Genomic DNA, 54,634 nt, shown 5'->3' with positions numbered 1-54,634 from the left:
GCGCGAAGGCATAGGAAGCCCGGTCGCGCACCTTCTGGTAGATGTGCTTGCCGCCTACCGGCGCCGGCAGCCTGACCGAGGTGATCAACTCGCCGGGGAGCAGGGCGTTCTCGATGTGCGGCGTGGCGTCGGGCAGCTTGTGGAAATCCGCGATCGGGATGGTGCGGCGCAGGCCCCCGGGGCGCGTGGTTTCAATGCTCGCGTCCAGCGCACGCATCGCCACCGCCATGTCGCTCGGATGCGTGGCGATGCAGGCGTCGCTCGCGCCCACCACCGCCAGCTGCCGGCTGATGCCGCCCATGGCCGCGCAGCCGCTGCCGGGCTTGCGCTTGTTGCAGGCCTGGTTGGTGTCGTAGAAGTAGGGGCACCGCGTGCGTTGCAGCAGGTTACCGGCGGTGGTCGCCTTGTTGCGCAGCTGCGCCGAGGCGCCTGCCAGCAGCGCGCGCGAGAGCACGCCGTAGTCGCGCCGCACGCGCGGGTCGGCGGCCAGGTCGGTGTTGCGCACCAGCGCGCCGATGCGCAGGCCGCCGTCCTGCGTCGCCTCGATCTTGTCGAAGCCCAGGCCGTTGACGTCGACCAGGTGCCGGGGCGTCTCGATCTCCAGCTTCATGAGGTCGAGCAGGTTGGTGCCGCCAGCGATGAAGCGCGCACCCGGTGTGCGGGCCGCGGCCTCCACCGCCTGCGCGGGCGAGGCGGCGCGTTCGTAGCTGAAGGCCATCATGTCTTCAGCCCCGCAACATCCGCGATCGCGTCGGTGATGTTGCTGTAGGCGCCGCAGCGACAGATGTTGCCGCTCATGCGCTCGCGGAACTCCGCGGTCGACATCTGCGGCGTGCCCGTCAGGTCGACGGTGGCGTGGCTCGGAATGCCCTGCGCCATTTCATCGAGCATGCCCACGGCCGAGCAGATCTGGCCCGGCGTGCAGTAGCCGCACTGGTAGCCGTCGTGCTTGACGAAGGCCGCCTGCAGCGGGTGCAGGTTGCCGGGCTGGCCGAGGCCTTCGATGGTCGTGACCCTGGCGCCTTCGTGCATCACGGCCAGCGTCAGGCAGGAATTGATGCGGCGGCCGTCGACCATCACCGTGCAGGCGCCGCACTGGCCGTGGTCGCAGCCTTTCTTGGTGCCGGTGAGGTGCAGGTGCTCGCGCAGGGCGTCGAGCAGGGTGGTGCGGGTATCGATCACCAGGCGCTGCGGCTTGCCGTTGACGATCAGCGTCACGGCCATGGGGGCGGGGTCGCCTGCATTGCGGGCCGGCGCCGCGGCGGCGGGCATGGCTGCGGCCATTGCCGGTACCGACGCGGTGGCAGCGCCTGCCTTCAGCAGGCCGCGCCGGGAGATCGTGAACTCATCGGGGTGGGTCATGTGGTGTTCCTTCGTCGGTCGGGGCCGGACTTCTGGCGCAATTCGCGCCGCAGGTGACCGTCACGCCGCCGACGGGCGCGGGTTGACAGCCGACTTTGGCAAGACCTGTAGGTGCGGGCCTTCGCAGGGCAGGGCGGGGCGCTTGCAAGGCCGCAGCGGCTCACACAATGTCCGGTTCAGCCCCGGGCAGGGTGACACAGTGTCATGCCCGCGGCGCAGCGCCCGGGTTGCGCGGGGGACGCATGGCGCACATCAGCCATCCCGCGGTCGGCGAACGGTCCGTCAGCGCTTGCCGTCCGGCACCATGCCGGAGCCGATCAGCCGCAGCACGGCCCCGGCGCGCGACAGCGGCGCCTCGGGCGGCGGCGCACGTCGCTCGATCTGCACGCCGACGGCGCTCACATCGCTGAACTTGCGCGGCTTGACCACCTTGACCCGGACCCAGCACGCGCCGAATTCGCCGATCGCGATCTCCGCGATGGCTTCGGCGAAGGCTTCCAGCAGTTGCAATTGGTGGTCGGCCATCAGGCCGCGCAGGCGCTGGCAGACCTCGCCATAGTCGATCGTGTCGGCGATGCGGTCGGTCTCGCAGGCGCGTGCGCGGGGCAGGCCCATGTGCACGTCGATGACCAGGGGCTGGGGGCGGTGCAACTCCGTCTCGTGGATGCCGATCACCGTGTCGCCGATGAATCCCTCGATGAAGATCACATCCATGGCGGCCAAGTCGGGCAGTTGCGCGGGGGCGCCGGAGGGCGGGGTGAATGAAGAAATGCTCGTTTCCAAGGGGGCGCCTTCCTCTGTGAAGCGATGGTGGTCGGGAAGATTTCCCTATGCAATGGATCGTGGATCCGCAAAATCCAGGCCACGCATCGCGTGGGGCGCTCGATGGGAAATTGCGCGCCCCCGTGCACACCCCGTTGCGTTCTGCCGCCACTGCGTTACAGAATCGTCGGACCGGCGCAAATCGACGCCGGGCTGGAGACGTCGATGGTGCTGACGGTGCGCAATGCGGGACATCCGGCGGATGCCCACGCCAATCGAGTTCTGGAAGTGGTCCGCGGTGGATTCCCGGAGCGCAGCGATGACGTGGTCACGCTCTCCTGGATACGCTGCCTGAACCAGTACAACCTGCGGCCCGACAAGCCGCGCGAGCCGGCCGTGATGGGTCGCGTGCTGCTCGAGGAGCGGCGCGCCCGCCACACCGCGGTGCTGGAGTGCGCGCGCTACGAAATGACCACGCTCTACCAGCAACTGGCCGATACCGAGATGGCCGTGCTGTTGACCGACACCGACGGCGTGATCCTGCACATGGTGTCCTCGCCGGAGTTCGCGGCCGAAGTCGGCCCGCTGGGGTTGCGCGCCGGCGGCATCTGGAGCGAGACCGAAGCCGGCACCAACGGCATGGGCACCTGCCTGGCCGCGGCCAGCCCGATCTGCGTGCAGCGCGAGGACCACTTCTACACCCAGTTCACGCAGCTGACCTGTTCGGCGGTGCCGGTGTGCGACCCGGCCGGCAACATCGTCGCGGCGCTCGATGTCACGAGCCGTTCCAGCCTGATGCAGCAGCACCTGCTGGTGCTGTTGACGATGACGGCGAGGATGATCGAGAACCGCCTGATCGATCACCAGTTCCGCAACGCCCACCCGCTGCATTTCCACAGCCGCCCCGAATTCGTCTACACGCTGCACGAGGGCAAGCTGGCGGTGGACGACGACGGGCGCGTGCTGGCCGCCAATCGCAGCGCCTTGTTCCAGCTGGGCCTGCAGTCGATGGACGAGATCCGCTCGCGGCGCATCGAGGACCTGTTCCAGACCTCGTTGCCGGACATGCTGCAGCGCAGCGCTTCCTCTTCCTTCCATCCGGTCGTGACCTACAGGACCAACGCGGCGTCACGCTTCTTCGCGGTGGCGCGGCGCCCGGCCTCGGCCGCGGACGCGCTGTGCTTGCCGTCGTCGGCGAGCAGCACGCCGTCGTCAGGCGGCGGATCGCTGGCGCTGTCGCGGTCCCGGGCCGTCCGCCCGCTGGCCCGGCGCGCCCCGGCGGCGGCCTTCGTCTTCGACGACCCGCGCCTGGCCGCGCAACTGGAGGTTGCCCGGCGCGTGATCGCCCGCGGCACGCCGGTGCTGCTGTGCGGTGAGACGGGCTCCGGCAAGGAGGTCTTTGCGCGCTCGCTGCACGAGGGAAGCCCGCAGGCTTCTGGCGCCTTCGTCGCCATCAACTGCGCGAGCCTGCCGGAGGCGCTGATCGAATCCGAACTCTTCGGCTACTGCGCCGGCGCGTTCACCGGCGCGCAAAAGTCAGGGCGCCGCGGCAAGATCCAGCAGGCCGACGGCGGCACGCTGTTCCTCGACGAGATCGCCGACATGCCGCTGGAGTTGCAGTCGCGCCTGTTGCGGGTGCTGGACGAGCGCCGCGTCACGCCGCTGGGCACGGAGGAAAGCCATGCAGTCGACTTCCAGCTCATCAGCGCCAGCCATCGCCACCTGCCGACGCTGGTGCGCGATGGCCGCTTCCGCGAAGACCTCTACTACCGGCTCGCCGGCATCGAGGTGCAATTGCCGGCGCTGCGCGAGCGCAGCGACAAGCTCTCGCTGATCCGCGGCATGCTGGCCACCGAAGGCGGCAGCGACGCCGTGCTGAGTGCCGAGGCGGAGCGCATGCTGATGGCGCACAACTGGCCGGGCAACGTGCGCCAACTCGGGCATGTGCTGCGCACGGCGGCGGCGCTGGCCGATGGCGAGCCGATCACGCGCGCGCACCTGCCCGCGCTGGCCGTCAACCTGCATGCGCCGCATGACGCAGAGCATCTGCCCCAGTTGGGCGGCGAGCGCGCGGGAATGGTGGCGCCGATGCCGGCTGCCGATGCGCAGGCCACCGCAGCGCACAACGTCCAGCACGATGACGCGCATGCATCGGCCAGGCTCAACCCCATCCAGGCCAACGAGCGGCAACTGCTGCTGCAGATGCTGGAGCAGCACCGCTGGAACGTGAGCAACGTGGCCAAGGCGCTGGACATCAGCCGCAACACCCTCTACCGCAAGATCCACAAGCTGCAGATCGAGGTCTCGCATCCAGAGCTGGGTGCGTGAGCGGGCGTGAAGACGAGGCCGACGCGGCCGCCGGCAAGCCGTCGGGCAACCTGGCGCTGTTCGACCTCGACCACACGCTGATTCCGTTCGACAGCGGCACCGCGTGGATCCGCTTCCTGATGCGGCATGGCCGCCTGCCGGCCGATGCGGAGGAACGCCACCTGGCTTTCTGCCGGCTCTACGTGGCCGGTACGCTCGACATCCATGCGATGCATCGGTCCAACATGCAGCCCTTGCTGCCGGTGCCGCGGGCGACGCTGGCGCAATGGCAACGCGAGTTCGAGGTGGACATTGCGCCACGCATTCCGGCATCGAGCCTGGCCGTGGTCGAGCGGCACCGGGCGAACGGCGACTTGTGCGCCATCGTCACGGCGACCACGGAGTTGATTGCCTGGCCGATTGCGCGGCTGTTTGGCATCGATGAACTGGTGGCGACGCGGCCCGCCACCGTGGACGGCTTGCCCGATGCTGCGTTCACCGGCGAGATCGACGGCGAGCCGTGCTTCCGGCATCACAAGGTGAGCCGGGTGACGGAGTGGCTGGCGCGGCGGCCGCCAGGGTTGGGCAACCGCCTGGCCGATTTTGCGCAGAGCTGGTTCTACTCTGATGCAATGAGCGACCTGCCGCTGCTCGCGGCTGTCTCCCATCCCGTGGCGGTCAGCCCCGATGATCGATTGCGCGCGCATGCGCTGCGGGCGGGTTGGCCGATATTGGACTGGGGCGCGGCGGCTTTCATTGAGACAACCGCGAGCCATCTTCCGGCGAGTGGGGGCGGTGGCTGAATCGACGAGATTCCAGAGCAAGAACCGGAGTTCGGAGGCCGGCGACGCCCGATAGATTGAGTGCTTTCAATCCTTCGAGAGCACCATGACACTCCACACACGTACCGTCGCGACCGAAGGGGCGGCGCAAGCCAGACGATTTCCGACGCAACTTGGCGAGTTTGTTCGCGTCAGCCGGCTTTCGGCGATGGCGCCCCACGACGAGTGGAAGGCGACCCTTGCCGACCAGACGGAAATCATGGTTCCGGAAGAAGGCGATCGTCCCAACCCCCTCGGCGTCGCGAAGGCCATTGCGGTGGTCCAGAGCAGGGCTTACCTGGGTGGACGAGCAGTACAGCTCATCGCACCGTTCCTCAGGGGCGAAGGCGCGTGGCGACTGCTCACCATTGATTTCGGCGTCGAAGCGCGCCGGTACGAAAGCGAGTTTCTGATGTGCTTCGCATTTGTAGCCGCGAACACCAGGCTGTCGAGTTCCAGCCCCTATTTCGTGGTTGGTTTTTCGCAATCCAAAGCTTCAGAGGAGGGCGAGCCCGTGTTCTCCTTGACCGTCAAGGCCATCGCAGGCATCCCATTTCCGGTGTGATGGGTCGCTGTGCGGGAACGCACCTCAAGCCTGAATCAACCCCCACCGCAGCGCCACCAGCGTCAGCTCCGACTGGTTGCTCGCACCCAGCTTCTGCTTCACGTGATAGAGGTGCGTGCCCACCGTGCTCGGCGACAGGCTCAGCGTCTCGGCGATCTGCGCCACGCTCTGGCCGCGCGCCAGCTGGATGAACACCGAGAACTCGCGCTCGCTCAGCGTGTCCGCCGGGCTTGCGTCGCCTTCGAGTTGCGCGAGCGCCATGGCCTGTGCGGTGCCGGCATCCACGTAGCGCTGGCCGCGCGCCACGGCGGTCACGGCGGCGATCAGTGCGTCGGGTGCGCTGCGCTTGGTCAGGTAGCCCAGCGCGCCGGCGCGCAGCACGCGGCGTGGGTGCACGGTGTCCTCGTAGGCGGACAGGGCCAGCACGCGCGCCCTGGGGTCTTGCGCGAGCAGGCGTCGCACGGCCTCCAGGCCGCCGATGCCGGGCATCGAGAGGTCCATCACCACCACGTCGGGCTTGACCCGGGCGTACTCGGCGCAGGCCTGCTCGCCGGTGTCGACCTCGGCCACCACCTCGACCTGGGCGTCCGACAGCAGCATGCGAAAGCCCATGCGCACCAGGGCGTGGTCGTCGGCCAGCATCACACGGATCACGTTGTCGTCTCCTTGGTGCCCACTGCCGGCACGCGCACTTGCAGGCGCGCACCGTGGGGTTGTACGTTGTCGATCTCGAAGGCGCCGCCGAGTGCCTGCACCCGTTCGGCCAGCCAGCGCAGGCCGTGGTGTCCGCTGCGCTGCAGGTCCTCGGGCGCGAAGCCGGCACCGTCGTCGACGAGTTCCAGCCGCACTTCGCCGTTGCTGCTTTGCAGCGTCAGTCGGAGCCGGGCGGCCTTGCCATGGCGCATCGCATTGGTGATGCCTTCCTGGGCCGCGCGATAGAGCGCCAGCGAGGCGTCTGCGCCCAGCACCGCATCGGCCAGGTCGACGTCGAGGGCGATCTGCACGTCGGGCTGGGTGCGCTGCGTGCGCTCGACGAGGTCGTTGAGCGCTTCGGCCAGGCCGAAGTTGTCCAGCACCAGCGGCGTCAGGCGCGGAATGATGCCGTGCATCGCGTCGTACAGGCGCGAGGACTCGTCGGCGATGAGGCGGGCCGCCTGCTCGGACTGCGGGTCGAGCGAGCGCACGCGCGAGGCGATCGACAGCGCCATGCTGCGCATCGCCGTGACCGACTGGCCGAGTTCGTCGTGCAGTTCGCGCGCGATCATGCGGCGCTCGGCTTCGATGTGCTTGTCGATCCAGCGCGAAAGCTCGCGGCTGTCGGACAACTGGGACTCGGCGCGGATGGCGCGACGTTCGGTCTCGATGTGGCCCTGCAGGTCGCGCACCATGCGGTTGAAGGCCGCGCCGATGGCCGCCGCCTCGGTGCCTGCGAGCGGCGGCAGCATCGTGTCGAAGCGGCCGCCCTGCACCTCGTTCAGCGCATGCACGATCTGGCCCAGCGGCCGTACGGTCCGGCCGACCAGCCAGAACACCAGCCCGTTGACCACCACCAGGAAGACCAGCGCACCGATCGCAAGGCTCGACATGTAGTCCCACGCATCGACCTCGGCACGCGAGGGGTTCGCCTGCACCACCAGCTTGCCGTCGGGAAACAGGATCGACTGTTCCCATGTCGTCGGCCCGACGAGCGCGCTGAACCACTCCGGCGCGTCGCGCCCGGCCTTGTAGGTGGGAGGAGGGGAGCGATAGAGCTCGCGCCCCTGCGCATCGAACAGCGTGAGGTCGTTGGAGCGGATCCGCCCGATGCTCTGGAGGAACGCGAGCATCGCGGGCGTGCCCTGTGCGGCGTAGCGCAATGCCTGGCCCTGGAGCAGCAATGAGGCGACGCGGTTGGCGGCTGCGGTCTCCTCACGTACGGATTCGCGCATGCTGCGCAACTCCAGCGCGAGGATGGCGGACGCGAAGACGAAGGTCAGTGCAACGACGATCAGGTTGATCTTCAGGCGAAGGCTCATGGATGTCGCCCCCACGCTCGGCACTTCGTGTCCTCGCTGCCCCCCGAGGGGGCGTGAGCTTGCTTGGGGCGGCCCGGCGCGGCGCTCGGGGTTGTGATGGAAGCAGAGGAAGCAGACACCCGCGCGATGGTAGCGGCTTGCCCGGGCTGCCGTGTGACCCGGCTCGATTCATGAAAATCATGAGGCGGGAATCATGATCGACGGGCTGTACCGATGGCGCGGGCGGGTGGACCATACGCCATGGGACTCGAAACATCCCCGCGACCGCCAGTCGGTGGCCGTGCAACTGCGCAAAGGAGACTGCTTATGCAATGGGAAACCCCAACCGCTCAAGACTTCCGCTTCGGCTTCGAAATCACGATGTACGTCGCTGCCCGTTGAGCCGGGCTGCGCAAGTTCAAGCCCCGCTGGCCTGGCCCGCGGGGCTTGTTGTCTTCCGGGCTCCCTTCTTTCCTTTTTCGTACTGAATTCCGGCCATGCGCATCACCGTCCTGGGTTCGGCTGCCGGCGGCGGATTCCCGCAGTGGAACTGCAATTGCCGCAACTGCGCCGGCCTGCGCGCCGGTACCCTGAAGGCCAAGGCGCGCACGCAGTCGTCGATCTTCGTGCAGCCCGACGACGGCGACGACGGCGTGCTGTTCAACGCCTCCCCTGACATCCTGGAACAGATCCGCAGCAAGCGGGCGCTGCAACCCGCGCGCGCGCTGCGCGATACGGCGATTGCCGGCGTGGTCCTGATGGATGGCCAGATCGACCACGCCACCGGCCTGTTCATGCTGCGCGAACGAACGTCCCCGCTGCCGCTGTGGTGCACCGATCCGGTCGAAGAAGACTTGCGCAGCGGCAACCCGGTGCTGGAGGTGCTGGGGCACTACTGCGGCGTGGACCGGCATCGCATCGCGCTGGACGGCAGCACGTTCAGCGTGCCAGGCGTTGCAAACCTGAGCTTTCGTGCCTTGCCGCTGTCAAGCAAGGCCGCGCCGTATTCGCCGCACCGCGACAACCCGGTCGAAGGGGACAACATCGGCATGCTGATCTCCGATGCGCACAGCGGCAAGCAGGTGTTCTATGCGCCCGGCCTGGGGCAGATCACCACAGCGGTGTTCGATGCCATGAACAGCGCCGACGCCGTGATGGTCGACGGCACCTTCTGGACCGACGACGAGATGCCGCGCATGGGCCTGAGCAAGAAGACCGCGCGCGACATCGGCCACCTGCCGCAGTCGGGGCCGGGCGGCATGCTGGAGTGGCTGGCGAAGCTGCCGGAACGTACGCGGAGAATGCTGATCCATATCAACAACACCAACCCGATCCTCGATGAAGACTCGGACGAGCGCGCCACGCTCAAGCGTGCCGGCGTCGAGGTTTGCGAGGACGACATGCTGATCCGCATCTGATCCAGCAAATGCGCAAGATCCGCCGAATGCGAGACATACCGACATGACCCAGACCCCCCCTGACGCTTCCGGCATCCCTGCATCGCAGGCATGGACGCGCGAGCAGTTCGAAGCGAAGTTGCGCGAGCGCGGCCGGGCCTATCACATCCACCACCCCTTCAACGTGATGCTCAACTCCGGCCGCGCCACGCCGGAGCAGGTGCGCGGCTGGGTGGCCAACCGCTTCTACTACCAGATCTCGATCCCGATCAAGGATGCAGCCGTGTTGTCCAACTGCCCCGACCCCGAGGTGCGCAGGGGCTGGGTGCAGCGCATCCTCGACCATGACGGCTTCGAGTTGAACGGCATCCGCGACGAAGGCGGCGTGGAAGCCTGGCTGCGCCTCGCCACCGCCGTGGGCCTGAGCCGGGAGGAAGTGCTCGACCTGCGCCACGTCGCGCCCGCGATGCGCTTCGCGGTCGATGCGTACGTGACCTTCGCACGGCGTGCGCCGTGGCAGGAGGCCGTCTGCTCCTCGCTGACCGAACTGTTCGCGCCCGAGATCCACAAGCAGCGACTGTCCACCTGGCCCGAGCACTATCCCTGGATCGAACCGGAGGGCATGGCGTACTTCCGCAACCGCGTGAGCCAGGCGCGGCGCGACGTGGAGCAGGGCCTCGCGATCACGCTCGCGCACTTCACGACGCGGCCCATGCAAGAGCGGGCACTGGAGGTGCTGCAGTTGAAGCTCGACATCCTGTGGGCCATGAACGATGCGATGGCGCTGAAGTACGGAGTCACCGCATGAACGCTCCGACAGGCGACAGCTCGCCGCGGGTCGGCGCCGGTTTCCGCCTGCAATGGGAGCCGGCGCAGAACGCGCATGTGCTGCTGTATCCAGAGGGCATGGTCAAGCTCAACCAGAGCGGTGGCGAGATCATGAAGCGCTGCGACGGTGAGCGGACCATCGCCGCCATCGTGAGCGAACTGGAGACGGCCTTCTCGATGCAGGGGCTGGACAAGGACGTGCTGGCCTTCATCGAAATGGCCGGCAAGCAACGGTGGCTGGCATGGGACTGAACGCGACGCCCGGGCCGCCGCTGTGGCTGCTGGCCGAACTGACCTATCGCTGCCCGCTGCATTGCGTGTTCTGCTTCAACCCGGTCGACTTCGCGCGGCAGGAGGAAGAACTCACCACCGAAGACTGGATGCGCGTGTTGCGGCAGGGACGCGAACTCGGCGCCGTGCAACTGGGCCTCTCCGGCGGCGAACCGCTCGTGCGAGACGACCTGGAAGAGATCTTGGCAGAGGCGCATCGGCTCGGTTATTACACGAACCTGCTGACCTCCGGCGTCGGGCTGACCGCGGCGCGCGCCGCGGCGCTGAAGGCCGCGGGGCTCGACCATGTGCAGTTGTCCTTCCAGGACTCGACAAAGGAGATGAACGACTTCCTGTCGCACACCAAGACCTTCGACCTCAAGAGCCGCGTCGCCAAGCTCATCAAGGACCAGGGCTGGCCGATGGTGCTGAACGTGGTGATCCACCGCATGAACATCGACCACATCGATCGCATCATCGGCATGGCGGCCGACATCGGCGCCGAGTACCTGGAACTGGCCAACACGCAGTACTACTCCTGGGCCTTCCTCAACCGCGACCAGTTGCTGCCGACGCACGAGCAGTTGAAGCGCGCGGAGCAGACCACCGACGCCTGGCGCGCCAGGATGGGCGAGCGCATGCGCATCTTCTTCGTCGCGCCGGACTACCACGAGGGCAAGGCGAAGAAGTGCGTCAACGGCTGGGGCAACATGTTCCTCACGGTGGCGCCCGATGGCACGGCTTTGCCTTGCCATACCGCGAAGATGCTGCCGGGCCTGAGCTTCCCGAACGTGCGCGACCATGACCTGCGCCACATCTGGTTCGAGTCCGAGGGCTTCAATCGCTACCGGGGCACGGGCTGGATGAAGGAGCCCTGTTCATCCTGCGAGTTCAAGGAGCAGGACCTGGGCGGCTGCCGCTGCCAGGCCTACCTGCTGGCCAACGATCCGGCGGTCGCGGACCCGGCATGCTTCAAGAGCCCACACCATCATCTCGTGGAAGAGGCCGTTGAGAAGGCGGGCAGATTGACGCCGGCCCAGGCGGTGGAGCATCCGCTGGTGTTCCGCGAGCCGGCGAATTCGAGGCGGCTCAGCGAGTCCGCGCCGGTGCGCTGAGGCAAGCGTGAGCGCCTGAGGGCGATAGCGCTATTTGGCCTTGAGGGTCAATGCGCGAAGGTATTCTGCAAGGTCCAGCGTGCCGTCGTTGTCCGGGTTGGCCTGGTCGAAAGTCTTCTTGTTCTTGATACCGGCCTTCGCCGCTTCCTTGGGATCGAGGGTGCCGTCGTTGTCAGGGTTCGCCTTGTTGAACTGCCAGGTGATGGCTGCCATGAATTCCTTGATGTCCAGCGTACCGTCCTTGTCCGGATTGGCCTGTTCGAAGGCTGCGCGGCTGATGCCGAACTTCCGGGCCTCGGCCCGACTGACGGTACCGTCGTTGTCAGGGTCCGCCTGCTTGAAGGCCGCCGCGATTTCGGCTTCCGTGGGCTGTGCGCCTGCAGCCAAGGCTGCGAAGGGCATCATCGAGATCGCGAGAGCTGAGAGGAGTGTTTTCATGGCCGACACCTTAGTACATCGGACGCACCATAGGGGCGTGGACGCAACGATCGTGTCGGGCATGCGCCGCATGTGCGCGTCGGACGCTGCCGGATCATCCGGATCACACGGTAAGGCGCTAGGGTGGCGACCAAGGGCCCGGAAACTGTCGATGTCCATGGCATCTCCAACCGGCCTCGCCTTATCGAGGGGCATGCCATGCATCCATTGTTGAGCCTCTTCCCGGCCGGCTTGCTGGCCATTGCGGCGACCGCGGCCCATGCCGACGTGGTGGTCAATTTCACCGAGCCGGAACATTACACCGACGCCGCGTATACCCGCGCCTTTGCGAGCGAGACGGACCGTGCGGAAGTGCAGCGCGACATCGCGCGACACCTTGGGCGACTGGCGGAACGCAGCCTGCCGCGCGACCAGACGCTCACGATCGACGTTCGCGACATCGACCTCGCGGGCTGGTTCGAGCCGTGGCATGCGCGCACGGGGCACGACGTCCGCATCCTGCGCGACATCACCTGGCCCCGGATCAAGCTGGCCTACACCTTGAAGCGCGGCGACCAGGTGTTCGCAAGCGGTGAGGACCGCCTGGTCGACATGAACTACCTGATGGTGACCAACACCTATCCGGGCTCCGACCGCCTGCGCTACGAGAAGCCGATGCTCGATGCCTGGTTCGCCAGGATCGTGGGCCGGCACGAAAGTGCGGGGAGCGATTAGTTCAGGGCTGCAGCGTCTGCCGATGCTGCCGAATCGCTTCCGACACCATGCCGTTCAACCCGGCGCCGCCGTCATCGTCGACATGCGCCAGCAGGGAGCGCCGCATGCGAGGCTCCCAGAACTTCTTGAGATGCAGCGCCACGCCTTCCAGCGCCTCGGCGCGATCGGGCATGGCCTCGAAGAACAGGCCGATCTGGTTGGCCATGCGCACCAGGGCGTCAACGTGCATGGTCGGCTCCTGCTGCTGCCGCTTCGTCGAGTGACAAGCGCTCGCCATGGCAATAGACGACCAGGTCCTGCTTGCGTGCGAAGCCGACCAGCGTCATGCGCGCCTTCTGCGCCGTGGCCACCGCGAAGGAGGTCGGCGCCGAGACGGCCGCGAGCAGCGAGACGCCCGCCATCGCCGTCTTCTGCACCATCTCGAAGCTGGCGCGGCTCGTGACGGCGATGAAGCCGGTGGATGCGTCGATGCCGTTCGATGCCAGCGCGCCGATCAGCTTGTCGAGGGCGTTGTGCCGCCCCACATCCTCGCGCAGCCACATGACCTCGCCCTGTGCCGAACACCATGCGGCCGCATGTACCGCACCCGTCGCCTGCTGCAGCGTCTGCAACTCGCAGAACTGCGACATGGCGCGGCCGATGGCCTCGCGGCGCCACGTGGCATGGGTCGACAACACGGGCAGGTTGCGGGCCACGTGCTCCAGGCTCTCGGTGCCGCAGAGTCCGCAGCCGGTGCGGCCGGTGAGCGTGCGCCTGCGCTCCTTGAGGCGCGCGAAGGGGCCACTCGCCACTTGCAGATGCAGCGTGATGCCCATCTCCGAGCGTTCCTCTTCGACGGCGAACAGTTCATGCGGCGCATCGAGGATGCCTTCGCTGAGCGAGAAGCCCAACGCGAAGTCCTCCAGGTCCAGCGGCGTGGCCAGCATCACGGCATGCGAGACGCCGTTGTATTCCAGGGCCACGGGCACTTCGTCCGCGACCCAGTCCTGGACGGCGAAGTGCTGCCCCGCACGAAAGCCGCGCACGGGCAGGGAGCGCGCGCCTTCGCAAAAGGCCGGCTCGTCATTGCCGGGCTTCGCGGTGATGAGGGGTTCGTCGCTGGCGAGCATGGTCATTTGGCCGGAATCGTTTCGCCGGATTCGGTGCGCGCCTGCAGCAATGCCTGCTGCACCTCGTTGAACCGGCTGTACTCGCGCTGCCATGCCGAAGGCTGCATGACCGGCATGACCTGCACCGCGGTCACCTTGTACTCGGGGCAGTTGGTGGCCCAGTCCGAGTTGTCGGTGGTGATCACGTTGGCGCCCGATTCCGGGAAGTGGAAGGTGGTGTAGACCACGCCGGGCTGCATGCGCTCGGAGACGACGGCGCGCAGCACGGTTTCGCCGGCACGACTCTGGATGCCGACCCAGTCGTCGTCCTTGATGCCGCGCTCCTCGGCATCGTGCGGGTGGATCTCCAGCCGGTCCTCGCTGTGCCACTGGTTGTTGGGCGTGCGCCGCGTCTGTGCGCCCACGTTGTACTGCGACAGGATGCGGCCGGTGGTCAGCAGCAACGGGAACTTGCGCGTGACCTTCTCGTCGGTGGCGACGTACTGCGTGATGATGAACCGGCCCTTGCCGCGCACGAACTTGTCGATGTGCATGGTCGGCGTGCCATCGGGTGCAGCGGCATTGCAGGGCCACTGGATGCTGCCGAGTTCGTCGAGGCGCCGATAGCTGACGCCGCTGAAGGTCGGCGTGAGCGCGGCGATCTCGTCCATGATCTGCTCGGGACTGGTGTAGTCCATCGGATAGCCGAGCGCCTGCGCCAGCTTCACCGTCACCTCCCAGTCGGCATAGCCGGCCTTCGGTGGCATCACCTTGCGCACGCGCGAGATTCGGCGCTCGGCGTTGGTGAAGGTGCCGTCCTTCTCGAGGAAGGAGGAGCCGGGCAGGAACACGTGCGCGTACTTCGCCGTCTCGTTGAGGAACAGGTCCTGCACCACCACGCATTCCATCGCCATCATGGCCTCGGCCACATGCTGCGTGTTCGGGTCGGACTGCACGATGTCCTCGCCTTCGCAGTAGAGGCCCTTGAAGCTGCCGGTCAGCGCCGCGTCGAACATGTTGGGGATGCGCAGGCCCGGCTCGGGGTTGATCTCCACGCCCCAGGCGGCCTCGAACGATGCCCGCGTGATGCTGTCCGACACGTGGCGGTAGCCCGGCAACTCGTGCGGGAATGAGCCCATGTCGCAGGAGCCCTGCACGTTGTTCTGGCCGCGCAACGGGTTGATGCCGACGCCTTCGCGGCCGACGTTGCCGGTGGCCATGGCGAGGTTGGCGATGCCCATCACCATGGTCGAGCCCTGGCTGTGCTCGGTCACGCCCAGGCCGTAGTAGATGGCGCCGTTGCCCGCGTTGGCATAAAGGCGGGCGGCGGCGCGCAGTTCGGCGGCCGGCACGCCGGTGGCGGCCTGCATCGCCTCGGGCGAGTTCTCGGAGCGGGCGACGAACTCGCGCCATTCACCGAAGGACTTCGGGTCGCAGCGCCCGGTCACGTAGTCCTCGGCGACCAGTCCCTCCGTGGCGATCACATGCGCCATCGCCGTGATCACTGCCACGTTGGTGCCCGGCTTCAGTTGCAGGTGATGCTCGGCGCGGATATGCGGCGACTTCACCATGTCGATGCGGCGCGGATCGACCACGATCAGCTTCGCGCCCTGGCGCAGCCGCCTCTTCATGCGCGACGCGAACACCGGATGCCCATCGGTCGGGTTCGCGCCGATGACCATGATCACGTCGGCCTTCTCGACCGACTTGAAGGTCTGCGTGCCGGCCGAGGTGCCCAGCGTCTGGCCGAGCCCGTAGCCGGTCGGCGAATGGCACACGCGTGCGCAGGTGTCGACGTTGTTGTTGCCGAAGGCGGCACGCACCAGCTTCTGCACGAGATAGGTTTCCTCGTTGGTGCAGCGCGAGGAGGTGATGCCGCCGATGGAGTCCTTGCCGTACTTGCCCTGCAGCCGCTTGAACTCGCTGGCGGCATGGTTCAACGCCACTTCCCAGCTCACTTCCTGCCACGGGTCGGTGATCTTCGCGCGGATCATCGGCTTGAGCATGCGGTCCTGATGCGTTGCATAGCCCCAGGCGAAGCGGCCCTTGACGCAGGAGTGGCCCTCGTTGGCCTTGCCGTCCTTCCACGGCACCATGCGCACGACCTCGTTGCCCTTCATCTCGGCCTTGAAGCCGCAGCCGACGCCGCAGTAGGCGCAGGTGGTGATGACGCTGTGCTCCGGCTGGCCGAGCCAGATCACGGACTTTTCCTGCAGCGTGGCGGTGGGACAGGCCTCGACGCAGGCGCCGCAACTCACGCACTCGGATTCCATGAAGGGCTCGTCCTGCCCGGGCGACACGCGGGACTCGAAGCCGCGGCCGCTGATCGTCAGCGCGAAGGTGCCTTGCGTTTCCTCGCAAGCGCGCACGCAGCGGTTGCAGACGATGCACTTCGAAGGATCGTAGGTGAAGTACGGGTTCGACTCGTCCTTCTGGCTGTGGATGTGGTTGGCCCCATCGAAGCCATAGCGCACGTTGCGCAGCCCGGTGACGCCGGCCATGTCCTGCAACTCGCAGTTGCCGTTGGCAGAGCAGGTCAGGCAGTCGAGCGGGTGGTCGGAGATGTAGAGCTCCATCACGCCCTTGCGCAGTTCCTGCAGCTTCGGCGTCTGGGTGCGGACCTTCATGCCAGGCTCGGCCGGCGTGGTGCACGAGGCCGGAAAGCCCTTGCGGCCCTCGATCTCGACGAGGCACAGGCGGCACGAGCCGAAAGGCTCGAGGCTGTCGGTGGCGCAGAGCTTGGGCACCTTGATGCCCGCGTCGACGGCGGCGCGCATGAGCGAGGTACCGGCGGGGACCGTGATCTCGGTGCCGTCGATCTCCAGGGTGACTTCGCGCCCGGACTCGCGCTTGGGCGTGCCCCAGTCGGTTTCTTTCAGATGGTCCAACATGCCGCTTCGCGATCGGGAACCACAAGACCGAAGTCCTGCGGGAAATGATCCAGCGCCGAGAGCACCGGGAACGGCGTCATGCCGCCCATCGCGCACAGCGAACCATGGACCATCGTGTTGCACAGGTCGCGCAACAGGATCACCTGCTGCGCCCGGTTCTGGTCGGCGCGGATCTTGTCGATGACCTCGACCCCGCGCGTGGAGCCGATGCGGCACGGCGTGCACTTGCCGCAGGACTCGATGGCGCAGAATTCCATCGCGTAGCGTGCCAGCTTCGACAGGTCGGCCGTGTCGTCGTGGACCACGATGCCACCGTGCCCGACCGTGCCGCCGATGGCGGCATAGGCCTCGTAGTCGAGCGGCACGTCCCACTGTGACTCGGGCAGGTAGGCGCCAAGCGGTCCACCGACCTGCACCGCCTTGATCGGTCGACCCGAGGCCGAGCCGCCGCCGTAGTCGTAGAGCAGTTCGCGCATCGTGACGCCAAAGGCCTTCTCGACCAGTCCGCCACGCTTGATGTTGCCGGCCAACTGCATCGGCAGCGTGCCGCGCGAACGGCCGACGCCGAAGTCGCGGTAGAACGCCGCGCCACGCGCCAGGATCAGGGGCACGCTGGCCAGCGTGATGACGTTGTTGATGAGCGTCGGTTGGCCGAACAGTCCGGTGATGGCGGGAAGCGGCGGCTTGGCGCGCACGATGCCGCGCTTGCCTTCGATGCTTTCGAGCAGCGCGGTTTCCTCGCCGCAGACATAGGAGCCCGCGCCCTTGCGAACTTCGAGCGCAAAGCGCCGGCCGGAGCCGAGGATGTCCTCGCCGAGGAAGCCGGCGGCCTCGGCCAGGCGAATCGCCTCGTTCAGTGTTGCGATGGCATGCGGGTATTCGGAGCGCACGTAGACATAGCCCTTGGTCGCGCCCGTCGCGATGCCGGCGATGGTCATGCCTTCGATGAGCATGAACGGGTCGCCTTCCATCGTCATGCGGTCGGAGAAGGTGCCCGAGTCCCCTTCGTCGGCATTGCAGACAACGTACTTCTGCGCGGCCTCGGTCGCATGAACCGTCTTCCACTTGATGCCGGCCGGGAAGGCGGCGCCGCCCCTGCCGCGCAGGCCCGAATCGAGCACCTGCTGGACGACATCGGCCGGGCTCATGGCCAGTGCCGCACGCAGTCCCGCAAAGCCTTCGTGCGCCTGGTAGTCCGGGAGCGACAGCGGATCGATGACGCCCATGCGCGCGAAGGTGAGGCGCTCCTGTTTTTTCAGATAGGGAATGTCGTCCGTCAACCCATGACACAGCGCGTGGGCGCCGCCTTCGGTGAAGCCGGCATCGAACAGGCCGCCGACGTCGGCGACGCTCACCGGGCCGTAGGCGACGCGGCCCAGGGCGGTCGAGACTTCCACCAGGACTTCCAGCCAGAACAGGCCGCGCGAACCGTTGCGCACGATGCGGATGTCGAGCCCGCGTGCCGCAGCCTCCCCGGCGATGCGGCGTGCGACGCGATCTGCACCAACCGCCAACGCAGCGGAGTCGCGCGGAATGTAGACGGTGATGGTCATCCTGCGCTCCTCGCATCGGCCAGCAGTGCATCGAAGGACTTTGGCGTCATGCGTGCATGCGGCTCGTCGTCGAGCATCAACGCGGGTGACGATGCGCAGAGGCCGAGGCAGAACACCGGCTCCAGCGTGAACGCGCCGTCTTGCGAGTTGCCGTGCATCGCGCACCCGAGGCGCTGCTGTGCATGTGCGACCAGGGCATCGGCGCCCATGGCCTGGCAGGCTTCGGCGCGGCAGATCTGGACCACATGGCGTGCGGCCGGCTTGTCGCGGAAGTGGTGGTAGTAGGTGACGACGCCGTGGACCTCGGCGCGCGAGAGGTTCAGGGCTTCCGCGATCTCGGGGACCGCGCTGGCCGGCACATGGCCCAGCGTGTCCTGCACCGCATGCAGGATCGGCAACAAGGCGCCGGACTCGCCTGCACGTTGCGCAAGCACTTCGCGTACGACGCGTGTCGCGTCACTCATCGTGCCCCCGCGGCGTTGTCGGGACCGACCGGCATGCATGCTTCATCGTTGTTCACTCACTCGTGCGTTTGGCGCGGAGTGTCGAACAAGCGAACGCGGCGGTCTAATTTATTCGGGGAATCAATCGATGCGTTTGGGAAATGAGGGTTTGCATGGATGCTTCAAGCACGGCCCAGGGCGCCCGCGTGCCGCGCCACCTCGCCCAACCAGGCCGGGTCGCTTGCGAACGACAGCGCGGCCTGCAAGGTGCGCGAAGGTCGATTGGTGTCGTGCACCATGAATGCGATCGGCACCTCGACGGTCGGACTGGTCAACGGCTGCGCCTCCAGGTCGCAATGGCCCTGCACCTCGTCGACGAGTGCGCCAGGCATGATGCTCGACACGCGTCCGGCCCGCACGCTCAGTGCGAGCGTCAGCACCGAGTTGGTTTCGATCGCGGGCTTGGGCGCAACGCCCGCCTCGGCAAAGGCGCGGTCGACGATCGTGCGGTTGTGCATCTCGGAACTCAACAGGCACAAGGGCAACGCGGCGGCCTCGCGCCAGGTCACGGCCGGGCCGATCCGCAGCCCGCCACTGTCGTTGTGGTTGCCGGCATGCGATGACTTGCGCAGCAGGAAGTAGTGCTCGGTGTATTGCGGCACGATGCGAACCGGCAAGCGTCCGCTGTCGATGCGCTCCGTGTAGCCGAGCCCCAGGTCGAGTGCCATGCTCTCCAGGCCGGTTTCGAGCTCGACCGAACTCATCGAGCGCAAGCCGGGCGTGATGCCCGGATGGCGGTCCTGCAGCATCGCGACAAAGCGCCCGGCAATGGGCATGGCCGTCGGCACCGCGCCGATCAGGAGGTTGCCGGTCGGCGCGTCGGCCCGGCTGTGCAGGTCCTGCTGCAGCATCTCGTATTCGCGCAGCATCGTCCGGCCGCTCTCGAGGATCCGTGCGCCCTCGACGGTGAAGCCCGCGAAGTTGCGGCCGCGCTTGACGATGGTGGTGCCAAAGCTCTCTTCGAGCGCGCGGATCGCATTCGACAAGGCCGGCTGGGTGACGCGGCACGCCAGTGCCGCGCGGCCGAAGTGGCGATGGTCGTCGAGCGCGACGAGGTACTTCAGGGAGACGAACAGGTTCATGAGGGAGGCGGTGCGCGACGGGCTGCAAGGAGTTCCGAATCTACTGCCAACCTGCGGGCGCAACCCCGCACACGCGCTGGCCAGCGACAACGCTGCGATGCGCCGCAGTCGCAGTCGCAGCCATGTTCGCGCTTGCGGCTTCGCATGCGAACGTTCTTCTGACATCCGGCCGGATGAAGGACTCCAATGCAACAGCGACTCGTTGCGTAAATTCACCGCGACTTTACGTATCGCTCAGCAACAGCTCAGGCAGAGGGACGACCATGCATGTCTGCGGCGGCGTGCACGTGCCGCCGGATTCATACCGTCCGCGCTGCGGGATGCAGCCTGACGCAAAGGAGGTAGAGAAATGACGTTCATTGGGCCGAATCCCATCGGCAGTACGCCGGCCTCCGCGGGAGCCGCATCGGAAACGGAGATTCCGGCGTTGGTCGCGCAGGTTTATGAAGCGGCGCCTGCGGAAGAGCGCTGCCATCTGGTCGAGACCCTGCTGCGGCCGCTTGGCGTGCTCTCGCTCGTCGCGATCGCGCACGGCGTTTTCGCCAAGATCCGGTTTCGCAGCGCGGGGCATGAACTGAAGGTGCGCGTCGACGATCTGCGAAACGTCAGTGCGGCCGACATGATGGCGCTGGTCCACCATGCCCAGCAGGTCAGCATCGAGACCGTCGACAGCCTGGTGCAACAACTCTCCAGCTCGGGCAGCATGACGAGCTCTGCTGCCGCGATCGTGCTGGTGGGGCTGCTGGTACAACGCGCCCGCGCCCGCCGCACGACGCCGATGCAGGCGCGCGACGCGTCGCTGGACCCCTGATACGACTTCGCAATCAAACGCATAGCTGCGTTGGATCGCGTTGCCGTGCTACAGCACTGTCTGCGGCGCTTCGCCTTGTTCTGCGCTTGATTGCAAAGTCGTACGACTGGGCGGCGCTCGCTATTCGCAATTCAGTTCAATTGCTCCCGCTGCATGCGAACGAAGAGCGTCGAGGCATTCTTGGCATTCAGCGTCTCGTACTGGTCCCAGTCCGCGAACTCCGGCAGCGCCGCTGCCTTCGGCACCTCGCTCAGCGCGGTGCCGGCTTGCAACAGTTGCGAGACGCGCGTGCGCAGTTGGGTGAGGTAGCGCACCTGCGCGTCGATGGCTGCTGCCGTGGTTCGCGGCCCATGGCCGGGCACGATGACCCGGATGGGCAGCTTGCGCAGCGCATCGAGCGCTACGAGCCAGCCGTCGATGTCGCCGTCCATCACGTCGGGAATGCGCGCCTGGTCGAGCAGGCCGCCCGCGAACAGCACGCCGGTGCGCGGGTCGAGGACCGCGACGTCGCCGGGTCCGCTGGAGTGCCCGAAGTAGAAGACTTGCACGGGCCGGCCGATGGCGTCGAGTGTTTGCGTGTCGTCGAATTGCCGATCCGGCGTGAACATCACGGTGCCCTTCATTTCCTCTTCGCCCAGGGTCTCCTTGAGCACCCGCAGGCAGCGCTCGCAACGTGACGCCATCAGGTCGGCGGCCTTGCGATGCATGAGCACCGGGATGCCGCGCTCGCGGAATGCGGCGGCGCCGAAGAGGAAGTCCTTCTGCGCATGGGTGATGAGCGCGAGCCGCACCGGCTTGTCGGTCACGCTCCGGATCGTGGCGAGCAGCGCCTCGCCGTTGCGCCAGGAGGTGCCGGTGTCGATGGCCAGGACGCCCGTGTCGCCAACGATGAACCCGGCATTGCCGACGCGGCCGAGGTTGCGCGTATCGACCGCGCCTGCTTCGCCCTGCATCATGAAGACGCCGGGGCCGACTTCGACGGCCTTCGGGGCGACGTACGCCTGCGCGGACGGCGCGGACCACATGGGTGGAGTCGCTGCCTGCTGCACCGTTCCAGGTGTCGAGCAGCCAGCGACGAGCGCTGCGAATGCGATGGCGAATACCGCAACGCCGCGCGATGCAACCCGCGCCCAGCCCATCCGAATCATCGATGAAAGCCGCAGGCGAAGGCCTTGCGAGCGTGTTCCGGCCTCATTCGGGCCGCCGGTACTTCAGCGTGCTTTCGAATTGCAGATCGCGCGAATCCACCACCTCCGCCTTCAATTCCCCGTCCCCGCGGGGCACGAAGTAGAAGCGGAAGTTCGGGTTCTCGCTGATCGAGAAATCCACGTCGGCCGACATCACCGGCTGTCCCGCGTAGGTGATGTTGACCTGTCGCACGAAATGCGCGGGCGTGTAGAGGCGCGTGACCTGGTCGAGCGCCAGGCCGGAGTTGTTGGGGTGGCTGATCATCAGTTGCGCGAGTTGCGGCTTGTCGCCATCGGCCGGGCCCTGGAGGCTCAGCTTCATGCGGCCGAGCGTCTTCAGCGCGGCCTCCGCGTCCTTGCCCGGCGGCGCGGAGCAGCCGCCAGAAGCCTTGACGAAAGCCGTCGCCATCTGCAGCTTGCCGTCGTTGGTCTCGGCGATGGCCCGGATGTGGGTGTACTCGTCGACACGCACGCGGGTCTCGATGTCGGCGCGTCCGCTCAGTGGCGTGAAATGGAAGATGGCGGAGATCGGCGAGGGGTTGTTGTCGATGATCAGGTAGACCTTGTCGATGTAGCGTTCCGGCGTTTGCGGCATGCGCGAGCGGATCGCGATCGGCACGATGGCCGCGTCCTCGGCGCGCACCGGCACCACCAGCGAGATCACGTCCTCGCTCGCGGCGGCGATCGGGCGCGACTGGAAAAGGCTGGCGCGCACCTTCTTCCAGACCGGGTTGGCCTCGGGGTTGTCGGCGCTCTTGATCTGCGCGGTCGCTTGCTGCATGGGCAGTGCGAGGGCCAGCAACGCGCTGCTGGTCACGGCGCGCCGCGTCAGCGGACGCATCGTCGTCAAGGTGAGGGTCTTCGGCTGGTTCATGGCTTCGATGCCTTGGGCGCTTCGGCGGTATCGGGGTCTTCCCATTCCAGTTCCGCGTACGCTGCCGTGACGTTGCGCTTGTGGAAGCGATCCGTCAACAGCCAGGGCGTGCCGGGCGCGATGCCGATGCTGTCGACGGCCTGCTGGATCGTCAGGTGCTTGCGCAGGGCCGCGCGGGTGTCGCGCAGCAGGGCGCCGAGATAGGCAGCCTGCGCATCCATCGCACCGGGCCACTCATTGCTGACCGGGCCGTGCCCGGGCACGACGGTGTCGACGGGCACGCGCTTCAGGTCCTCCATCACGGAGACCCAGCCACGCAGGCTGCCATCGAGCGCCGGCAGGTGCCGCACGAACAGCAGGTCGGACGCGAACAGCGTGCGGGTGCGCTGGTCGTACACGGTGAGGTCGTTGTCGGTGTGCGCCGTGGGCCAGGCTTGCAGCGTGAGCACGCGGTCGCCGAGGTCCAGCTGCATCGTCTTGTCGACGCTGATGCCGGGGTACACGATGGCGGTGCGCGGCAGGGTGATGTCGAAGTCGCGTTTCAGCGAATTCAGCCAGTACGGTTCGCGCGCGGTCAGCGCCTGCGTGAAGCGCGCGCTGGCCACGAAGCGCGGGGCGGGCGTGCTGGACTCGGCGAAGGCCACGTTGCCCAGCACGTGGTCGGGATGGGCATGCGTGTTGATGACGTAGCAGACCGGCAACGGCGTCACGCGGTCGATCGCGCCTTTCAGCGCCTGGCCGATGGCGGGCGTGCCTCCGGTGTCGATCACCGCAACGCAGCGGCTGCCAACCACGAAGCCGAGGTTGGCCACGTCGCCGCCGTTGGCGGGCGCCCAGTCTTCCAGCGCGCCGGTGTGGACGAACAAGCCGGGCTTCACCTCGACGACCGCCAGGGGCGTCACGGCCCCGGCAGCTTGCGCAACAGCGACGGCAGCGCACAGCAGGATCGCGGCCCGCAGCCCCCGCATCCAACGCCGCATGAATGTCGGCATCGGCAACCCGCTCCCTGCCATCACATCACCCGGCTACTTCGCGTCCGCAGCGCCGAGGAAGCATCCTTGTTCAGCCTTCGTCTGCAGGGCCTTGTAGCGCTTGACCTCGGGCTCGTACGACGGCACGTCGCGTATCGCGCCGCCACGCTCGCCGCCGATCGACATGGCCTTGACGATGGTGCCCATCGTCACGTAGTCCTTGTACTTCACGGACCGGGCCAGCGCATCGAGCGCGCAGGAGCACTTGTTGGTCATCTCGAAGTTCGACCCCGGATGCGCCCGCATGCACTCCTGCACATACAGCACCCGGTCCACGGTCGGGAAGTCATTGACGGGGGCGGCGGCATTCGCAGCGCCGACGCCCAGCAGGAGCGCGCCGAGGGCCAGCGCGGAGGGCAGGAAGGTATTCAGCTTGGGCATGGTGTTCGACGCAGGCATTCAGGGTTTGGGCGGGGGTCCGGCGCCGTCGAGCAGCATTTCCTCGACGATGAGCGGCGCATCGCTGGCCGATTCGGCGTTGATCCGGGTGCGGATGCCGTAGAGCCCCCCGGGGACTGCGCTGGACATCAGGAAGACGTAGGACTTGTTGGCCAGCTTCTCGAAGCGCGAGCGGTTCGGGTCATCGAGGTAGGGCGTGATGCTGAACTCCTTCACAGCCACCGGCCTGCCCTTGTACGGCAAGGTGAGGTCGCGCACCGTCGCGCCCTGGTAGACCGCCATGCGGATGCGCTTGCGGAAGTAGTTGGGCTGGCCCTTCGTCAGGCGCTGCATCTCCTTGATGTCGCGTTCGAGGAAGTACAGGATGGCCGGGTTGCCCTTGGCGCCTTCGACGGGCGGCTCGCTGATCGCGCGCTTGTCGCTGAAGAACTGCGCGTTCGCTGCGCAGCAACTGCCGTCGGGCTGTGCCGTCAGCTTCAAGTCGACCTTGTCGTCGAAGGCTTCCTCCAGCGTTCCGGTCTTGTGGAAGACGTAGTGCAGCGTGAGCGGCGGTTGCAGGTTGCCCAGGTGGTTGTCCATGAACACCGCCTGCTCTGCCGCTGAAAAGTCCGTTGCGGCTAGAGCGGGGGATGCCGCCGCCAGGAACCCGACCAGCGCCAGGGCAGGAAATGCTTTCATCGGCAGCACCGCGGCTACTTCGGCGCCTCGTACGACGCGTCGACGACCGGAACGCCGTACTCCTTCAGGATGGCCATGATCTGCGGCCGGTTCGATTCGATCAGGCCCTCGACCTGCTGCTTCCATTCGCGCTCGCCGTAGCGCACGCCCATCGCGATCTGGTAGTCGAACTGGACGCCGGGCTCGGACTTCATCGGCACCACCACCAGCGCAGGCGTCTTGATGCGCGAGGCGTAATAGCCGCCGATGGGGCCCCAGACGATGGCGACATCGATCTTGCCCGCGGCAAGGTCCTTCTCGATGATCTCGCCGGGGTATTGGTCGGGGTCGGCGTTCATGGTCTGGTAGGGCACGCCCTGATCCGTGAGCCGGTGCTTGCTGAGCCATGCCGATGCGGGCGACCGGTCGTAGATGCCGATGCGCAGCTTGGACAATGTGGCCGGGTCGAGCTTGAGGAAATCCTCGGTCGACGCGACCTGGTCCATGCCCTTGCCCTTGGCGAACACCAGCGCATAGGTCGAGCGGTAGTAGGGCTTGGTGACGGACACCTGGTCATAGCCCGCTGGGACGCCAATCACGATGTCGCAGGGGTAGTCCTGGTCCGGCAACTTGAATCGCAAGGTGTTGCGGATGAAGGCCAGGCGCTGCGGGAAGGAGTAGTAGACGACCGGCAGCCCCATCGACTTGCCGAACAGTTCGGCAATCTTGTTCTCGATGCCCTCGCCCTTGACGTTGGAGAAGGGCAGGTTGTTCGGGTCCTGGCAGACGCGCAGCGCAGTGCGCGGTGCGGGCTTGTCCTGCGCCACCGCGCCGGTTGCCAGCAAGGTCAGGGGCAGGGCGGCGAGGGCCAGCGCGCGGATGCCGTTCATTTGGGCATTTCTTCGACCTTGGCGCGGGTGATGGCGCCATCGGATCGGCCTTTGAGATATGCGTAGAGCTGATTGATGTTGTCCATGACGACCGGGCTGTTGCCGAAGCTCTGCATGCCCTTGTCCAGCCGACCGTTGGTCACGGTCTTGACGAACTCGTCCTTGGTCAGGGTCTTGAGGCTGTTGACCAGCGATGGCCCGACGAGGCCTTCCTGGTTGGCCCCATGGCACCGGTCGCAGGCCGCGGCACGCCAGGCCCGGAAGCCCTTCATGGTCTCGCTGTCGACCTTGTAGCCGTCCACCACCTTGTACGGTTTGTCTTCCGCGTGAGCCGCAACGGCACCACCCATGCACAACAGCGCGCAAGCGCCGATCAACGCGATTTTCAGTCTCATGATTTCTATTCAGCCCTGTTTTCGATCAATTGAAAAGAGGGGCAGCCAGTAGGTGCCAGCTGCCCCTCTTCGGTATGAGAACAGGGTCGGGGGCTCGTGGTTCCCCGGTACTTACCCTGCGTTCAACGCGCTCAGTTCGGCAGCGCGAAGACTGTCAAGGAGCCGCCCAGCTCCGTGTACTGGTTGAGCTCGCGGTAGCCGCCCACTGCGCCCAGGCCGTCCTGGTCCTTCTCGAGGCCCGCTGCCATGCCGATGCCGGCCCAGCCGCCAATGCCCGAGAACACGCCGATGTACTGCTTGCCCTTGTGCTCATAGCTGAACACGTTGCCGATGATCCCGGACGGCGTCTTGAACTTGAAGAGTTCCTTGTTGATGTTCTTCTTGTCCACGCACTTCAGGTAGCCCTCCAGCGTGCCGTAGCACGACAGGCCACCCGCGGTGTTGAGCGAGCCGCTCCACACCGAGAACTTCTCGGGGTGGCTCTGCACGATCTTGCCGGTGCCGGCGTTCCAGGCGATGAAGTTGCCCATGCCGCCATGGCTGTTCGGCGCCGGGAACATCGAGAGCGTCGCGCCCACATACGGCTGGCCGGCCGTGTACTCGACCTTGAACGGCTCGTAGTCCATGCAGACGTGGTTGGTCGGCACGTAGAAGAGCTTGGTTTCAGGGTCATAGGACGCAGGCTGCTGGTCCTTGCTTCCCAAGGCTGCCGGGCAGATGCCCTTGCTGTTGACGTCCGGTCCGTTCTGCGCCGTCGAGTACTTCGCAACCACTTGCGGGCGGCCGGTCTTCATGTCGACGTTGGTGGCCCAATTGACGTTCGGGTCATACTTTTCGGCAACCAGCAGCGCACCCGTCACGCGGTCCATCGTGTAGGCGAAGCCGTTGCGGTCGAAGTGCACGAGCGCCTTGGTGGGCTTGCCCTTGACGTCGATGTCGGCCAGGATCATTTCGTTCACGCCGTCGAAGTCCCATTCGTCGAAGGGCGTCATCTGGTAGACCCACTTGGCCATGCCGGTGTCCACGTCACGCGCCCAGATGGTCATCGACCACTTGTTGTCACCGGGCCGCTGCGACGGATTCCACGTCGACGGATTGCCCGAGCCGTAGTACATCAGGTTGAGCGCCTTGTCGTAGCTGTACCAGCCCCAGGTGGTGCCGCCGCCGATCTTCCACTGGTCGCCCTTCCAGGTCTTCAGCGAGGAGTCGGGGCCCACCGGCGCCATCTTGCCGTCGGTCCAGGTCATGGTCTTCTGCGGGTCCATCAGCATTTCTGCATCGGGTCCGACGCTGTAGCCCTTCCACGCCAGCTTGCCGTCGCTCAGGTTGTAGGCTGCGATGAAGCCGCGCACGCCCCATTCGCCGCCGCTGATGCCGGTGATGACCTTGTCCTTGAAGACGTGCGGCGCATTGGTGTTGACCGCGCCGAGCTTCGGGTCGCCGTTCTTGACGGTCCAGATCACCTTGCCGGTCTTGGCGTCGAGCGCGACCAGGTTGCTGTCGGCCTGTTGCAGCAGGACCTTGCCCTCTGCATACGCCAGGCCGCGGTACACGGTGTCGCAGCACATCTGCGGGATCACGGCCGGATCCTGCTTGGGCTCGTACTTCCAGATGATCTTCTGCGTGTCGAGGTCGATCGCGAAGACCTTGTTGGGGAAGGGCGAGTGCAGGTACATCGTCCCGTCGATCACCAGCGGCGAGCCTTCATGGCCGCGCAGCACGCCGGTGGAGAACATCCACGCGACCTGCATCTTGCCGACGTTGCCCGTGTTGATCTGCTTGAGCTTGCTGTAGCGCTGGTTGTACATGTCGCCAGCCTGCATCGCCCAATTCTTCGAGTTGGCGATATTTTTCTCGACATCGGCATTGGCATGCGCCAATGCCGGCACCGCAAGTAGCGCCGCCGCCAGCAGGCGCCAGGTGCGCCCTAGTAAGTGCCCGGAAAATCGCATCGAAGTCTCCTTGTTTTGGAACATCAGAGCCTGCCCGCACCAACCGCAAACAGGCGCCTGCCGAGCAACTCGACGAAGCCGGCCAGAGAAGTAAATGCAAGTTGCGCGCCTGCTTCAGGACGCCGCATTCGTGGCGTCTTGCAACGATGAGTTGCCGCCCGCGCATGCGCCGTGCTGAAGCACATTGCGAGGGGAAACCCTAGCCAAGGGACCTGTTTGCGGGGGATCGCAGGTCACGCCGGGCGACTGGCGTGCGAGTCGCGCGACGCTGGCGCGCAGCCCGGGCCCGCGCCTGGATCGCAGCGCTCTCAGGGTTCACCATGAAGTGCGATCCGGCCAATGGCCGCAGCATCGGTCGGTGGGTGCTGCATCAGAAATGTGGCAACCACTTTCGACACAGAGTGTTTCACCGGCAACGGTGTCATCCGGAGGCAGACGACGCATGCGACGGCGGCAGAAAAACCATGGGCGCGGGTATTGCTTGATGGAGGCTCCGCATCCGCCCTGTGGCCGGCCCTCACTCGCCAACAAGAATGCAGCAGTCCAATGCGGATTGCCTTGACCGACCACGACAACCGATCAATGCCAGAGACACTTTCGAAGACCATGCTCCGGACCACCGGCCTGACCAAACGGTACGGCGCACGCGTGGCATTGAAGGGACTTTCATTGAGCCTGGCGTCGGGGCAATTCGTCGCGCTGCTGGGCCCGAACGGCGCCGGCAAGTCGACGCTGTTCCAGGTGCTCACGGGGCTGTTCGCGGCGGACGAGGGCGAGGTCGAGGTGGCCGGCCATTCGCTGGGCCGCTCGGCGACGGCGACGGCGGCGCTGCGTCACATCGGCGTGGTGTTCCAGCAGATCTCGCTCGACCTGGACCTCAGCATCCGGCGCAACCTGCTGTTCCAGGCGGACCTGCACGGCTTGCCGCGGCGCCTGGCGGTGCAGCGGATCGAGGCCGACTGCGCCCGCCTCGGCATCGAGCCCAACCTCGACCGCAAGGTGCGCGAACTCTCCGGCGGCAACCGGCGCAAGGTGGAACTTGTGCGTGCCTTGCTGCATCGACCCTCCGTGCTGCTGATGGACGAAGCCACGGTGGGGCTGGACCCCAAGTCGCGCCAGGACCTGATGCGTGCGCTGCGTGCCGACGTGAAGGAGCGCGGCGTGGGCGTGCTGTGGGCCACCCATCTGGTGGGTGAGGCCGAGGGCGCCGACCGCGTGCTGGTGCTGCACAAGGGCGAGCTGTTGTGCGACGGCACGCCGGCCGAGGTGACGCAGGCGCTGGGCGGGACGACGCTGGAAGCCGGCTTCATCTCGCGCACGAACGAGACCAGACAAAAGGAGACGAGTACATGAATGACGTTGGTGTGTGGGGCAAGCGCATGGCCGGTGCGGGCGCGGTGGCGCTGGCGCTGTGCATGGGCGGGGCCGCGATGGCCCAGGGCACGGCCTATGTGTCGAGCGAGAAGGACCAGGCGCTCACCATGATCGACCTGGCCACGCTCACGGTGAAAGGCTCCATCCCCACCTGCAAGCGCGGCCGCCACATCCAGATGACGCCGGAGCACCTGATCATGGTCGCCTGCACCGACTCCAACGCCGCCGACGTGATCGACCCCGCCACCGGCAAGTCGGTGCGCCGCATACCGCTGGGCGATGAGCCCGAAGCCTTCGACATCTCGCCGGACGGCAAGACCATCTACGTCTCCAACGAGGACGAGGGCGCCGCCAGCTTCGTCGATGCGGCCACCGGCAAGGTGGTCAAGTCGGTCAAGGTCGGCAAGGAGCCCGAGGGCGTCAAGGTCAGCGCGGACGGCAAGACGCTGTACGTCACGTCCGAGGTGGCGAGCCTGGTCCACGTCATCGACGTCGCCACCGCCAAGGTGGTGAAGAACGTCAAGGTCGGCAAGCGGCCGCGCCGCCTGGCCTTCACGCCCGACGGCAAGGAACTGTGGGTGACCAACGAACTCGATGCCAGCGTCAGCGTCATCGACACGGCCAGCCAGTCTGTGATCGCCACTGTCAACTTCGAGGTCAAGGGCGCGCGCGCCGAGGACATCACGCCGGTCGGCATCCAGATCTCGCGAGACGGCAAGCGCGCCTTCGTGGCGCTGGGCCGGGCCAACCACGTGGCCTTCGTCGACGTGGCGCAGCGCAAGGTCACGAATCTCGTGCTGGTCGGCAAGCGGGCATGGAACCTCACGCTCGACAAGGCCGAGGCGCGGCTCTATGTGGTGAACGGCCTGAGCGACGACGTGACGGTGGTCGACGTGGCCGGTGCCAAGCCGCTCAAGAGCATCCCGGTCGGGCGCGTTCCCTACGGCCTGGTGGTGGTGGAATGAAGGGGCGAGCCTGCCGCGTGGGTTTGGCGCTGCTGCTGGCGGCGCTGGGCGCGAGCGTGGCGGGTGCGGCCGGCGCGGTCACGCCGCTGAAGGCCACCTTGATCGTTCCGGCCGATGACCCCCGGCTGGAGCGCTCGCTTGTCGAGCGTCATTTCCTGGGCCATACCGACGGCCCCGCGAACGACGGCTTGCAGGTCGCGCTGGAGGAAAGCGAATTCGAACTCCAGGCGGTCGATGCCGGCGTGGCGCTGACGAGCCAGCCGGCCGACTCGCTGGCGGCCGCCCGAACGGCCGCCCAGGCCGCGGAGAAGGCCGGCGCGGCAGTCCTGCTCACCGACCTGCCGACCGACTGGACGCTGGCCGTCGCGGACGCGGTGAAGGTGCCGGTCATCAACATCGGCGACCCGGCCGACAGCCTGCGCGAGCAGGATTGCCGGGCGCGCCTGTTCCACATCCTGCCGAGCGAACGCATGCGCGCCGATGCCTTGGCGCAAACCCTTGTGTCACGCAAATGGAACAAGCTGTTGCTGCTGGTGGGGCAGAGTGCGCAGGACCAGTTGCGCGCCGCCACGGTCCAGGCGTCGATCAAGCGCTACGGCCTGCAGGTGGTGGCGACCAAGCCCTTCAAGCTGTCCGCCGACCCGCGCGAGCGCGACCTGGCCAACCCGCTGCTGCTGACGGCCGGCAGCACCTACGACGCGGTCTGGGTGGTCGACAGCGACGGCGAATTCGCGCGCACCCTGCCGTACCGCATCGTGCTGCCGCGGCCGGTGGTGGGTGACGCGGGGCTGGTGGCAGTGGCCTGGCACGCGCAATTCGAGCGCTACGGCGCGCCGCAGGTGTCGCGCCGCTTCGCCAAGGCTGTCGGCCGGCCGATGACTGCCAGCGACTGGGCGGCGTGGATGGCCGGGAAGGCGCTGGTGGCGGCGGCCATCGCGGCGCCCAAGGGGCCGGTGGCCAGCTGGGCGCAGGCGCTCGCCAAGACGCCGATCGACGGCTCCAAGGGCACCAGCCTGAGCTTTCGCCCCTGGGACGGGCAACTGCGCCAGACCGTCCTGCTGACTGACGGCCAGGGCGTGATCTCGCAGGCGCCGATCGACGGCCTGCTGCACCCCAGCAACGTGCTGGACACGCTGGGCGCGGATGCGCCGGAGAAGAAATGCAAGGTGACGCGATGACCCCCGCCAGCACGACGGTGGAAGCCGCAGACGACACCGCGCCGCGCCGCGGCATTGCGCACGCGCTGCAGGCCATGCGCGCCATCGTCATGCGCGAGCTCATCAAGTTCTCGCAGCAGACCGGCCGCCTTGTGTCCGCGCTGGTCCGCCCGCTGCTGTGGCTGGCGGTCTTCGCAGCGGGGTTTCGCAACGTCTTCGGCGTGGCCATCGTCGAGCCCTACGACACCTACATCCCGTATGACGTCTACATCGCGCCAGGCCTGGTCGGCATGGTGCTGCTGTTCAACGGCATGCAGTCCTCGCTTGCAATGGTCTACGACCGTGAGATGGGCCTGATGCGGCTGCTGCTCACCGCGCCCCTGCCGCGCGCCTGGCTGCTGTTCTGCAAGCTGTGCGCGACGGCCTTGCTGTCGGTGTTGCAGGCGCTGGCTTTCATCGTCGTCGCGATGCTGGTCGGCACCGACCTTCCGCTTTTCTCGCTGGCCGGCCTGCATGCGCTGCTGGCGCTCGTGTGCGGCGCGCTGATGCTGGGCGCGCTCGGCCTGTTGCTGTCGGTCTACATCAAGCAGCTCGAGAACTTTGCCGGCACGATGAACTTCGTGATCTTCCCGATGTACTTCATGTCGACCGCGCTCTATCCATTGTGGAAGCTGCAGGAGTCGGGCGCCGAATGGGTCTATCAGCTGGCGCGCTTCAACCCGTTCACGCATGCGGTCGAATGGATCCGTTTCGCGCTCTACGGCAAGGACCCCGGTGCCGCCCCGTGGGTGGTGCTGGGCTGCCTGTTCGTCTTCTTCTTCGTGGCCTGCTGGGGCTACGACCCGCAGCGCGGCTTCGGCGGGCTGACCAAGCGTGGAGGCCCGCCGTGAACGCCGGGCGCCGACGGCTGCTGGTGAGTGCGGCGGCGGGTGCGCTGACGGCCCTGCCGTTCGTGAACGCCGCCGGGGCAGCGCGGTCCGAGCCTTTCCCCATCCGCCCGGTGATGCTGTGGGTGCCCTGGGCCGCGGGCGCCGCCACCGATCTTTCGCTGCGCCTGCTGGCCGAACTCGCGGGGCCCGCGCTTGGCCAGCCGGTGGTGGTCAGCAACCGCCCTGGCGCCGGCGGCACGATGGCCATGGGCTTGCTGACCCAGTCCGAACCCAACGGCTACACCATCGCGCAGATACCGCAGCCGGTGTTCCGCGCGCCCTTCACGCACAAGGTGCAGTGGGATCCGGTGCGCGACATCACGCCGATCATCCAGATCTCGGGCGTCACCTTCGGCGTGCTGGTCGCCAGCGACAGCCGGTTCCGCTCGCTCGACGACCTGTTCGCCTTCGCACGCGACCGGCCGGGCGAGCTGAGCATCGCCACCAACGGCGTCGGCACCACGCCGCACCTCGTTCTGGAAACGCTGTTCACCGAGCGCGGGCTGCGCTACATCCATGTCCCGTACAAAGGCACCTCCGAGCTGACGCTGGCCGTCGAGTCTGGCCAGGTGCTGGTGGGCGTCAATTCCAGCGGCTTCGGCCCCGAAGTGGATGCGGGCCGCATGCGGCTGCTGGCGACGTTCTCGGCCCGGCGCTCCAAACGCTGGCCGGAGGTGCCCACGCTGCAGGAGCTGGGCTTCGACATCGTGGCCATGTCGCCGTACGGGCTGGCCGGCCCGCGCGGGGTGCCGCCCAGCGTCGTGGCCGTGCTGCACGACGCCTTCAAGAAGGCGATGTTCGATCCGCGCTTCATCGAGGACCTGGCCAAGTACGACCAGGAACTCGCCTATCTCGGGCCGGCGGACTATGCGCGGGCTTGCCGTGCGGAGTTCGCCAAGGAGCGCGCGGCCGCCGAGCGCCTCGGCAGCACGCGCGGCGCGGTCAACTGAGCGCGCCCAGGTGCCAGGCTTCGTCACAACGGGAGAAGGACGAATGGATCGAAACGATGCGGTGATGAGCGATTGGCGGCAGCGGGCGCTGGCGCTCGAGTCCGAAGTGGCGAAGGCGGTGATCGGGCAGGCGAGGGCGATCCGGCTCATCAACACCGCCGTGTTCGCGCGCGGCCATGTGCTGCTGCAAGGCGATGTCGGCGTCGGCAAGACCACGCTGCTGCGCGCCTTCGCGCAGGTGCTGGGCGGCGACTTCGGGCGCACCGAAGGCACCATCGACCTGATGCCCAACGACCTCATCTACTACACCTACATCAGCGCCGAGGGCAAGCCGGCGGTCGAGCCCGGCCCGCTGATCCGGCACGGCGAGAACCTCGCGATCTTTTTCTTCAACGAGATCAACCGCGCACGGCCGCAGGTGCATTCGCTGCTGCTGCGGGTGATGGCCGAGCGCAGCGTGTCGGCATTCAACCGCGAGTTCCGTTTTCCACACCTGCTGGTGTTCGCCGACCGCAACCGCGTCGAGCGCGAGGAGACCTTCGAGATATCTGCGGCGGCGCGCGACCGCTTCATGATGGAAGTGACCATCGACGCACCCGCCGACGATGCCGAGCGCCGTCAACTGATGTTCGACCCGCGCTTCCACGACACCGACCGGCTGGTCGGCGCACTGGCCAGCGCGCTGGTCGCGTATGAGGAACTCAACCAGGTCTCGGAGCTGATCCAGCGCGGCGTGCAGGCGTCGGACGCGCTGCAGGCCTATGCGCTGAACCTCTGGCGCGCGACCTCGGCGCCGGCCGACTACGGCGTTCGCCTGTCCGACGTGGACACCGCGCAACTGATGCTGGCCGGCGCCAGTCCGCGCGGCATGAGCCTCCTGATGCGCGCGGCACGCGTGGCGGCTTGGCTGGACGGGCGCGACTATGTGGCGCCGGAGGACGTGCAGGCCGTCTTCGTCGAGACCATCGCCCATCGCCTGTGCTACCAGCCGGTGTACGAGATGCGCCGGCAGGAGATCTCGGGCCGGCTCATGAGCGGCATCATGGCCAGCGTGGCCGCGCCCTGAAAGGCGGATGCGGTGACGCAGCAGGCGCCCAACGCGCGCGAGGTGCACTACCGCTTCGCCACGCCGGCCATGCGTCATTTCCCAGGCCATCACCGCAGCACGCGGGGCGAGAGCGGCTTCGAGTTCCGGGGCCATGCCGCGCTGCTCGACGCGCCCGACCCGCGCCGACTCGACCTGCATGCGAGCCTGCGCGACCCCTTCGGCAACTGGGTGGTGCGGGTCTACAGCCAGCGCAAGTCGATCCCGGTGGTGGTGGTGGCGGACCTGTCGGCGTCGATGGGGTTCGCCGGCACGCGCCGCAAGCTCGACGTGCTGGCGGATTTCGTCGACAGCCTGGCGTGGTCGGCCTGGCGCACGGGGGACAGCTTCGGCTTCGTGGGTTGCGACGCAGCGGTGCGTGACGACGTGCTGCTGCCGCCGACGCGCATGCGCGGCGTGGGCGCGACGCTGGCGCAGGCGCTGCGCGGGCTGGCGCCGGAGGGCGAGTCGGCGCGCGGACTGCTGTCGGCATCGCGCTACCTGGGGCGGCAGCGAGCGCTGGTGTTCCTGGTGTCCGATTTCCACTTGCCGCTGCCGGAAGTCGAGGCGCTGATCGCCTCGATGGCGCATCACGAGGTGGTGCCCGTCGTGCTGTGGGACCCGATCGAATTCAGCCTGACGGCGCAGCGCGGCCTTGCGAATGTGATGGATCCGGAGAGCGGGCGGCGCCGGCTGGTGTGGTGGCGGCCTGCATTGCGCGACAGATGGCGCGCGGCGCAGGAGCAGCGGCGCGAGGCGCTGCTGCATCTGTTCCGGGCCGACCGGCTCAAGCCGCTGTTCATCGAGGGCGCCTTCGATGCCGATGCGGTGACGCGGCACTTCATGCAATGACGCTCACCTCCAGGCTCCGCTCGCTTCGCGCGCGCACCCTCGCTGCAGGGGGCGCTCGCAGCGGCACGGATATGCCGGCGGTTCAGTTGGCGGTGTCCAGCGGCGTGTCGCGGTCGGAGCTCCTGAACGGGCGGCGCAAGGGCTGGGCACTGGCGTGGGCCGCATCGATGGTCTGCTCGACGGTGCTTGCCGCGCCGCAGCTCGAAGCGAGCACCTCCGACCCCCGCGCCTTCGGCTACCAGGTCGGCGACATGGTTTCGCGCACGGTCACGGTCGACCAGCCGGACGGCCTGACGCTGGACGAGACCAGCGTGCCGCGTCCGGGCGCGCGCGGCAATGCGCTGGAACTGCGCAGCATCGAACGGCACGGCAGCGGGCTCTCCGGCGGGCGGCGCCTGGAGTTCAGGCTGGCCTACCAGGTGTTCCTGTCGCCGCCGGAGCCGCGGACGCTGGAGATGCCGAGCTTCACCTTGCGCTTCAAGGGCGAGCCGCGCGCGCAGGAGCTTCGCATCGAGTCCTGGCCGGTGACCGTGTCGCCGCTGGTGCCGGTCGATGTGGCGTCACGGCGCGGCCTGGGGGAGTTGCAGCCCGACGCCGCGCCGCTGCCGCTCGACACCCGCCCCGGGCGCTATCGCCTCATCGCCTATGGCTGCGCCGCGTTGGCGCTGCTGGCCTGGCTGGCCCACGTGTACATCGGCCTGCCGTGGTGGGGCCGCGCGCACCGGCCGTTCACGATGGCGTGGCGCACGCTGCGGGGGCTCACGCCCGCGAGCCCGGATGCCCAGTGGCGCGAGGGCTACCAGCGCCTTCACGCAGCCTTGAACCAATCGATGGGCGAGGTGGTTTTCGAGCAGGGTGTCGACCGCTTCGTGCTGGCGCGTCCGCGCTTCGCGCCGCTGCGCGCGGACCTGGCCGCCTTCTTCGAGCGGTCGCGTGTCGAGTTTTTCGGCGCGGGAGGAGACGCGGCGGCGGACCGCGCCTGGCTCATCGACTTCTGCCGCCGCTGCCGCGATGCCGAGCGAGGTTCCGCATGAGGCGCAGCGCCGGCCCGCAGACGGATGCCGGTGCCGTGCGCCGGACGGAGCGTCCATGGTGAGCTTCGACCATCCCTGGCTGCTGTGGCTGCTGCCGCTGGCCGCGCTGCCCTTGCTGGCGCGCACCGGCGGCGCGCTCGCCAACACCTGGGCCGCGCAAATGCCGCATGACCGCGCCTCCGACCTGCTCGGCTGGGCGCTGCGCGGCATCGGCGCGCTGGCGTTGGCCGCATCGCTGCTCGGCATGGCGGGGCCGCATCTGCCGGAGTACGAGGTGGAGCGCGTCGGCAAGGGCGCGGAAATCGTGCTGGTGCTCGACCGCAGCCGCAGCATGGACCAGGGCTTCGGCGGGGTGCCGGCGGGCGCGGTGAAGGGCACCGGCCCGGAGGCGATCGACTACTACATGCGGCAGAGGAACAACCTCGTGCCCAAGGGCAAGGTCGCGCGCCAGTTGCTGGCGGAGTTCGCGGCCAAGCGGCCGGACGACCGCTTCGGCATGATCGTCTTCAGCACCTTGCCGATCCGCGTGCTGGACTTCACGTCCAAGGACGAGGCCATCCAGGCCGCCATCTCGGCAGGCGACATCGGGCGCGGCCTGTCGGAGACGAACATCGGCCTGGCGATGCAGTCGGCGCTGTCGTACTTCGAGGACGAGCCCTACACCGGCTCGCGCATCGTGATGCTGGTCTCCGACGGCGGCGACCGGCTCGACCCCGACGCCAAGGAGCGCGTCACCTACATGGCGCGCAAGCTGCGCGTGGCGGTCTACTGGATCTACCTGCGTTCGAGCAACAGCCCGGGCCTGGTGCTGGAGAGGGGCGAGACGCCGTCGAACATCGACGCCGTGCCGGAGTACGCGCTGCACCGCTTCTTCGAGCAACTGGGCACGCCGTACCGCGCGTACGAGGCGCACGATCCGGCGGCGCTGAAGGCGGCCATCGAGGCGGTGAACCGGCTCGAGAACCTGCCGATCACCTACCTCGACACCGTGCCGCAGCGCGAACTGCGCATGCCGGTCCTGGGCCTGGCCCTGGGCTGCGTGCTGCTGTTGCTGGCGGCCAACCTCTCGGAGTTGCGGCGATGGTCGTGAAGCTGCGGCGGCGCACGCGCATGGTGTGGGGCCTGCTGGCCGTGCTGGCGGCGGCGGCGATGGTCGACGGCGCGCTCGTCTGGCGCCAGCACCGCTGGAACGACGTCATTGCCTCGGGCGCGCTGCCCGCCGACACCAAGGATGCGCCGCCGCAGGTGCGCTTCGCGCAGGCCCATGCGCAGGACGAGTCGGGCGAGCAGGAAGCCGCGCTGCATCTCTACCGCAGCCTGGAAGACGACACGCCACTGGGCCAGGCCGCCCGCTACAACAGCGCCAACCTGCTGGTGCGGCAGGCGATCGCGATGCAAGGCGGCGCCGAGCCCGGCAAGGCCATTCCGCTCATCGAACTGGCCAAGGAGATCTACCGCGACGTGCTGCGCGTGGAACCCGGTCGCTGGGATGCGCGCTACAACCTCGAACGCGCCCAGCGCCTGCTGCCCGACCCCGACGAACTCGACCTCGCGCCACCCGACACCCAGCGCAACGCCGAACGCGCGGCCACGACGATGCGCGGCTTCTCCCCGGGCCTGCCATGACGGCCCACCCTGCGTGGTGGCATCAGGCCGATCGCGGGCTGCTGGCGCTGGCGGCGGCGGTGTTGGCCGCCAGCCTGTTCGATCCGGCGGTGATGACGCAGCGTCCGCTGGTCGATCATGTCGTCGTCATCGACGTGACCCAGAGCATGAACGTGCTCGACGAGCGGATCGACGGCGAGCCGGCGTCGCGGCTGGACTTCGCCAAGCAGGCGCTGCGCCAGTCGCTGCTGCAACTGCCGTGCGGCTCCAAGGTCGGCTGGGCGGTGTTCACCGAATACCGTGCCTTGCTGCTGCTGTCGCCCATCGAGGTCTGTGCCAACCTGAAGGAACTGCGCTCCACGCTGGCGCGCATCGACACGCGCATGGCCTGGTCGGGCAACAGCGAGATCGCCAAGGGGCTGCACAGCGCCATCGGCATTGCCAAGCTGCTGCCAGACAAGCCATCGCTCGTGTTCATCACCGACGGCCAGGAGGCGCCTCCGCTGAACCCGCACTACCGCCCGGCCTTCGACGACAAGCCGGGCGACGTGACGGGCCTGGTCGTCGGCGTGGGCGACCTGCGCCCGTCGCCGATTCCCAAGACCGACCCCGAGGGCCGGCCGCTCGGCTTCTGGCGCGCCGACGAGGTGGCGCAGACCGACCTGCGCAGCCAGGGCCGCAATGCCAGCGTGCGTTCGGAGACGATGGTCGACGACACGGTGGGAACCAGCGCGCCCACGCTCGGCGCCACGCCGGGCACTGAACACCTGTCGGCGTTGCGCGAGACCTACCTGCGCTTGCTGGCGGGGGAGCAGGGGCTCGAATTCGTTCGGCTGCAATCGCCCGAGCGACTGGCGCAAGCCCTGACCTCGCCTGCGCTGGCCCGGCCGGAGCCGGCCCGTTCCAGCCTGGCCGGCATGCTGGGGGCGGTGGCGTTCGGGCTGCTGCTGCTGCGCTACGTGGTGCCGTTGCTGTTCCGGCGGCGGCCTTCGCGGGCGGGCTTGAAAACCAGGGCCTCGTAGAAATAGAACTCGGCGTCCAACGCCCACGCGATGTTCATGCCCTGCCGGAAACCGTGCTGCTCGCCCGCGAACAGCAGGTACTGCGTGGTGATGCCTTTCTGGCGCAGCGCGCTGACCATCGACTCGGTCTGGCCCGGTGGAACGATCTTGTCCTCCGCGCCCTGGAAGAACGCGACTGGCGCGGCGAGCCTGTCGGCATTGCGGACCGGGGAGCGCTCGGCGTAAACCGTGCTTCCTTCCGCGTACGGCGCGACCAGCCAGTCGAGGTAGCGCGACTCGAACTTGTGCGTGTCCCGTGCCAGCGCCGCCAGGTCGCTGACGCCGTAGTGGCTGCCGCCGGCCTTGAAGGTTTCCCGCACCGTCGCATCGGCACTGGTCAGGCAGGCCAATGCGGTGAAGCCGCCGGCGCTGGTCCCGGTGATCATGATCCGCTCGCCGTCGACCCAGGCCTGGTCGACGAGATGACGTGCCGCGGCAGCGCAGTCCTCGACATCGACGATGCCCCACATGCCGTGCAGGCGCTCGCGGTAGGCGCGGCCGTAGCCAGCGCTGCCGCCGTAGTCGACGTCCACCACCGCGACGCCGCGGCTGGTCCAGAACTGCGTGCGCAGGTCGAGCAGGGCGGATGCGGAGGAGGTCGGGCCGCCATGGCAGCGGACCAGCAGCGGCGGGCGTTCCCCGTCCGGCGCGCGATGGTCCGCGTTGGTAGGTGGATAAAACTGGGCGAAGGCCGTGGGTCCGCGCGGCGTCGGGAACTCGATCGACCGAGGGGCGGACAAGTGCCGGCGGATGGCGGGGTCGTCGGCCAGCATGCCGGACTGGCGGAGCACGGTGGCGGTGCCGGTGCGGGGATCCAGTTCGACGATCGCGGTCGCAAGCGTCGGCGCGCCGGCCTTGAAGACCACTTTCCCACCGTGCGCGCGAACCGCGGAATAGTCGGCATAGGCCAGGTCGAACCGGGTCAACGCGCCGCTGCTGAGGTCCAGCAGCGCGAGCTTGCCGACGCCACCCTCGATGTAGCTGCAGACCGCCTCGCTCGCCGACAGGAGGGCATAGGTCGACATGCCCAGCGCCCATTGCGGCCGGCCGAACTCCGCCGCCATCGGGCACACGTTGACGACATGCCCGCCGGCCTCGGCCCGGTGCAGGTTCCACCACCCCGGACGATCCGAGACGAAGTACAGCACGCCATCAGGCGACCACTCCGGCTGGAACACCGACTCGCCCGGGCCGCCGGCGATCAAGGTCGGGTTGCGCAGCGTGGCGCCGTCGAATTCCGCGACCCAGAGTTCGGTGCCCTCCCACGGCATGCGTGGGTGGTCCCACGCAAGCCAGGCGAGGCGGCGGCCGTCGGGACTCAAGCGTGGCGCGGCGAAGAAGTCATGCCCCTGCACCAGCACCGCGCCGGCGCTTTCCGAGTCGAGATCCAGCGCCACGATGGTGTTGATCGCTTCGCTGCCGGCCTCGCGGTGATCCTCGCGCACGCCGATCCAGAGGCGGCGCTGCGTGTCGACAAGGCCATCGGCGTACCGGAGCGCGGCGCGGGGCGCGCCCGGCTCGGCACCCGGCGTCAGCGGCACGGGCCTGCCGCCCTTGTCGAGGCGGTACAGCCGCTGGTCCGCGAAGTCGCTGAAGCAGGCGGTTCCGTCCACCACCAGCGCCGCTGCGCCGCCGTATTCATGCACCCGCGTGCGCACGGAATGAGCCGGCGGCGTCACATCCACATTCGACCCATCATGCGCGCGGCGGACCAGCACATGCCGCCCTGCCTCCTGCGGTCGGGCCTCGACCCAGCAGACCTCGCCGCCGTCCAGCAGCACATCGGCGAGGGTGATGGTCTCGCTGGCCACCAGCGCGGACGTGATGGGGGACGACCAGCTTCCGTAGGGCGCATCGGTCGGGTTGGGCATGGTCATTGCAGTTGCGCCGGCGAACGATCGCCGCAGAGGAGGAGGGAGGCGCGAATGATGCTACGAATGGACGCCTGCCGCGCGGATGCGGGATGCCAGCGGCGGGCTGCACAGCGCTGGCCGCACTCGGGTCAGCCCCGGGGGCGACGCGTGCCTGGCGACGTTACATTGCGGAACAGAGTGCAGCACGGCGCTTCAATTGGAGACATGGCGGATGAGAACTGACTGGCGATTGCCGCGAGTACGTGCCTGGGCCCCGGAGCGATACGAATTCGCCGCCGTGCTGCTGGCAACCCTGCTGACCTTCGTGTTGTCGAGCGCGCTGGAACTGCGCGAGCGCATGACCGAATGGCTTGCGCATGGCGAGGCATGGCAGGTCGACGAAATCCCGTTCACGCTGATGACGTTGTCGCTGGGCCTGGCCTGGTATGCGCGACGCAGGCGCCTCGAGGCATCGCGCCTGCTGGCCAAGAACCGCGAACTCACGCAGAAGCTGATCGCCCTGCAGGACAGCGAGCGGCTGGCGCTGGCGCGTGAACTGCATGACGAATTCGCCCAGCATTGCACCGCCATCCGCATCGAGGCCACCTACATCCAACGCTCGAATTCCTTCGAGCACATCGGGGAAGCCGCGCGGCGCGCCGCCGCCTCTGCCCAATCGCTCCAGGAGGGCGTGCGGCGACTGGTGCGGCGCTTGCGACCGGCCGAACTCGACCAGCTTGGCCTGGTCGCCGCGATGGAGTCGCTGTGCGAAGCCTGGACGACGCGCAGCGGCGTGCCCTGCCTGTTCCGTTCCCGGGGCAATCTGTGTCAGCACAGCGAGGCCGTCGACACCACCATCTATCGCGTGACGCAGGAAGCCTTGGCCAACGTCGTGCGGCATGCGAATGCCACACGCGTGCACATCGAACTGGCGGCGACGTCGGAGCACCTGCGCCTGTGCGTGGAAGACGACGGCCGCGGTTTCAGCGTCGCGGCGCCGGAGTGCGGCTTCGGCCTGCTCGGCGCGAGCGAGCGTGCGGCGGCGCTGGGCGGCAGGCTGGAAGCCCACAGCACGCCGGGCGAAGGCACGCGCATCCACATGGAATTGCCGCTTCTTCCGGAACTTCGCGCGGAGGCGGCGTGATCCGGCTCTTGCTGGTGGACGACCATCCGGTGGTGCGGGCCGGGTACACCCACCTGCTCGAACAGGACGGCGACATGAAAGTCGTGGCGCAGGCGGCCAGCGTCGACGAAGCCTGTGCGCAATACGCCATCCATGAGCCGGAGATCACCGTCACCGACCTGGCGATGCCCGGAAGCAGCGGGCTCGAGTTGATCCGCCGCCTGCGCGAACGCGATCCACGCGCGCGCACGCTGGTCTTCAGCATGCACGACACCAATCTGCTCGTGCAACGCGCCCTCGAACTCGGCGCGCTCGGTTTCGTCTCCAAGAGCAGCCCGCCCGAGTGCCTGATCGAAGCGGTCCACAGCGTGCGCGACGGGCGCCGCTACCTGAGCCCGGCGCTTGCCGAACGCTTGCGCAAAGGCGCGGGCGAGTCGCAGGCCTTCGATTCGCTGACGCAGCGCGAATTCGAACTGTTCCGGCTGCTGTCGCGCGGCGAGTCGGTGGCCACTTGCGCGAACACCTTGCACCTGAGCCCGAAGACGGTGTCCAACCTGCAGAGCCTGCTGAAGGAGAAGCTCGGCGTCCACACCACCGCGGCGATGGCGCACCTGGCGCTGCGGCACGGCTTGATCCCCGCCGAGCACGCCTGAAATTGAGCCCACCCCCGAATGCGCCTGCGGCGCTCCCCCTCAAAGGGGGCGCACCCAGCGGCCCGGCAAAGCCGGTTCCGCGGGTGCCCACGAACAGACATTGATCTGCTCCTGCCTCCTCCCTCATGTGGGGGAGGAAAACCGACCCGTACTTTTTAGGTGTGCGCCGCGGCACAGGGAAAAAAACGTTCGATGCCTACGATTTGAACTGTTCGAAGCAGTCGATCGTGCCCCTGGCAGGCCATCGACACGCATCGGACCTTGCAACCCGTTCGATCGCAGGAGTCCATGATGACGAAGCTTTTCACTGTTTCCAGCCGTTCTTTCTGGCGCGTGCCCGCTGCCGCAGTGGCCGCCTTCGCACTGGCCGGTGGCGCCTCCGTGGCGCTGGGCCAATCCACCTCCATGCCGATGCAGGCCCCTGGCCAAGGCGCGGCGGTGACCCTGTTGCTGCGCGGCCCGACCGGCGACCCCGCGACTCTCGCCTTCTCCACAGACGCGGGTTGGCGCCTCAACCGTGGCTGGGACGGCGGTGTCCAGGCCGCGCAAGGCGGCGGCAAGGCCCAGCCCATGAAGACCGCATTCAAGTCCGTCGCGCTATCGGCCGACGACCAACCCGCAGTGGCGCGGCCGTTGACGGTGTTCATCGACGGTCCGACCGGCTACACCTTCATGTACACCTTCGACCAGGGTTGGAAGTTCGTCGGGCAAATCGCCAACGGCAGCCGATAGCTGTCGCGATCCGCGCGCCAAAGATGGCATTGCACCGGGAGCCAGCGATGTGGTGCTTGGCGCGCGCGGCGGGGACCTTGCAGGTCGGCCGGATCGCCCGTTATGCGGCGCCGCTCTTCCTTGCGCTGTCCGGCGAACTCGGCACGCCAGACATCACCGGCCCTTCGCAGCAGCAGCTTCGCATCGGGATCGACGATCCAGCCGTCGCGAGCGCGTGGCAGGCCTTGCGCACCCTCGATTGCGCACGTTGCCACGGCAAGAGCTACGAGGGCTTGGCCGCACCATCCATCGTCGACTACGCGCGCACGCAGGGCCATGCGTCCTTCGTCCGCGCGGTGCTCGATGGCGATGCGCCGCGGGGCATGCCTGCCTACCGCGGTAACCCAATCGTCGACGCGAACATCGAAGGTATCTATCGCTACTTTGCCGAACGGGTCGATGGGTCGATCAGCCCCGAGGCCCGGCCTGCGGGGCGGGCCGCGGCAAACCCGTATTGAGGGAAGCGCCTGCGGCTTCAGCGAACGATCTTGTCGCGATTCACCGCGCGGTCGAGGCCCTTGGCCTGGTCGAAACCCTTCACGTCGCGAAAGATCGTCCCGTCCAGGTCGGCTTCGGTGAAGTCGGCGCCGGTCACGTCCGCGCCCGTGAGGTCTGCACCCGCCAGCCGGACGAGATAGAAACTGACACCGCGCAGATTGCTGTCCCGCAGGTTGCTGAAGTTCATCAGCGAGCGGTTGAAGTCCGCGCCCGCGAGCGTGGACCCCGCCAGGTTGGCGCCGGACATGTCGGTACGCATCTGGCCCATCCCCTGGTTCTTGATGTTGACGCCGACCATCGCGTTGCTGAAATTGGCGCCCGACAGATCGGCCCCCGGCAGGTCCGCGATCATCTTTGCGCCGGTCATGTTGGCGCCCTTGAAGATCGGCATCTTCTTGACCTCGCCCCCCAGGATCACGACCGACAACAGGCTGGCCCTGGTCAGGTTGGCGCCGGTGAAGTCGGTGCCCATCAACCATGCGCCGTTGAGGTTGGCCCCTTCCATGTTCGTGCCGCGGAAGTCGGACAGCACCAGCTTGCTGCCGAAGAAGCTGACGCCGCGCAGGTGGGCATTGCGGAAATCGAGCTTGCTCAGGTCGAGGTCCGACAGGTCCTTGCCGGCCAGGTCGGCCGGCTTGTCGGGCGTGGCACTCTTCAGCAACGCGGTGAGCCGATCAAGGGAAAGCTCGGCTGACGCGGCGCCCATGGCGCTGAAGGCGGACAGCAGCGCGGTCATGGTCGAGATCACGAAACGCTGGGCACGGTTCATTCGTCTACTCCTCTTGCTGTCGCGGCTATCCGCAAGGTTGCTCGCCCGGCGACCCTGTCTCGCCATAGGATCGACGGTCACCACTTCGCACAGAGAAGGAGAACGAGATGACCCAATGGCGCAAGCAAACCGCCTCCGAGGTGTTCACGCCGGAGGAGGTCACCGCAAGGCTCGCCGAGGAACTGCCGAAATGGTATCTGGAAGACGGCTGGATCCGACGCAAGTTCAAGACCAGCGGCTGGAAGGGCACGCTCATGGTGGTCAACACCGTGGGCCACCTGGCCGAAGCCGCCTGGCACCATCCGGACCTGACCGTCTCCTATGCCTTCGTGACGGTCAAGCTCATGAACCATGCGGCCAAGGGCATCACCGAGAAGGACTTCGAACTGGCGAAGAAGATCGAGGAGGTGGTGATGTGGCAACCGGGCGCCGGGGAAGGCGCCGTGCTCGAAGGCACGCCTGACGATCCGCGCTTCAAGTACATCAAATATGACTGAAGCCGTCGCGTCCGCGTGACGCCCCGGCCAGCTACAGGCGCGCCCTGACCCAGAACCACGCCCCGGCAGTCAAGGCCAGCCACACGCAGACGACGAGGAACGCGCCCACCCGGCTGCGCGGCTTCGCGCCCTTCGTCATCATCCAGTCGTCGGCCTGCACACGGCATTCGGCAAGCACGTCCGCGGGCAGGAGCCGGATGGCCAGCCAGATCAGGCCGGGCAGCAGCAACACGTCATCGACGTAGCCCAGCACGGGGATGAAGTCCGGTATGAGGTCGATCGGGCTCAGCGCATAGGCGACCACGAACAGGCCCAGCGCCTTGGCATGCCAGGGCGTGCGGGGGTGCCTGCCGGCAAACCACAGCGTCAGGCCGTCGCGCTTGACCCGCCTTGCCCAGGCGCCGAGCTTGTCGAGCATGCCCATGCGTCGCCGGCTGCCAATACGCCAACGGTGCTCAGGGCCGCAAGGGCGCCGGCGCTTCGTGCGGCGGATCACTGGCCCGCACCGGCCACAGCACCGACGCAATGGCCACCATCATCAGCGCGACCGCGGTCCAGTCCTGCCAGTACACGGTTTCGCCCAGCCACAGCGCGCCGCTGAACACGCCCAGCACCGGGATCAGCATCACGCTCAGCGTGGACGCCACCGGCGGCAGGCCCCGCGCCAGGGAGAACCAGGCGGCATGCGCAAAACCGAAGATCAGCACGGCGTTGTAGGCGATCGCGGCCCAGGCGGCTTGGCCCGGCGAGCGCCATTGCGAACCTTCGAACAACAGCGACAGCACCGTCATCACGACGGCGGTGAGCGCGGTCATCCAGAACGACAGCGTCAGCGTCGGCAACGGGATGCGGGTGCGGCGCAACAGTTGCGTGCCCAGCGCCCAGGTGGCCGCCGCCACCAGCGCCAGCGCAACGAAGCCCGGGCGCCCGGAAAGATGCGTGAACTCATGCCACAGCAGGAGCGCCACGCCCAGCGCGCACGCGCCCACGCCGAGCCAGCCGCGCCGTGTCAGCACCGCCGAGAAAAGCACCGCGCCGATCACGGCCGAGAACACCGGCATCGTGTAGCCCAGGATCGCCGCGCGCCCGCTGGACAGCGCCTTCACCGCCAGGATGATGCAGGCGTGCCACACGAACATGTTGGTGGCGCCCAGCCAGAGCAGTTCCGGCCACTGCCGGCGTGGCACGCGGAACGGCGTCTTCATGGCGACCAGCGCCAGTCCGAGCACCGGCAAGCCGAGCCACAGCGAGAGCGCGCGAAAAGCCAGCGGCGGGTAGTCGGCCACGCCCAGCTTCATCACCGGCCAGTTGAGGCCCCATGCGAGCGTGAGTGGAACGAGCAGGGCGAACTGGCGCAGCGTGAGCGTTTGCATGGTTGCGCATTGTGGGGAACTTCGGGAGCTCATGCAGCGCGTCCAGCGCGCGTCGCGCCGGGCCACTCACTTGGGTCGCGGACGTTTCACCGCCTTGTCGGGCGGCTGCAGGCGGCCGGCGCGTAGCTCCTTCACCGCATGCGCCACCGCTCGCGCGACGTTGCGCACCTCCTCCTGCACAGCGTGGTCGGCGTCGAATGCATCGTGGCTCGTTGCATAGGGCTTGTAGTAGCCGATGTAGCGGTCCAGCCGCGCTTGCGGTCCGGCGTCGATGAGGCCCATCCAGTCCAGCCAGTCGCTGAGGTTGCGGCGCAGGTCCTCGACACCCGCGACATCGCCGTGGACCACCAGGCCGTAGACGCGTCCGGCCACGTGCTTGGGATAGTCCCAGCCCTTCATCTCGAGAGTCTTGGCTTCGCTGACTGTCTTGCCGTGCGTGCTGCTGGGGTCGGGGTTGCCACCGTCCGCGCAGACCAGCCGGTCGATCATGAGCTTGAGCGGGCTGGTGGCCTGGTACCAGTACGTCGGCGTGAAGAGGATCACGCCGTGCGCGGAAACCCAGCGCTCGTAGATCTCGTTCATCCAGTCGCCGACCTGGCCGAGCGAGTGGTTGGGATAGCAGCTGCAGGGCCAGTGGCACAGCGGCATGGCGGTCGACACGCAGCCCTTGCACGGGTGGATCCTGCGCCCGTATTCGGAGGTGAGCAGGCTCAGGTCCAGCACGTCGGTTTCGATCTGCGCATTGTCCAGTTGGGTCTTCGCCAGCTGCACCATGCGATGCGTCTTGGAGTTCTCGCCGGGACAGCTGCCGTCGTTGCGCGACGAGCCGTTGACCAGCAACACGCGTGAACGTGTCGTCGATTTGCCCCACCCGACCTGGGCCTTGCGCAGGCGCGATCGGGCTTCGAGCCATTCCACGGAGACCTGGTATTCGGGATCCGCGAAGCCCTTGCCCGCCTTGCGCGTGACGGGCGCCTTGCGGCTGTCCTTGTAGTTGTTCCACGCGATGGTCTCCAGCCTTGCGAGCGCTTCGCCTTCGGGGGCGAAGCTCGGGTCCGCGAAGGATTGCATGAAGCGATCGTGGAATGCGGCGCGTTGAAGCTGGCCCGGCGCTTGGCCTTTTCGGATCTTGATCATCGTGCCAATGAACATACGGCGCCCAGCGACGGGCTGCAGCGGCGGCGCGGCGGCAGGCGCGGTAGGTGGCAGCCTACGGTGCAAGGCACGCGCTACCTCATGTCAAAAGACATCGGGTCGTGATTCCTTTCCGTATTCCCTACAAGCGGTAGCCCCCGTCGCTGACGGTTTGCGGCCATGCGCGTCGTCATCTTCGGTCTTGACGCACAGCCCTCCGGGCGGCGCTTTCGACCAACCAACCAACGAAGGAAACAACATGGCCAAGGATCAAGACTTTCCCGAAACCCGTGACCAGAACCGCGACCCGATCACGGGCGCTCCCGGTGCGCATCCCGTGGGCACCGGCGTAGGCGCGACAGGCGGCGCACTCGCAGGGGCTGCTGCCGGCGCGATGGCCGGACCCGTGGGCGCCGCGGTGGGGCTGGTGGCGGGCGCTGTTGTCGGCGGCCTGGGCGGCAAGGCCGTCGGCGAGCGCATCAACCCGACCGCCGAAGACGCCTACTGGCGCAAGAACTACGACACGCAGCCCTACTATGAAGCGGGCTACGGCTATGACGACTACGGCCCGGCCTATCAACTGGGTTACACCGGGCGCGACACGCTGGGCAGGGACTTCGACACCGTCGAGCCGACACTGGCCAGCCGTTGGGAAGCCGACCGTGGCGCGTCCCAGCTCGACTGGCCGCGCGCCCGCCAGGCTACGCGCGCTGCCTGGGACCGCGCCGACCAGACCTACTTCAATGCCGACGAAGTCACTGCCGGCGATGGCCCGGCCTATGAGGAGCCGCTGTCCAACGACGACGTGGTGGACGTGCTGAACGACCTGCTCGAGAACACGCGCGATGGCGGCTACGGCTTCCTGACATGCGCCGAGGAGGTGGAGTCGGCGTCGATGAAGCAACTGTTCCTGAGCCGGGCCGAAGGCTGCCGCCAGGCGGAATCGGAACTGGTCCAGCTCATCACCACCTATGGCGGCAAGCCCTCGGACGGCGGTACGGCGGCGGGCGCGATGCATCGCGGCTGGGTGCATGTGAAGGGCGCGCTCGGCGCCAACAGCGAACTGTCGATCCTTGAGTCATGCGAGCGCGGAGAAGACACCGCCATTGCCCGCTATCGCAAGGCGCTGAAGCAGAGCCTGCCGGCAGACGTGCGAAGCGTTGTGCAGCGTCAGGCGGACGGCGCCCAGCGCAACCACGACCAGATCCGCGACTTGCGCAATGCCGCGCGTGCGCGCGACGAAGCCTGAGTTGGTTGAGTGACGTCCAGCGACCGGCGCCGGAAGGCGTCGGTCCTGGCACTTGTGGCGCCCGGATGTTCGCGCGCCGTCGGCCACTTCATGTCCCTGAAGTCGGCTTTGGCCTTGGATCGGCTTGCGCCTGTTGCGCACAGGCGTCCCTGGCGTCGGCAGAGAGCGCGCCGCACGCGTTCCTGCTCAGCTCGTAGGCCGCCTTGGCCCGCTCCGCAGCGACCTTGCGCGCGTTGTCCGGACTCGGCTTGTAGAGCTGCTCGAGTTCCGCCCGCGCCACCGCCCGAGTGCCTTGGGCCTGCTTCAGGCAAACGTCCCTGCCGCTGTCGTCGACGCCGCCGCACCTGGTCTTCGCGGCCTGGAAGTTGGCCTCGATGACGTTGCCCGCGACGGTGTATTCATCCTTGGTCATCGCCTGCACGCCGGTCAAGGCAAGAAGCGACGCTGCGATCGCAAGCGCAAACAGATGTTGTTTCATATCGAGCCCTCCCTGCTCTGAATGGATCAAGTGCCGCGACGTCCGGAGCGCGCGGCAACGGCAATGTACGCAAGTGTGCCCAACCCTGTCGTAGGACAAGCGCCATCGCCTCCTGCAGGCATTCGCCACGCGGCGCCGTTGCGGGCGCCAGCCTCGAGGGTCAAACCACCCGGCTGGCGTGCCCTTCCCAGAACGCATCGCGCAGCTTGCGCTTGTACAGCTTGCCCGTGGGCAGGCGCGGCAGCTGGTCGGTGAAGTCCACCGACTTCGGGCACTTCATGTGCGTCAGGTTCGACTGGCAGAAGTCGATCAGTTCGGCCGCCAGTTCGGGCGTATGCGCGAGGCCCGGCACCGGCTGCACCACGGCCTTGACTTCTTCGCCAAGGTCCGCGTTCGGCACGCCGAACACCGCTGCGTCGGCTACCTTGGGATGGGTGATCAGCAGGTTCTCGCATTCCTGCGGATAGATGTTGACGCCGCCCGAGATGATCATGAAGGTGGATCGATCGGTGAGGTAGAGATACCCGTCGTCGTCGACATAGCCCATGTCGCCCACGGTGCTCATCGTTCCGTCGGGCGAGCGGGTGAGGGCGGTGCGCTCGGGGTCGTTGAAGTAGACGAACGGCGTGGCCGTCCTGAACCAGATCTCGCCCGGCTGGCCCCTGGGCACCGGCTGCATCTGCTCGTCGAAGATGTGGATGTCTCCGAGCAGCACCTTGCCCACCGAGCCGCGGTGCGCCAGCCACTGTGGCGTGTCGCAGGCGGTGAAGCCCAGGCCCTCGGTGGCGCCGTAGTACTCGTGAACGATCGGGCCCCACCACGCGATGATCTCCTCCTTCACCTGGACCGGGCAGGGCGCCGCGGCGTGCACGACGATCTTCACCGTCGACATGTCGGCCTTGGCCCGTTCCTCCGGCGGCAGCTTGAGCAGCCGCGAGAACATCGTCGGCACGAGCTGGGTGTGGGTGACCCGGTGCTTCGGTATCAGCGCCAGGTACTGCTGCGGGTCGAAGTGCTCCATGATGATCGCGGTGCCGCCGTGCCGGATGGTCTGCGACACATTGGCCAGCGGCGCCGAGTGGTACAGCGGCGCCGGCGAGAGGTAGATCATTCCTTCCTCGCACTGCCACAGCTTGCTGAGGAACATCAGCAGCGGCATTTGATGGCTCGGCGGTTCTTCCGGGAGCGGACGCAGCACGCCCTTGGGACGGCCGGTGGTCCCGGACGAGTACAGCATCGAGGTGCCGAGCCATTCATCCGCGATGGGCGTATCGGGCAGGCCGGCCACGGCCTCGTCGAGATCGACGAGGCTCGCCGCACCAGCGGTCTGGCCCGCGAGGCCCGGGCCGCCGCCCGCCACCAGGCACAGCCTGACCTTGGGGCATTCCGCCAGCGCCTGCCGCGCCACGGCCAGCTTCTCGGCCGAGGTGACGAGCACCTGGGACTCGCTGTTGTTGACGATGTAGGCCATCTCCTGCGCGGTGAGGTAGGCGTTGATGCAGGTGTAGTAGAGGCCCGTGCGCTCGCCGGCCACGCAGCACTCGATGAAGTAGCGGTTGTTTTCCATGAACACCGCGAAGTGGTCGAGCCGCTTCAGGCCCTGCGCGCGCAGCAGGTGCGCGAGACGGTTGCTGCGTGCTTCCAGTTGCGCATAGGTCAACGACTCGCCGCTCGTGGCCATGATGAAAGCGGGGCGCTCGGCGTGCTGTTGCGCGTACTTGCCTGGGTACATGTTCTCGGGCTCCGGGTAGCTGGGGGCGATTCCGGATTCTCCCGATCCGATGGTCTTGCGCGATAAGGGGTTGCCCGCGAAGGGAGAGTCCCCATGGCGGACAGTACGGCCCGCAGCCCGGCGCAGGCGCAGTGCGTGACACAGTGTCCCCGCCTCGATACAGCGGGTGGTCGGCGCAACGCGCCCAACCCGATCCCCTCCAGTTTTGGCGACGGAACAGACCTTGCTTTGGAGGCACGATGCACATGTCTTCATCCAGTGCCGAGGAAACCATGCTTGCCGACGAATCGGCCACGGTCACGGTCCGAGCGCCCGGGCGCCTGCACCTCGGCTTTCTCGATCCATCCGGTTCGCTGGGCCGGCGCTTCGGCAGCCTGGGGCTGGTGATCAACGGCTTCGAGACCGAGGTCGAGTTGGGCGCTTCGTCCTCCACGCGGGTGAGCGCGAACGGGCCGGCGGCGCTTGCGGATGTGGAGCGCGCGGAAGCCGAGCTGCGGCTGCTGCAACGCCACAGCGGCCACCATGAGCCGCTGCACCTGCGGCTGGTGCAGGTGCTGCCCGCACATGCCGGCTTTGGCTCCGGCACGCAACTGGCGCTGGCCATCGCGCGCGCCTTCGCGCACTGGCATGGGCTGGACTTGTCCACGGCCCGGCTGGCGCAATGGCTGGGACGCGGCCAGCGCTCCGGCATCGGTGTCGCCGGCTTCGACCTGGGCGGCCTGCTCGTCGATGGCGGACCGGACGCGCATGGCGAGCCGCCGGTGATGCTGTCGCGCATCGCGTTGCCTGCGGAATGGCGGGTGCTGGTCGTTCAGGATGGCGCGCAGCGGGGCCTGTCGGGCGCGGCCGAACAGCAGGCCATCCGCACCTTGCCGCCGATGCCGCAGGCGCAGGCCGCCGAGATCTGCCACCAGGTGCTGATGCGCGTATTGCCGGGAGCGGCCGGCGCGGAGTTTGCGCCCTTCGCCGCCGGCGTCACGCACATCCAGCGCCTGCTGGGCGCGCACTTCGCGCCGGGGCAGGGCGGCCACGCCTTCACCAGCGCGGCGGTGGGGCGGGTGATGGACTGGATCGGCATGCACGAACCGCTCAGCGCGCTGGGCCAGAGCTCATGGGGGCCGACCGGCTTTGCCATCCTGCCGTCCATGGCGCGTGCCGAGGCGCTGGCCGGCGCGCTGTATGTCGCCGGGGTGGTTGCCCCATCGCTGTCGCTGCGCATCGTCTCGGGCCGCAACACCGGCGCCACGCTGGTGGACCGCCGACCGGGCGCGTCGGTGCGCTGAACTGCCACGCCGCAGCAGGCATATGGAGCTTCTTCAGATGGAACGTCCCTACATCCTCCACATGTTCACGCCGGGCCGCCGCATGAGCCCGTTCGACATCAACATGGCCGCCGATGCCGGCTACCAGGTGATCGTGCCGTACACCGATTGCGACGCCGACAGCGTGGCCAGCCTGACGCAGGACACGATCTTCTCGCGCAGCCCCAAGGGCCTGCTGCGCACCGGCATCTTCATCGGCGGGCGCGATGCGCTCGAAGCCGCCGACCTGCTCAAGCGGGCCAAGGCCTCGATGTTCAAGCCCTTCCAGGTGTCGCTGATGGCCGACCCGAGCGGGGCGTACACCACGGCGGCTGCGATGGTGGCCTGCGTGGAGGCCACACTGCGCACGCATCACAAGGCGGAGTTGACGGGCCGGCAGGTCGTGGTCTTCGGCGGCACCGGGCCGGTCGGTCGAATTGCAGGGGTGATCGCGGCGCAGGCGGGAGCGCAGGTCGTTCTTTCAAGCCGGGGCAGCGCGAGCGCGGCGCAGGAGGCCGCGCGCAAGACGGGCGAGCGCTTCGGCGTCGAACTCAAGGGCGTGTCCGGCAGCGATGGATCGGCCTTGCATGACGCGATCGCGCAGGCCGATGTGCTGCTCGCCTGCGCGGCGGCAGGCGTGCAGGTCGTCTCGGCCGAGACACTCGCTTCCGCCAGTCGACTCAAGGTGGCAGCCGACGTCAATGCGGTGCCGCCGCAAGGCATTGCCGGCGTCGACGCGATGGACAACGGCAAGCCGCTGGACGGCACCGCGGCGGTGGGCATCGGCGCCCTGGCCATCGGCAACGTCAAGTACCAGACGCAGCAGCGCCTGCTGGTGCAGATGCATGACGCCGAATCGCCCGTGGTGCTGAGCTTCGCCGAGGCCTTTGCGACGGCGCGTGCCTTCATCGCCGAAAAGGCGCCATGAGGCGGAGGCCGCGATGACTGCGCTGGCTGTGGCTGCCATCTCCGCGCGCATGCTGGCGGAGTCGGCGCGTGACGACGACATCGACGTGGTGGCGCTCGACCTGTTCGGCGATGCCGACACGCGGCGCGCGAGCGAGGAGTGGATCCGCATCGGCGATGCGTCGAGCATGCGCATCGACGACGCGCTGCTGCTGTCGGCGCTGGCCGCGCTCGCCCGGCAGGAGCGCGCAACGGCCTGGATCGCAGGCCCCGGCTTCGAGGGCCGGCCTGACCTGCTGGAGCGTGGCGCGGCGCTGCTGCCGCTGATCGGGACGCAGGCCGAAGCCGTGCGGCGCGTGCGGGATCCGCAATCCTTCTTCGGATTCCTGGATGCACAGGGAATTGCACACCCCGCGATTCGCGTGGATGCGCCGGAGGACGCGACCGGCTGGCTGGTCAAGGACGCGCTGGCGTGCGGCGGCTGGCACATCCGTCGACTTGCGGCAGCGGGCACTGGCGGCGAGCTGACGGACCATCACTACTTCCAGCGCGAGGTCCAGGGCCGGCCCATGTCGGCGACCTTCATCGCCAACGGAAGCGACGCCGATGTGCTCGGCTTCAATCACCTGATCGTGCGGCCCATGGCCGGCTGCCCCTTCGTGTTCTGCGGCGCGGTCGGCCCCGTGCCGCTGCCTGCCGACGTGGGCGCCGGGATCACTGGCGCCGTGCGCGCCCTGGCCGAGGCCTTCTCCCTGCGCGGCCTGGGCAGCCTGGACTTCATGCTCGATGGCGATGTCGCCCACGTGCTCGAAGTCAACCCGCGACCGTCCCTGAGCATGGGGCTCTACCGGCGCTTGCGCCGCCTGTCGGCAGCCCCGGGCATGATGTCGGCGCATGTCCGCGCGTGCGTCCAGGGCGAGCTGCCGCAATGGCCGTCGCATGTCGGGAACATCCCCGTGCAAGGCACCGAGATCATCTATGCCAGGCATCCGGTCTCGCTGGACGAGTCCGCGGCGAAGCGCCTGGCCGGACATGCCGATTGCCATGACCTGCCCAACGCCCCCATGCAGTTCCAGGCCGGTGAACCGGTGTGCAGCGTCAGCGCCAGCGGTTCCAATGCCGACGAGGTGTACGCCATGCTGCGGCGCCGCCGCGAGGCCGTGCACCTCTCCCTGGAGACTTCCCAATGACCGACCACCCGGCGCCGCCCGCGTCGAAGCCCAGTGTCAACACGCTCGCCCGTCCGCTCGTGGAGCGCCTGCGCGCGCAGGCCGAGTTGCTCGACGTTCAGGTGCGTCGCGACGAATCCGGCGTCTGCATCGTCGACGCGGGCATCGCGGTGCGCGGCAGCGTGGCGGCGGGCCTGTTGATCGGAGAGATCTGCATGGGCGGGCTCGGCC

The 54,634-nt window shown here is 67.7% G+C and carries 58 protein-coding genes (2 of these 58 only partly in view); 31 read left to right on the top strand and 27 right to left on the bottom strand.

All coding sequences use genetic code 11. The features are described from left to right. The 3 genes from HCU76_RS05360 to HCU76_RS05350 all read right to left on the bottom strand — a co-directional run. Nucleotides 1-721 carry the 5' portion of a xanthine dehydrogenase family protein subunit M gene (locus HCU76_RS05360; RefSeq protein WP_218508647.1) on the bottom strand. Its footprint begins 230 nt before the window's first position, so the window shows 721 of its 951 coding nt (coding positions 1-721); the start codon lies at nucleotides 719-721; the stop codon falls past the left edge of the window. Beyond that, a complete protein-coding gene (gene paoA, locus HCU76_RS05355; protein WP_213954749.1) occupies nucleotides 718-1,362 on the bottom strand; it encodes an aldehyde dehydrogenase iron-sulfur subunit PaoA in 645 nt (214 codons plus the stop codon). The genes HCU76_RS05360 and paoA overlap by 4 nt, the downstream gene beginning before the upstream one ends. A 282-nt stretch (nucleotides 1,363-1,644) precedes the next feature. After that, a complete protein-coding gene (locus HCU76_RS05350) occupies nucleotides 1,645-2,145 on the bottom strand; it encodes a dihydroneopterin aldolase (RefSeq protein WP_256354002.1) in 501 nt (166 codons plus the stop codon). 204 nt (nucleotides 2,146-2,349) lie between these two features. Between HCU76_RS05350 and HCU76_RS05345 the strand changes: the two genes are divergently transcribed. The 3 genes from HCU76_RS05345 to HCU76_RS05335 all read left to right on the top strand — a co-directional run bounded on the left by HCU76_RS05345 (nucleotide 2,350) and on the right by HCU76_RS05335 (nucleotide 5,817). Next, nucleotides 2,350-4,452, top strand: coding sequence for a sigma-54-dependent Fis family transcriptional regulator (locus HCU76_RS05345; RefSeq protein WP_213954750.1), 2,103 nt, complete (start codon nucleotides 2,350-2,352; stop codon nucleotides 4,450-4,452). Continuing rightward, complete coding sequence (locus HCU76_RS05340) at nucleotides 4,449-5,234, top strand: HAD family hydrolase (protein WP_218508646.1); 786 nt, start codon at nucleotides 4,449-4,451, stop codon at nucleotides 5,232-5,234. Before HCU76_RS05345 ends, HCU76_RS05340 begins: the two co-directional genes overlap by 4 nt. An 85-nt stretch (nucleotides 5,235-5,319) precedes the next feature. Continuing rightward, nucleotides 5,320-5,817: a hypothetical protein gene (locus HCU76_RS05335; RefSeq protein WP_213954752.1), complete on the top strand. Its 498-nt coding sequence runs from the start codon at nucleotides 5,320-5,322 to the stop codon at nucleotides 5,815-5,817. Nucleotides 5,818-5,841: 24 nt separating this feature from the next. Here HCU76_RS05335 and HCU76_RS05330 read toward each other — a convergent pair whose 3' ends face one another. Continuing rightward, nucleotides 5,842-6,471: a response regulator gene (locus HCU76_RS05330; RefSeq protein ID WP_371319763.1), complete on the bottom strand. Its 630-nt coding sequence runs from the start codon at nucleotides 6,469-6,471 to the stop codon at nucleotides 5,842-5,844. Then, nucleotides 6,468-7,832, bottom strand: a complete 1,365-nt coding sequence (locus HCU76_RS05325; protein ID WP_218508645.1) for a HAMP domain-containing protein — start codon at nucleotides 7,830-7,832, stop codon at nucleotides 6,468-6,470. Before HCU76_RS05325 ends, HCU76_RS05330 begins: the two co-directional genes overlap by 4 nt. Before the next feature lie 306 nt (nucleotides 7,833-8,138). Here HCU76_RS05325 and pqqA point away from each other — a divergent pair, with 306 nt between their 5' ends. From pqqA to pqqE, 5 genes are all read left to right on the top strand, one after another. Then, entirely contained in the window at nucleotides 8,139-8,213 is a 75-nt protein-coding gene (gene pqqA, locus HCU76_RS05320) for a pyrroloquinoline quinone precursor peptide PqqA (RefSeq protein ID WP_213954950.1), read from the top strand. Nucleotides 8,214-8,308: 95 nt separating this feature from the next. After that, nucleotides 8,309-9,229 (top strand): pyrroloquinoline quinone biosynthesis protein PqqB, encoded by a 921-nt coding sequence (pqqB, locus tag HCU76_RS05315; RefSeq protein ID WP_218508644.1) that lies wholly within the window; start codon nucleotides 8,309-8,311, stop codon nucleotides 9,227-9,229. Between the two features lie 43 nt (nucleotides 9,230-9,272). Then, a complete protein-coding gene (pqqC, locus tag HCU76_RS05310; RefSeq protein ID WP_218508643.1) occupies nucleotides 9,273-10,016 on the top strand; it encodes a pyrroloquinoline-quinone synthase PqqC in 744 nt (247 codons plus the stop codon). Beyond that, nucleotides 10,013-10,288, top strand: a complete 276-nt coding sequence (gene pqqD, locus HCU76_RS05305) for a pyrroloquinoline quinone biosynthesis peptide chaperone PqqD (protein ID WP_218508642.1) — start codon at nucleotides 10,013-10,015, stop codon at nucleotides 10,286-10,288. Before pqqC ends, pqqD begins: the two co-directional genes overlap by 4 nt. After that, on the top strand, nucleotides 10,279-11,421 hold the full coding sequence (gene pqqE, locus HCU76_RS05300; RefSeq protein ID WP_218508641.1) for a pyrroloquinoline quinone biosynthesis protein PqqE: 1,143 nt from the start codon (nucleotides 10,279-10,281) through the stop codon (nucleotides 11,419-11,421). The genes pqqD and pqqE overlap by 10 nt, the downstream gene beginning before the upstream one ends. A 30-nt stretch (nucleotides 11,422-11,451) precedes the next feature. On the opposite strand, the gene HCU76_RS05295 is transcribed toward pqqE, so the two are convergent. Then, entirely contained in the window at nucleotides 11,452-12,018 is a 567-nt protein-coding gene (locus HCU76_RS05295) for an EF-hand domain-containing protein (protein WP_218508640.1), read from the bottom strand. Nucleotides 12,019-12,057: 39 nt separating this feature from the next. Between HCU76_RS05295 and HCU76_RS05290 the strand changes: the two genes are divergently transcribed. Continuing rightward, nucleotides 12,058-12,573 carry a DUF3016 domain-containing protein gene (locus HCU76_RS05290; RefSeq protein WP_218508639.1) on the top strand — a complete coding sequence of 172 codons (516 nt, stop codon included), beginning with the start codon at nucleotides 12,058-12,060 and terminating at the stop codon, nucleotides 12,571-12,573. A 1-nt stretch (nucleotide 12,574) separates the two neighbouring features. On the opposite strand, the gene HCU76_RS05285 is transcribed toward HCU76_RS05290, so the two are convergent. The 6 genes from HCU76_RS05285 to HCU76_RS05260 form a co-directional block, all read right to left on the bottom strand. Beyond that, entirely contained in the window at nucleotides 12,575-12,802 is a 228-nt protein-coding gene (locus HCU76_RS05285) for a formate dehydrogenase subunit delta (RefSeq protein ID WP_213954760.1), read from the bottom strand. Then, a complete protein-coding gene (gene fdhD, locus HCU76_RS05280; protein ID WP_218508782.1) occupies nucleotides 12,792-13,682 on the bottom strand; it encodes a formate dehydrogenase accessory sulfurtransferase FdhD in 891 nt (296 codons plus the stop codon). The genes HCU76_RS05285 and fdhD overlap by 11 nt, the downstream gene beginning before the upstream one ends. A gap of 2 nt (nucleotides 13,683-13,684) precedes the next feature. Then, nucleotides 13,685-16,552 carry a formate dehydrogenase subunit alpha gene (fdhF, locus tag HCU76_RS05275; RefSeq protein ID WP_218508638.1) on the bottom strand — a complete coding sequence of 956 codons (2,868 nt, stop codon included), beginning with the start codon at nucleotides 16,550-16,552 and terminating at the stop codon, nucleotides 13,685-13,687. Further along, a complete protein-coding gene (locus tag HCU76_RS05270; RefSeq protein WP_218508637.1) occupies nucleotides 16,537-18,105 on the bottom strand; it encodes an NADH-quinone oxidoreductase subunit NuoF in 1,569 nt (522 codons plus the stop codon). Before HCU76_RS05270 ends, fdhF begins: the two co-directional genes overlap by 16 nt. After that, the gene (locus tag HCU76_RS05265; protein WP_218508636.1) at nucleotides 18,102-18,569 is read right to left on the bottom strand and encodes a formate dehydrogenase subunit gamma; all 468 of its coding nucleotides are present in this window, start codon (nucleotides 18,567-18,569) and stop codon (nucleotides 18,102-18,104) included. Before HCU76_RS05265 ends, HCU76_RS05270 begins: the two co-directional genes overlap by 4 nt. A 161-nt stretch (nucleotides 18,570-18,730) precedes the next feature. Continuing rightward, nucleotides 18,731-19,690, bottom strand: coding sequence for a LysR substrate-binding domain-containing protein (locus tag HCU76_RS05260; RefSeq protein ID WP_218508635.1), 960 nt, complete (start codon nucleotides 19,688-19,690; stop codon nucleotides 18,731-18,733). Between the two features lie 427 nt (nucleotides 19,691-20,117). On the opposite strand from HCU76_RS05260, the gene HCU76_RS05255 reads away from it, so the two are divergent. Next, complete coding sequence (locus tag HCU76_RS05255) at nucleotides 20,118-20,501, top strand: hypothetical protein (RefSeq protein ID WP_218508634.1); 384 nt, start codon at nucleotides 20,118-20,120, stop codon at nucleotides 20,499-20,501. Nucleotides 20,502-20,632: 131 nt separating this feature from the next. On the opposite strand, the gene HCU76_RS05250 is transcribed toward HCU76_RS05255, so the two are convergent. The 8 genes from HCU76_RS05250 to HCU76_RS05215 form a co-directional block, all read right to left on the bottom strand. Then, a complete protein-coding gene (locus tag HCU76_RS05250; protein WP_256354000.1) occupies nucleotides 20,633-21,526 on the bottom strand; it encodes an MBL fold metallo-hydrolase in 894 nt (297 codons plus the stop codon). Between the two features lie 166 nt (nucleotides 21,527-21,692). Further along, nucleotides 21,693-22,562, bottom strand: coding sequence for a quinoprotein dehydrogenase-associated SoxYZ-like carrier (locus tag HCU76_RS05245; RefSeq protein WP_256353999.1), 870 nt, complete (start codon nucleotides 22,560-22,562; stop codon nucleotides 21,693-21,695). After that, nucleotides 22,559-23,554, bottom strand: coding sequence for a quinoprotein relay system zinc metallohydrolase 2 (locus tag HCU76_RS05240; protein WP_256353998.1), 996 nt, complete (start codon nucleotides 23,552-23,554; stop codon nucleotides 22,559-22,561). The genes HCU76_RS05245 and HCU76_RS05240 overlap by 4 nt, the downstream gene beginning before the upstream one ends. 33 nt (nucleotides 23,555-23,587) lie before the next feature. Further along, nucleotides 23,588-23,974: a hypothetical protein gene (locus HCU76_RS05235; RefSeq protein WP_218508633.1), complete on the bottom strand. Its 387-nt coding sequence runs from the start codon at nucleotides 23,972-23,974 to the stop codon at nucleotides 23,588-23,590. 18 nt (nucleotides 23,975-23,992) lie between these two features. Next, on the bottom strand, nucleotides 23,993-24,670 hold the full coding sequence (locus HCU76_RS05230; protein ID WP_218508632.1) for a hypothetical protein: 678 nt from the start codon (nucleotides 24,668-24,670) through the stop codon (nucleotides 23,993-23,995). 14 nt (nucleotides 24,671-24,684) lie between these two features. Then, nucleotides 24,685-25,539, bottom strand: coding sequence for a substrate-binding domain-containing protein (locus HCU76_RS05225; protein WP_213954769.1), 855 nt, complete (start codon nucleotides 25,537-25,539; stop codon nucleotides 24,685-24,687). Beyond that, nucleotides 25,536-25,889, bottom strand: coding sequence for a cytochrome c (locus tag HCU76_RS05220; RefSeq protein WP_256354050.1), 354 nt, complete (start codon nucleotides 25,887-25,889; stop codon nucleotides 25,536-25,538). Before HCU76_RS05220 ends, HCU76_RS05225 begins: the two co-directional genes overlap by 4 nt. Before the next feature lie 176 nt (nucleotides 25,890-26,065). After that, nucleotides 26,066-27,886 (bottom strand): methanol/ethanol family PQQ-dependent dehydrogenase, encoded by a 1,821-nt coding sequence (locus HCU76_RS05215; RefSeq protein ID WP_218508631.1) that lies wholly within the window; start codon nucleotides 27,884-27,886, stop codon nucleotides 26,066-26,068. 606 nt (nucleotides 27,887-28,492) lie between these two features. Between HCU76_RS05215 and HCU76_RS05210 the strand changes: the two genes are divergently transcribed. From HCU76_RS05210 to HCU76_RS05160, 11 genes are all read left to right on the top strand, one after another. Then, nucleotides 28,493-29,239, top strand: coding sequence for an ABC transporter ATP-binding protein (locus HCU76_RS05210; RefSeq protein ID WP_218508778.1), 747 nt, complete (start codon nucleotides 28,493-28,495; stop codon nucleotides 29,237-29,239). Then, complete coding sequence (locus HCU76_RS05205; protein ID WP_371319762.1) at nucleotides 29,236-30,225, top strand: PQQ-dependent catabolism-associated beta-propeller protein; 990 nt, start codon at nucleotides 29,236-29,238, stop codon at nucleotides 30,223-30,225. Before HCU76_RS05210 ends, HCU76_RS05205 begins: the two co-directional genes overlap by 4 nt. Then, the gene (locus tag HCU76_RS05200; RefSeq protein WP_218508630.1) at nucleotides 30,222-31,403 is read left to right on the top strand and encodes an ABC transporter substrate-binding protein; all 1,182 of its coding nucleotides are present in this window, start codon (nucleotides 30,222-30,224) and stop codon (nucleotides 31,401-31,403) included. Before HCU76_RS05205 ends, HCU76_RS05200 begins: the two co-directional genes overlap by 4 nt. Then, on the top strand, nucleotides 31,400-32,272 hold the full coding sequence (locus HCU76_RS05195; RefSeq protein ID WP_213954773.1) for an ABC transporter permease: 873 nt from the start codon (nucleotides 31,400-31,402) through the stop codon (nucleotides 32,270-32,272). The genes HCU76_RS05200 and HCU76_RS05195 overlap by 4 nt, the downstream gene beginning before the upstream one ends. Then, entirely contained in the window at nucleotides 32,269-33,261 is a 993-nt protein-coding gene (locus tag HCU76_RS05190; RefSeq protein ID WP_218508629.1) for a tripartite tricarboxylate transporter substrate binding protein, read from the top strand. Before HCU76_RS05195 ends, HCU76_RS05190 begins: the two co-directional genes overlap by 4 nt. Before the next feature lie 43 nt (nucleotides 33,262-33,304). Then, a complete protein-coding gene (locus HCU76_RS05185; RefSeq protein ID WP_218508628.1) occupies nucleotides 33,305-34,327 on the top strand; it encodes a MoxR family ATPase in 1,023 nt (340 codons plus the stop codon). Between the two features lie 12 nt (nucleotides 34,328-34,339). Next, nucleotides 34,340-35,197: a DUF58 domain-containing protein gene (locus HCU76_RS05180; RefSeq protein ID WP_218508627.1), complete on the top strand. Its 858-nt coding sequence runs from the start codon at nucleotides 34,340-34,342 to the stop codon at nucleotides 35,195-35,197. A gap of 71 nt (nucleotides 35,198-35,268) precedes the next feature. Then, nucleotides 35,269-36,231, top strand: a complete 963-nt coding sequence (locus HCU76_RS05175) for a hypothetical protein (RefSeq protein WP_218508626.1) — start codon at nucleotides 35,269-35,271, stop codon at nucleotides 36,229-36,231. Between the two features lie 55 nt (nucleotides 36,232-36,286). After that, a complete protein-coding gene (locus HCU76_RS05170; protein WP_218508625.1) occupies nucleotides 36,287-37,321 on the top strand; it encodes a vWA domain-containing protein in 1,035 nt (344 codons plus the stop codon). Continuing rightward, nucleotides 37,312-37,857, top strand: a complete 546-nt coding sequence (locus HCU76_RS05165) for an MxaK protein (protein WP_213954779.1) — start codon at nucleotides 37,312-37,314, stop codon at nucleotides 37,855-37,857. Before HCU76_RS05170 ends, HCU76_RS05165 begins: the two co-directional genes overlap by 10 nt. Next, nucleotides 37,854-38,858, top strand: coding sequence for a vWA domain-containing protein (locus HCU76_RS05160; protein ID WP_218508624.1), 1,005 nt, complete (start codon nucleotides 37,854-37,856; stop codon nucleotides 38,856-38,858). Before HCU76_RS05165 ends, HCU76_RS05160 begins: the two co-directional genes overlap by 4 nt. Here the strand turns inward: HCU76_RS05160 and HCU76_RS05155 are convergent. Further along, a complete protein-coding gene (locus HCU76_RS05155) occupies nucleotides 38,792-40,768 on the bottom strand; it encodes a prolyl oligopeptidase family serine peptidase (RefSeq protein ID WP_218508623.1) in 1,977 nt (658 codons plus the stop codon). The two genes, HCU76_RS05160 and HCU76_RS05155, sit on opposite strands and share 67 nt — an antisense overlap. 280 nt (nucleotides 40,769-41,048) lie before the next feature. On the opposite strand from HCU76_RS05155, the gene HCU76_RS05150 reads away from it, so the two are divergent. The 4 genes from HCU76_RS05150 (at nucleotide 41,049) to HCU76_RS05135 (ending at nucleotide 43,755) form a co-directional block, all read left to right on the top strand. Beyond that, the gene (locus tag HCU76_RS05150; RefSeq protein WP_218508622.1) at nucleotides 41,049-41,894 is read left to right on the top strand and encodes an ATP-binding protein; all 846 of its coding nucleotides are present in this window, start codon (nucleotides 41,049-41,051) and stop codon (nucleotides 41,892-41,894) included. Then, nucleotides 41,891-42,526 carry a response regulator transcription factor gene (locus HCU76_RS05145; protein WP_213954783.1) on the top strand — a complete coding sequence of 212 codons (636 nt, stop codon included), beginning with the start codon at nucleotides 41,891-41,893 and terminating at the stop codon, nucleotides 42,524-42,526. The genes HCU76_RS05150 and HCU76_RS05145 overlap by 4 nt, the downstream gene beginning before the upstream one ends. Before the next feature lie 288 nt (nucleotides 42,527-42,814). Beyond that, on the top strand, nucleotides 42,815-43,258 hold the full coding sequence (locus tag HCU76_RS05140) for a hypothetical protein (RefSeq protein WP_218508621.1): 444 nt from the start codon (nucleotides 42,815-42,817) through the stop codon (nucleotides 43,256-43,258). Between the two features lie 56 nt (nucleotides 43,259-43,314). Continuing rightward, nucleotides 43,315-43,755, top strand: a complete 441-nt coding sequence (locus HCU76_RS05135; RefSeq protein ID WP_256353997.1) for a cytochrome c — start codon at nucleotides 43,315-43,317, stop codon at nucleotides 43,753-43,755. Nucleotides 43,756-43,772: 17 nt separating this feature from the next. Here the strand turns inward: HCU76_RS05135 and HCU76_RS05130 are convergent, their stop codons facing one another. Continuing rightward, nucleotides 43,773-44,564, bottom strand: coding sequence for a pentapeptide repeat-containing protein (locus HCU76_RS05130; RefSeq protein ID WP_213954786.1), 792 nt, complete (start codon nucleotides 44,562-44,564; stop codon nucleotides 43,773-43,775). A 107-nt stretch (nucleotides 44,565-44,671) separates the two neighbouring features. Here HCU76_RS05130 and HCU76_RS05125 point away from each other — a divergent pair, with 107 nt between their 5' ends. Beyond that, complete coding sequence (locus HCU76_RS05125) at nucleotides 44,672-45,061, top strand: 4a-hydroxytetrahydrobiopterin dehydratase (RefSeq protein WP_218508619.1); 390 nt, start codon at nucleotides 44,672-44,674, stop codon at nucleotides 45,059-45,061. Between the two features lie 31 nt (nucleotides 45,062-45,092). Here HCU76_RS05125 and HCU76_RS05120 read toward each other — a convergent pair whose 3' ends face one another. The 3 genes from HCU76_RS05120 to HCU76_RS05110 all read right to left on the bottom strand — a co-directional run bounded on the left by HCU76_RS05120 (nucleotide 45,093) and on the right by HCU76_RS05110 (nucleotide 47,571). Then, a complete protein-coding gene (locus HCU76_RS05120; RefSeq protein ID WP_218508618.1) occupies nucleotides 45,093-45,485 on the bottom strand; it encodes a YkvA family protein in 393 nt (130 codons plus the stop codon). Between the two features lie 31 nt (nucleotides 45,486-45,516). Continuing rightward, nucleotides 45,517-46,434, bottom strand: coding sequence for a DMT family transporter (locus HCU76_RS05115; protein WP_213954789.1), 918 nt, complete (start codon nucleotides 46,432-46,434; stop codon nucleotides 45,517-45,519). A 66-nt stretch (nucleotides 46,435-46,500) separates the two neighbouring features. Continuing rightward, entirely contained in the window at nucleotides 46,501-47,571 is a 1,071-nt protein-coding gene (locus HCU76_RS05110; RefSeq protein ID WP_218508617.1) for a flavodoxin family protein, read from the bottom strand. Between the two features lie 256 nt (nucleotides 47,572-47,827). Between HCU76_RS05110 and HCU76_RS05105 the strand changes: the two genes are divergently transcribed. Then, nucleotides 47,828-48,817, top strand: coding sequence for a PA2169 family four-helix-bundle protein (locus HCU76_RS05105; protein WP_213954791.1), 990 nt, complete (start codon nucleotides 47,828-47,830; stop codon nucleotides 48,815-48,817). An 88-nt stretch (nucleotides 48,818-48,905) separates the two neighbouring features. Here the strand turns inward: HCU76_RS05105 and HCU76_RS05100 are convergent, their stop codons facing one another. After that, nucleotides 48,906-49,295 (bottom strand): hypothetical protein, encoded by a 390-nt coding sequence (locus HCU76_RS05100; protein WP_218508616.1) that lies wholly within the window; start codon nucleotides 49,293-49,295, stop codon nucleotides 48,906-48,908. Nucleotides 49,296-49,455: 160 nt separating this feature from the next. Continuing rightward, nucleotides 49,456-51,027: an AMP-binding protein gene (locus HCU76_RS05095; RefSeq protein WP_218508615.1), complete on the bottom strand. Its 1,572-nt coding sequence runs from the start codon at nucleotides 51,025-51,027 to the stop codon at nucleotides 49,456-49,458. A 245-nt stretch (nucleotides 51,028-51,272) separates the two neighbouring features. Here HCU76_RS05095 and HCU76_RS05090 point away from each other — a divergent pair, with 245 nt between their 5' ends. The 4 genes in view from HCU76_RS05090 to mch are tightly spaced (at most 37 nt apart) and all read left to right on the top strand, a layout consistent with a single transcriptional unit that may run on beyond the window. Then, nucleotides 51,273-52,310, top strand: coding sequence for a beta-ribofuranosylaminobenzene 5'-phosphate synthase family protein (locus HCU76_RS05090; protein ID WP_218508614.1), 1,038 nt, complete (start codon nucleotides 51,273-51,275; stop codon nucleotides 52,308-52,310). A 37-nt stretch (nucleotides 52,311-52,347) separates the two neighbouring features. Then, nucleotides 52,348-53,256 (top strand): NAD(P)-dependent methylenetetrahydromethanopterin dehydrogenase, encoded by a 909-nt coding sequence (locus HCU76_RS05085; protein ID WP_218508613.1) that lies wholly within the window; start codon nucleotides 52,348-52,350, stop codon nucleotides 53,254-53,256. A gap of 13 nt (nucleotides 53,257-53,269) precedes the next feature. After that, a complete protein-coding gene (locus tag HCU76_RS05080) occupies nucleotides 53,270-54,424 on the top strand; it encodes an ATP-grasp domain-containing protein (protein WP_218508612.1) in 1,155 nt (384 codons plus the stop codon). Further along, nucleotides 54,421-54,634, top strand: partial view of a methenyltetrahydromethanopterin cyclohydrolase gene (gene mch, locus HCU76_RS05075; RefSeq protein ID WP_218508611.1) — the 5' end (the start) only. The gene runs 788 nt beyond the window's last position; the window shows 214 of its 1,002 coding nt (coding positions 1-214); it begins with the start codon at nucleotides 54,421-54,423; its stop codon lies off the right edge, out of view. Before HCU76_RS05080 ends, mch begins: the two co-directional genes overlap by 4 nt.

This window comes from Variovorax sp. dw_308, from assembly GCF_019207085.1.
In the GTDB taxonomy this organism is placed as follows: domain Bacteria; phylum Pseudomonadota; class Gammaproteobacteria; order Burkholderiales; family Burkholderiaceae_C; genus Variovorax.
The sequence above is the reverse complement of the archived record's forward strand: the minus strand, read 5'-3'. Positions and strand labels throughout refer to the sequence as shown.

Excerpts from the sequence above, each read along its gene's own strand:
- HCU76_RS05200 (WP_218508630.1), top strand. The coding sequence starts at position 30,222 with ATGAAGGGGCGAGCCTGCCGCGTGGGTTTGGCGCTGCTGCTGGCGGCG.
- pqqC (WP_218508643.1), top strand. The coding sequence starts at position 9,273 with ATGACCCAGACCCCCCCTGACGCTTCCGGCATCCCTGCATCGCAGGCA.
- fdhF (WP_218508638.1), bottom strand. The coding sequence starts at position 16,552 with ATGTTGGACCATCTGAAAGAAACCGACTGGGGCACGCCCAAGCGCGAG.
- HCU76_RS05085 (WP_218508613.1), top strand. The coding sequence starts at position 52,348 with ATGGAACGTCCCTACATCCTCCACATGTTCACGCCGGGCCGCCGCATG.
- HCU76_RS05220 (WP_256354050.1), bottom strand. The coding sequence starts at position 25,889 with ATGGGTGGTGCCGTTGCGGCTCACGCGGAAGACAAACCGTACAAGGTG.
- HCU76_RS05345 (WP_213954750.1), top strand. The coding sequence starts at position 2,350 with ATGGTGCTGACGGTGCGCAATGCGGGACATCCGGCGGATGCCCACGCC.
- HCU76_RS05235 (WP_218508633.1), bottom strand. The coding sequence starts at position 23,974 with ATGCCCAAGCTGAATACCTTCCTGCCCTCCGCGCTGGCCCTCGGCGCG.
- HCU76_RS05170 (WP_218508625.1), top strand. The coding sequence starts at position 36,287 with ATGGTGAGCTTCGACCATCCCTGGCTGCTGTGGCTGCTGCCGCTGGCC.
- HCU76_RS05120 (WP_218508618.1), bottom strand. The coding sequence starts at position 45,485 with ATGGGCATGCTCGACAAGCTCGGCGCCTGGGCAAGGCGGGTCAAGCGC.
- HCU76_RS05090 (WP_218508614.1), top strand. The coding sequence starts at position 51,273 with ATGTCTTCATCCAGTGCCGAGGAAACCATGCTTGCCGACGAATCGGCC.
- HCU76_RS05165 (WP_213954779.1), top strand. The coding sequence starts at position 37,312 with ATGGTCGTGAAGCTGCGGCGGCGCACGCGCATGGTGTGGGGCCTGCTG.
- HCU76_RS05130 (WP_213954786.1), bottom strand. The coding sequence starts at position 44,564 with ATGAACCGTGCCCAGCGTTTCGTGATCTCGACCATGACCGCGCTGCTG.
- HCU76_RS05260 (WP_218508635.1), bottom strand. The coding sequence starts at position 19,690 with ATGAACCTGTTCGTCTCCCTGAAGTACCTCGTCGCGCTCGACGACCAT.
- HCU76_RS05155 (WP_218508623.1), bottom strand. The coding sequence starts at position 40,768 with ATGCCCAACCCGACCGATGCGCCCTACGGAAGCTGGTCGTCCCCCATC.
- HCU76_RS05245 (WP_256353999.1), bottom strand. The coding sequence starts at position 22,562 with ATGAACCAGCCGAAGACCCTCACCTTGACGACGATGCGTCCGCTGACG.
- HCU76_RS05240 (WP_256353998.1), bottom strand. The coding sequence starts at position 23,554 with ATGCCGACATTCATGCGGCGTTGGATGCGGGGGCTGCGGGCCGCGATC.
- HCU76_RS05160 (WP_218508624.1), top strand. The coding sequence starts at position 37,854 with ATGACGGCCCACCCTGCGTGGTGGCATCAGGCCGATCGCGGGCTGCTG.
- HCU76_RS05285 (WP_213954760.1), bottom strand. The coding sequence starts at position 12,802 with ATGCACGTTGACGCCCTGGTGCGCATGGCCAACCAGATCGGCCTGTTC.
- HCU76_RS05225 (WP_213954769.1), bottom strand. The coding sequence starts at position 25,539 with ATGAACGGCATCCGCGCGCTGGCCCTCGCCGCCCTGCCCCTGACCTTG.
- HCU76_RS05270 (WP_218508637.1), bottom strand. The coding sequence starts at position 18,105 with ATGACCATCACCGTCTACATTCCGCGCGACTCCGCTGCGTTGGCGGTT.
- HCU76_RS05295 (WP_218508640.1), bottom strand. The coding sequence starts at position 12,018 with ATGGACATCGACAGTTTCCGGGCCCTTGGTCGCCACCCTAGCGCCTTA.
- HCU76_RS05250 (WP_256354000.1), bottom strand. The coding sequence starts at position 21,526 with ATGTGGTCCGCGCCGTCCGCGCAGGCGTACGTCGCCCCGAAGGCCGTC.
- pqqE (WP_218508641.1), top strand. The coding sequence starts at position 10,279 with ATGGGACTGAACGCGACGCCCGGGCCGCCGCTGTGGCTGCTGGCCGAA.
- HCU76_RS05100 (WP_218508616.1), bottom strand. The coding sequence starts at position 49,295 with ATGAAACAACATCTGTTTGCGCTTGCGATCGCAGCGTCGCTTCTTGCC.
- HCU76_RS05140 (WP_218508621.1), top strand. The coding sequence starts at position 42,815 with ATGATGACGAAGCTTTTCACTGTTTCCAGCCGTTCTTTCTGGCGCGTG.
- paoA (WP_213954749.1), bottom strand. The coding sequence starts at position 1,362 with ATGACCCACCCCGATGAGTTCACGATCTCCCGGCGCGGCCTGCTGAAG.
- HCU76_RS05105 (WP_213954791.1), top strand. The coding sequence starts at position 47,828 with ATGGCCAAGGATCAAGACTTTCCCGAAACCCGTGACCAGAACCGCGAC.
- HCU76_RS05115 (WP_213954789.1), bottom strand. The coding sequence starts at position 46,434 with ATGCAAACGCTCACGCTGCGCCAGTTCGCCCTGCTCGTTCCACTCACG.
- HCU76_RS05210 (WP_218508778.1), top strand. The coding sequence starts at position 28,493 with ATGCTCCGGACCACCGGCCTGACCAAACGGTACGGCGCACGCGTGGCA.
- HCU76_RS05110 (WP_218508617.1), bottom strand. The coding sequence starts at position 47,571 with ATGATCAAGATCCGAAAAGGCCAAGCGCCGGGCCAGCTTCAACGCGCC.
- HCU76_RS05230 (WP_218508632.1), bottom strand. The coding sequence starts at position 24,670 with ATGAAAGCATTTCCTGCCCTGGCGCTGGTCGGGTTCCTGGCGGCGGCA.
- HCU76_RS05215 (WP_218508631.1), bottom strand. The coding sequence starts at position 27,886 with ATGCGATTTTCCGGGCACTTACTAGGGCGCACCTGGCGCCTGCTGGCG.
- HCU76_RS05205 (WP_371319762.1), top strand. The coding sequence starts at position 29,236 with ATGAATGACGTTGGTGTGTGGGGCAAGCGCATGGCCGGTGCGGGCGCG.
- HCU76_RS05095 (WP_218508615.1), bottom strand. The coding sequence starts at position 51,027 with ATGTACCCAGGCAAGTACGCGCAACAGCACGCCGAGCGCCCCGCTTTC.
- HCU76_RS05335 (WP_213954752.1), top strand. The coding sequence starts at position 5,320 with ATGACACTCCACACACGTACCGTCGCGACCGAAGGGGCGGCGCAAGCC.
- pqqB (WP_218508644.1), top strand. The coding sequence starts at position 8,309 with ATGCGCATCACCGTCCTGGGTTCGGCTGCCGGCGGCGGATTCCCGCAG.
- HCU76_RS05175 (WP_218508626.1), top strand. The coding sequence starts at position 35,269 with ATGCCGGCGGTTCAGTTGGCGGTGTCCAGCGGCGTGTCGCGGTCGGAG.
- HCU76_RS05080 (WP_218508612.1), top strand. The coding sequence starts at position 53,270 with ATGACTGCGCTGGCTGTGGCTGCCATCTCCGCGCGCATGCTGGCGGAG.
- HCU76_RS05185 (WP_218508628.1), top strand. The coding sequence starts at position 33,305 with ATGGATCGAAACGATGCGGTGATGAGCGATTGGCGGCAGCGGGCGCTG.
- fdhD (WP_218508782.1), bottom strand. The coding sequence starts at position 13,682 with ATGCTCGCCAGCGACGAACCCCTCATCACCGCGAAGCCCGGCAATGAC.
- HCU76_RS05290 (WP_218508639.1), top strand. The coding sequence starts at position 12,058 with ATGCATCCATTGTTGAGCCTCTTCCCGGCCGGCTTGCTGGCCATTGCG.
- HCU76_RS05325 (WP_218508645.1), bottom strand. The coding sequence starts at position 7,832 with ATGAGCCTTCGCCTGAAGATCAACCTGATCGTCGTTGCACTGACCTTC.
- HCU76_RS05265 (WP_218508636.1), bottom strand. The coding sequence starts at position 18,569 with ATGAGTGACGCGACACGCGTCGTACGCGAAGTGCTTGCGCAACGTGCA.
- HCU76_RS05125 (WP_218508619.1), top strand. The coding sequence starts at position 44,672 with ATGACCCAATGGCGCAAGCAAACCGCCTCCGAGGTGTTCACGCCGGAG.
- HCU76_RS05195 (WP_213954773.1), top strand. The coding sequence starts at position 31,400 with ATGACCCCCGCCAGCACGACGGTGGAAGCCGCAGACGACACCGCGCCG.
- pqqD (WP_218508642.1), top strand. The coding sequence starts at position 10,013 with ATGAACGCTCCGACAGGCGACAGCTCGCCGCGGGTCGGCGCCGGTTTC.